The 57157-nt window shown below is 71.0% G+C and carries 48 protein-coding genes and 2 pseudogenes (1 of these 50 running past the window's edge); 20 read left to right on the top strand and 30 right to left on the bottom strand.

The window, feature by feature from the left end; translation table 11 throughout:
* From AB0A61_RS25330 to AB0A61_RS25345, 4 genes are all read right to left on the bottom strand, one after another.
* Positions 1-808, bottom strand: the 5' portion of a protein-coding gene (locus tag AB0A61_RS25330) for a PP2C family protein-serine/threonine phosphatase (RefSeq protein WP_361296395.1). It extends 272 nt beyond the left edge of the window; the window shows 808 of its 1080 coding nt (coding positions 1-808); the start codon lies at positions 806-808; its stop codon lies beyond the left edge, outside the window.
* Between the two features lie 106 nt (positions 809-914).
* Positions 915-1640, bottom strand: a complete 726-nt coding sequence (locus AB0A61_RS25335) for a GNAT family N-acetyltransferase (RefSeq protein WP_361296398.1) — start codon at positions 1638-1640, stop codon at positions 915-917.
* A 220-nt stretch (positions 1641-1860) separates the two neighbouring features.
* Positions 1861-2220 (bottom strand): ANTAR domain-containing protein, encoded by a 360-nt coding sequence (locus AB0A61_RS25340; RefSeq protein ID WP_361296401.1) that lies wholly within the window; start codon positions 2218-2220, stop codon positions 1861-1863.
* 223 nt (positions 2221-2443) lie between these two features.
* On the bottom strand, positions 2444-2878 hold the full coding sequence (locus AB0A61_RS25345) for an STAS domain-containing protein (RefSeq protein ID WP_361296404.1): 435 nt from the start codon (positions 2876-2878) through the stop codon (positions 2444-2446).
* A 131-nt stretch (positions 2879-3009) separates the two neighbouring features.
* Here AB0A61_RS25345 and AB0A61_RS25350 point away from each other — a divergent pair, with 131 nt between their 5' ends.
* Positions 3010-3384, top strand: coding sequence for a helix-turn-helix domain-containing protein (locus AB0A61_RS25350; RefSeq protein ID WP_361296407.1), 375 nt, complete (start codon positions 3010-3012; stop codon positions 3382-3384).
* A gap of 66 nt (positions 3385-3450) precedes the next feature.
* Here AB0A61_RS25350 and glpK read toward each other — a convergent pair whose 3' ends face one another.
* Complete coding sequence (gene glpK, locus AB0A61_RS25355) at positions 3451-4968, bottom strand: glycerol kinase GlpK (RefSeq protein WP_361296410.1); 1518 nt, start codon at positions 4966-4968, stop codon at positions 3451-3453.
* A 43-nt stretch (positions 4969-5011) separates the two neighbouring features.
* Positions 5012-5779, bottom strand: coding sequence for an IclR family transcriptional regulator (locus AB0A61_RS25360; protein ID WP_361296413.1), 768 nt, complete (start codon positions 5777-5779; stop codon positions 5012-5014).
* Positions 5780-5925: 146 nt separating this feature from the next.
* Between AB0A61_RS25360 and AB0A61_RS25365 the strand changes: the two genes are divergently transcribed.
* Both AB0A61_RS25365 and AB0A61_RS25370 read left to right on the top strand, forming a co-directional pair.
* Positions 5926-6354 (top strand): ATP-binding protein, encoded by a 429-nt coding sequence (locus tag AB0A61_RS25365; RefSeq protein ID WP_361296416.1) that lies wholly within the window; start codon positions 5926-5928, stop codon positions 6352-6354.
* Between the two features lie 79 nt (positions 6355-6433).
* Positions 6434-7885 (top strand): cytosine permease, encoded by a 1452-nt coding sequence (locus tag AB0A61_RS25370; protein WP_361296419.1) that lies wholly within the window; start codon positions 6434-6436, stop codon positions 7883-7885.
* Between the two features lie 11 nt (positions 7886-7896).
* Here AB0A61_RS25370 and AB0A61_RS25375 read toward each other — a convergent pair whose 3' ends face one another.
* The gene (locus AB0A61_RS25375; protein WP_361296422.1) at positions 7897-8904 is read right to left on the bottom strand and encodes a LacI family DNA-binding transcriptional regulator; all 1008 of its coding nucleotides are present in this window, start codon (positions 8902-8904) and stop codon (positions 7897-7899) included.
* 141 nt (positions 8905-9045) lie between these two features.
* Here AB0A61_RS25375 and AB0A61_RS25380 point away from each other — a divergent pair, with 141 nt between their 5' ends.
* The 3 genes from AB0A61_RS25380 (at position 9046) to AB0A61_RS25390 (ending at position 12078) form a co-directional block, all read left to right on the top strand.
* Complete coding sequence (locus AB0A61_RS25380) at positions 9046-10200, top strand: Gfo/Idh/MocA family oxidoreductase (protein ID WP_361296425.1); 1155 nt, start codon at positions 9046-9048, stop codon at positions 10198-10200.
* Between the two features lie 130 nt (positions 10201-10330).
* The gene (locus AB0A61_RS25385) at positions 10331-11356 is read left to right on the top strand and encodes an alcohol dehydrogenase (RefSeq protein ID WP_361296428.1); all 1026 of its coding nucleotides are present in this window, start codon (positions 10331-10333) and stop codon (positions 11354-11356) included.
* A gap of 230 nt (positions 11357-11586) precedes the next feature.
* On the top strand, positions 11587-12078 hold the full coding sequence (locus tag AB0A61_RS25390; RefSeq protein ID WP_361296431.1) for a lamin tail domain-containing protein: 492 nt from the start codon (positions 11587-11589) through the stop codon (positions 12076-12078).
* 217 nt (positions 12079-12295) lie between these two features.
* On the opposite strand, the gene AB0A61_RS25395 is transcribed toward AB0A61_RS25390, so the two are convergent.
* From AB0A61_RS25395 to AB0A61_RS25425, 7 genes and pseudogenes are all read right to left on the bottom strand, one after another.
* Positions 12296-12418, bottom strand: a complete 123-nt coding sequence (locus tag AB0A61_RS25395; protein ID WP_361296433.1) for a ribosomal protein bL36 — start codon at positions 12416-12418, stop codon at positions 12296-12298.
* Positions 12419-12507: 89 nt separating this feature from the next.
* A complete protein-coding gene (locus AB0A61_RS25400) occupies positions 12508-12768 on the bottom strand; it encodes a type B 50S ribosomal protein L31 (protein WP_361296436.1) in 261 nt (86 codons plus the stop codon).
* Positions 12769-12814: 46 nt separating this feature from the next.
* On the bottom strand, positions 12815-12979 hold the full coding sequence (gene rpmG, locus AB0A61_RS25405) for a 50S ribosomal protein L33 (RefSeq protein WP_351308460.1): 165 nt from the start codon (positions 12977-12979) through the stop codon (positions 12815-12817).
* Between the two features lie 151 nt (positions 12980-13130).
* Entirely contained in the window at positions 13131-14417 is a 1287-nt protein-coding gene (locus tag AB0A61_RS25410) for an FAD-dependent oxidoreductase (protein WP_361296439.1), read from the bottom strand.
* Positions 14418-14575: 158 nt separating this feature from the next.
* A pseudogene (locus tag AB0A61_RS25415) lies at positions 14576-14755 on the bottom strand (glyoxalase); the annotation flags it as partial.
* A gap of 284 nt (positions 14756-15039) precedes the next feature.
* A complete protein-coding gene (locus tag AB0A61_RS25420) occupies positions 15040-16242 on the bottom strand; it encodes a histidine kinase (protein ID WP_361296442.1) in 1203 nt (400 codons plus the stop codon).
* A complete protein-coding gene (locus AB0A61_RS25425) occupies positions 16239-16904 on the bottom strand; it encodes a response regulator transcription factor (RefSeq protein WP_361296445.1) in 666 nt (221 codons plus the stop codon). The genes AB0A61_RS25420 and AB0A61_RS25425 overlap by 4 nt, the downstream gene beginning before the upstream one ends.
* Positions 16905-17086: 182 nt before the next feature.
* Between AB0A61_RS25425 and AB0A61_RS25430 the strand changes: the two genes are divergently transcribed.
* Positions 17087-17857 carry a histidine phosphatase family protein gene (locus AB0A61_RS25430; RefSeq protein WP_361296448.1) on the top strand — a complete coding sequence of 257 codons (771 nt, stop codon included), beginning with the start codon at positions 17087-17089 and terminating at the stop codon, positions 17855-17857.
* Positions 17858-17937: 80 nt separating this feature from the next.
* Here the strand turns inward: AB0A61_RS25430 and AB0A61_RS25435 are convergent, their stop codons facing one another.
* Entirely contained in the window at positions 17938-19065 is a 1128-nt protein-coding gene (locus AB0A61_RS25435; RefSeq protein WP_361296451.1) for a PP2C family protein-serine/threonine phosphatase, read from the bottom strand.
* A gap of 62 nt (positions 19066-19127) precedes the next feature.
* A complete protein-coding gene (locus AB0A61_RS25440; protein ID WP_361296454.1) occupies positions 19128-20108 on the bottom strand; it encodes a pirin family protein in 981 nt (326 codons plus the stop codon).
* Between the two features lie 151 nt (positions 20109-20259).
* Between AB0A61_RS25440 and AB0A61_RS25445 the strand changes: the two genes are divergently transcribed.
* The 9 genes from AB0A61_RS25445 to AB0A61_RS25485 all read left to right on the top strand — a co-directional run bounded on the left by AB0A61_RS25445 (position 20260) and on the right by AB0A61_RS25485 (position 37651).
* On the top strand, positions 20260-21714 hold the full coding sequence (locus tag AB0A61_RS25445) for a glyceraldehyde-3-phosphate dehydrogenase (protein WP_361296457.1): 1455 nt from the start codon (positions 20260-20262) through the stop codon (positions 21712-21714).
* Between the two features lie 418 nt (positions 21715-22132).
* Complete coding sequence (locus tag AB0A61_RS25450) at positions 22133-24730, top strand: Pls/PosA family non-ribosomal peptide synthetase (RefSeq protein ID WP_361296460.1); 2598 nt, start codon at positions 22133-22135, stop codon at positions 24728-24730.
* A 13-nt stretch (positions 24731-24743) separates the two neighbouring features.
* Complete coding sequence (locus tag AB0A61_RS25455; protein WP_361296462.1) at positions 24744-28016, top strand: amino acid adenylation domain-containing protein; 3273 nt, start codon at positions 24744-24746, stop codon at positions 28014-28016.
* 42 nt (positions 28017-28058) lie between these two features.
* Positions 28059-29060: a TauD/TfdA family dioxygenase gene (locus AB0A61_RS25460; RefSeq protein WP_361296465.1), complete on the top strand. Its 1002-nt coding sequence runs from the start codon at positions 28059-28061 to the stop codon at positions 29058-29060.
* Positions 29060-30130, top strand: a complete 1071-nt coding sequence (gene sbnB / locus AB0A61_RS25465) for a 2,3-diaminopropionate biosynthesis protein SbnB (protein WP_361296468.1) — start codon at positions 29060-29062, stop codon at positions 30128-30130. Before AB0A61_RS25460 ends, sbnB begins: the two co-directional genes overlap by 1 nt.
* Before the next feature lie 37 nt (positions 30131-30167).
* A complete protein-coding gene (sbnA, locus tag AB0A61_RS25470; protein WP_361296471.1) occupies positions 30168-31196 on the top strand; it encodes a 2,3-diaminopropionate biosynthesis protein SbnA in 1029 nt (342 codons plus the stop codon).
* Between the two features lie 27 nt (positions 31197-31223).
* On the top strand, positions 31224-33542 hold the full coding sequence (locus AB0A61_RS25475; RefSeq protein WP_361296474.1) for an FUSC family protein: 2319 nt from the start codon (positions 31224-31226) through the stop codon (positions 33540-33542).
* A gap of 248 nt (positions 33543-33790) precedes the next feature.
* Positions 33791-35359 (top strand): M1 family metallopeptidase, encoded by a 1569-nt coding sequence (locus tag AB0A61_RS25480; RefSeq protein ID WP_361296476.1) that lies wholly within the window; start codon positions 33791-33793, stop codon positions 35357-35359.
* Positions 35360-35635: 276 nt separating this feature from the next.
* A complete protein-coding gene (locus AB0A61_RS25485) occupies positions 35636-37651 on the top strand; it encodes a peptidoglycan recognition family protein (protein ID WP_361296479.1) in 2016 nt (671 codons plus the stop codon).
* A gap of 48 nt (positions 37652-37699) precedes the next feature.
* On the opposite strand, the gene AB0A61_RS25490 is transcribed toward AB0A61_RS25485, so the two are convergent.
* From AB0A61_RS25490 to AB0A61_RS25515, 6 genes are all read right to left on the bottom strand, one after another.
* A complete protein-coding gene (locus AB0A61_RS25490) occupies positions 37700-38365 on the bottom strand; it encodes a response regulator transcription factor (RefSeq protein ID WP_361296482.1) in 666 nt (221 codons plus the stop codon).
* A 3-nt stretch (positions 38366-38368) separates the two neighbouring features.
* Positions 38369-39586, bottom strand: coding sequence for a histidine kinase (locus AB0A61_RS25495; RefSeq protein ID WP_361296485.1), 1218 nt, complete (start codon positions 39584-39586; stop codon positions 38369-38371).
* 55 nt (positions 39587-39641) lie between these two features.
* Positions 39642-40457: an ABC transporter permease subunit gene (locus AB0A61_RS25500; protein WP_361296488.1), complete on the bottom strand. Its 816-nt coding sequence runs from the start codon at positions 40455-40457 to the stop codon at positions 39642-39644.
* Positions 40454-41398, bottom strand: a complete 945-nt coding sequence (locus AB0A61_RS25505) for an ATP-binding cassette domain-containing protein (RefSeq protein WP_361296491.1) — start codon at positions 41396-41398, stop codon at positions 40454-40456. The genes AB0A61_RS25500 and AB0A61_RS25505 overlap by 4 nt, the downstream gene beginning before the upstream one ends.
* Before the next feature lie 559 nt (positions 41399-41957).
* Complete coding sequence (gene katG / locus AB0A61_RS25510) at positions 41958-44180, bottom strand: catalase/peroxidase HPI (RefSeq protein ID WP_361296494.1); 2223 nt, start codon at positions 44178-44180, stop codon at positions 41958-41960.
* Between the two features lie 37 nt (positions 44181-44217).
* Complete coding sequence (locus AB0A61_RS25515) at positions 44218-44655, bottom strand: Fur family transcriptional regulator (protein WP_361296497.1); 438 nt, start codon at positions 44653-44655, stop codon at positions 44218-44220.
* 129 nt (positions 44656-44784) lie between these two features.
* On the opposite strand from AB0A61_RS25515, the pseudogene AB0A61_RS25520 reads away from it, so the two are divergent.
* Positions 44785-45026: pseudogene (locus AB0A61_RS25520) on the top strand (ParA family protein); the annotation flags it as partial.
* Positions 45027-45169: 143 nt separating this feature from the next.
* Here the strand turns inward: AB0A61_RS25520 and AB0A61_RS25525 are convergent.
* Complete coding sequence (locus AB0A61_RS25525) at positions 45170-45811, bottom strand: class I SAM-dependent methyltransferase (protein WP_361296500.1); 642 nt, start codon at positions 45809-45811, stop codon at positions 45170-45172.
* Positions 45812-45934: 123 nt separating this feature from the next.
* Between AB0A61_RS25525 and AB0A61_RS25530 the strand changes: the two genes are divergently transcribed.
* Together AB0A61_RS25530 and AB0A61_RS25535 are read left to right on the top strand one after the other, a co-directional pair.
* On the top strand, positions 45935-46387 hold the full coding sequence (locus tag AB0A61_RS25530; RefSeq protein WP_361296503.1) for an NAD(P)H-dependent oxidoreductase: 453 nt from the start codon (positions 45935-45937) through the stop codon (positions 46385-46387).
* Between the two features lie 146 nt (positions 46388-46533).
* A complete protein-coding gene (locus tag AB0A61_RS25535) occupies positions 46534-48267 on the top strand; it encodes an alpha/beta fold hydrolase (protein WP_361296506.1) in 1734 nt (577 codons plus the stop codon).
* 104 nt (positions 48268-48371) lie between these two features.
* Here AB0A61_RS25535 and AB0A61_RS25540 read toward each other — a convergent pair whose 3' ends face one another.
* Positions 48372-49634 (bottom strand): beta-ketoacyl-[acyl-carrier-protein] synthase family protein, encoded by a 1263-nt coding sequence (locus AB0A61_RS25540; RefSeq protein ID WP_361296509.1) that lies wholly within the window; start codon positions 49632-49634, stop codon positions 48372-48374.
* A gap of 687 nt (positions 49635-50321) precedes the next feature.
* Here AB0A61_RS25540 and AB0A61_RS25545 point away from each other — a divergent pair.
* Complete coding sequence (locus AB0A61_RS25545; RefSeq protein ID WP_361296512.1) at positions 50322-50795, top strand: helix-turn-helix domain-containing protein; 474 nt, start codon at positions 50322-50324, stop codon at positions 50793-50795.
* Positions 50796-50911: 116 nt separating this feature from the next.
* Here AB0A61_RS25545 and AB0A61_RS25550 read toward each other — a convergent pair whose 3' ends face one another.
* The 6 genes from AB0A61_RS25550 to AB0A61_RS25575 all read right to left on the bottom strand — a co-directional run bounded on the left by AB0A61_RS25550 (position 50912) and on the right by AB0A61_RS25575 (position 57079).
* Positions 50912-51664, bottom strand: coding sequence for a response regulator transcription factor (locus AB0A61_RS25550; protein WP_361296515.1), 753 nt, complete (start codon positions 51662-51664; stop codon positions 50912-50914).
* A 58-nt stretch (positions 51665-51722) separates the two neighbouring features.
* Positions 51723-53150 carry an MFS transporter gene (locus AB0A61_RS25555; protein ID WP_361296518.1) on the bottom strand — a complete coding sequence of 476 codons (1428 nt, stop codon included), beginning with the start codon at positions 53148-53150 and terminating at the stop codon, positions 51723-51725.
* A 218-nt stretch (positions 53151-53368) separates the two neighbouring features.
* On the bottom strand, positions 53369-54310 hold the full coding sequence (locus tag AB0A61_RS25560; protein ID WP_361296521.1) for a ThiF family adenylyltransferase: 942 nt from the start codon (positions 54308-54310) through the stop codon (positions 53369-53371).
* Positions 54307-55308, bottom strand: coding sequence for a hypothetical protein (locus tag AB0A61_RS25565; protein ID WP_361296524.1), 1002 nt, complete (start codon positions 55306-55308; stop codon positions 54307-54309). Before AB0A61_RS25565 ends, AB0A61_RS25560 begins: the two co-directional genes overlap by 4 nt.
* Entirely contained in the window at positions 55305-56630 is a 1326-nt protein-coding gene (locus AB0A61_RS25570; RefSeq protein ID WP_361296527.1) for an acyl-CoA dehydrogenase family protein, read from the bottom strand. Before AB0A61_RS25570 ends, AB0A61_RS25565 begins: the two co-directional genes overlap by 4 nt.
* 56 nt (positions 56631-56686) lie before the next feature.
* Positions 56687-57079 carry an SCP2 sterol-binding domain-containing protein gene (locus tag AB0A61_RS25575; protein WP_361296530.1) on the bottom strand — a complete coding sequence of 131 codons (393 nt, stop codon included), beginning with the start codon at positions 57077-57079 and terminating at the stop codon, positions 56687-56689.
* Positions 57080-57157: the final 78 nt, after the last annotated feature.

Below are 57157 nucleotides of genomic sequence, written 5' to 3' on the forward strand. Positions count from 1 at the left end.
CCAGGGGTGCGGCGATCTTCTTCGCGTCCAGCAGGTACGTGCGGCCCGCACTCATGAGCAACGGGGAGGGATGGCCGCAGTTGACGAGGTGGACCACGGGTTCCCGGTCGGGGACGTCCAGGATCAGCGCGGTGGCGAAGGCCTCGTCGATGTCCGGCGTGTCCGTCGTCTGCCACTGCCGGGACTCCCAGCGCATGACGCCGTCCAGGTGCACGGCCAGACGCGGCAGCGTGGGCTGGCGGTGTGCCGCCGCCCGGAACGCGCCGAGCAGCAGCGCGGCATGGCTGATTGCCGGCAGTCCCTTGCCGCGCACGTCGGCGATGAGCAGGCGGGTGCTGTGCGAGGTACGTGCGGCGGCGTACAGGTCGCCGCCCATCGTGGCCTCGTCCTGGGCGGCCAGGTACAGAGAGGCGATGTCCAGTGAGCCGCTGTGCAGGGGCAGCGGCGGGAAGAGCACTTCCTGGACCGCCTGGGCGACGGACCGGCTGTGGGTGAGCTGACGCTCGCTTCTGTCCCGGACCAGGCAGTACACGACGATCAGGGCCGAGACGAGGATCAGGGCCCCGATCTGTGCCTCGAGGTTCTCGGTGGCGATGACGCCTCGGGCCACCCCGATGAACACCTGCGCCCCGACGGCGAGCAGGGCGATCAGCGCGGTGAGCAGGGGCCCGGCGAACCCGGCGGTGATGGCGGGCGCCGCGACCAGCAGGGGGCCGAGGTGGATGTCGGGCGGCGCGAGGACGTCCACCACGCACACGGCGGCGATCAGTCCGAGCGGGATGAGGACCAGCGCCCGCCCGGATCGCAAACTCCGCAACTCCTGCAGTGGCACACGTCATGATCTCACTCCCGCCCCGCCACCACCACACACTGCGGCGCGTCGGTGTGCGGTGGTGACGGTCGCCGCAGCCGCGCTACGCCCGGACGAGTCGGCCGTCGAGGTCTCCCTGCTGCGGTCCCGTGCCGGTCGGCGCCAGGCCGGGTGGGGCCGGCGGGCCGGCGGCGAGGCGGAGTTCGACGATGGCGCGGACTGCGGGCCACTCCTCGTCGAGGACCGAGTAGAACGCGGTGCTGCGCACGACACCGTCCAGGCCCCGCGAATGGGCCCGGCGGATGCCCTCGCAGGTGGCGCCGAGTCGTTCGATGGCGGCGCGCGAGCGCACGTTGCGGGCGTCGGCGCGGAAGGAGATGCGGCGCACTCGCCAGGTCTCGAAGGCATGGCGCAGCATGAGCAGCTTGGCCTCGGTGTTGATTCCGGTGCCCTGGGCGGCGGGGGCGAGCCAGGTGTTCCCGATCTCCGCCGCGTCGGGCACGGCGGTGACCGGATCCCCGTACGGAACTCCGGTCACGGCCGGCCAGACCAGTGGCCCCTGCCAGTAGTCGAGCTCCAGGAAGCGTGTGGAACCGACGATCCGCCCGTCGCCGGCGCGGACCACGGCGAACGGCAGCGCCCGGCCCGCCGCCTGCTCGGCCAGGGCCCGGTCGATATAGCTCCGGGCCGATTCCAGGTCGTGCGGCACGGGCGTGAAAGCGTAGGTGCTGCGGTCCTCGGCCCCGGCCTGGGCCAGGGCCTCGGCGTGGTACGGAGCGAGGGGCTCCAGCCGCGTCATGCGGCCGGTGAGAACGACGGGTACGGGCACAGCGCCTTCGGTCCTTCTGCGAATGGGGGTGCTGCCTGCCACCGGCGTCAACGGCGCCAGGGCGGTGGTACAGCATGCGTCTTAGGCCCCGTTCTGCGAGGAACGGGAATGTGAAGGAATGTAAACGGTCCGGTAAAGCAGGACCGGTGGACCCGCGCTCGCCGTCCCCCGGGAGCAGCACGTACGCCTGTCCGAGCCCGTCCCGGGCGTGCCCTGGCCGTCAGGTCTCGGCGCGGCCGGCGGGGCAGCCGGTGCGGTGGCGGTCGAACGCCTTCCGCAGCTCGTCGAGTTCGGACTGCGGCAGCGCGCCCCCGCGGGCGTAGTCCAGCACGTGTCCGGCGACCGTGCGCAGCTTGGTGTTCGTGTGCTGCGAGACGTCGAGCAGTACCCGCCAGCCGTCCTCGGGCGGGACCTGGCCGAGGACCACGACGGCGCCGATGGCCTGGTCGATCAGGGCGTGCGAGGCCACGGCCCGCTGAAGCTGCGCGTTCTCTTCCCGCAGCCGCTGGTACTCCGCCGCCAGATCGGTCGCGGCCAGCAGGTTGCGGGGGTGGCCCCGGTAAGTCTCGAAGAACGCCATGTTGCTGCCTGGGCGGGATGAGGGAGCGGGACGCCATCGGCGGGTCCGCTCGGCGGCTTCTCACCATTTTCCGACACCGGGGGGCCCTCCGCGATGCGGAGCGCGAAGGGCCCAGGGGCTCACCTCCGAACCCCATGGGGCCTGAGTAACCACGGGCCCCCTGGGCAACTCGTCACATGCCTGTAAAACCCGGCGATCCGCCTCGGACGGCCGGTTCCCGGGGTCAGTGCCGGGGACGCGGAACCGGCTGTCTGCCCTCCTGGGCGGCGCCGGTGAACAGGGCGTGGGTGTCGGTCAGCGCGAGCAGCCGTTCGATCACGGGACTGGTGGCGCGCAGGACGACCGTCTTCCCCTCCGCCAGTGCCCGATGCCGGAGGCTGATCAGGATGTTCAGCGCGGAGCAGTCGCAGAACTCGACCGCGCCGAGGTCGAGGTCGATTCCCCCGGCGGAGCGGCTCAGGGCCTCCCGCAGCGCGTACTGGAACGGCTGCCCCACGTCGAGGTCGAGTTCCCCGCGCACCACGACGGCCACCCGGTCACCGTCCGGGCAGCTGTCGATCGTCAGTGCGCGCCCCGGGTGGGCCGCCGGCGCACCGTCATTGTCGGCAGCGGCGGCATCCCCGGTCGTGGAGTGCGCATCGTACGCAGGCTCCGACATGCCCGCCTCTCTCACAGACGTCCGATCGTCTTCTGGTTCCAGGTTCACCCAGGGCAGGGAACACGTCAAGATATACATGAAAATCTGTTCGTGCTTTTGTATACGCGAATGTTCGGTCGTAAGCTTGGGCCATGGGAGGAGTACCTGAGCCGCATACGGGATGGACGTTCGTAACCAATCACGCCCGGGTCCTGGCGGCCATCGCCGACGACCACAACGTACGGATCCGCGACATCGCCGCCCACTGCCGGCTCACCGAGCGTGCCGTCCAGAAGATCATCGCCGACCTGGAACGGGACGGCTATCTGTCCCACACCCGGGAAGGCCGCAGCAACACCTACCGGATCGACCCGGGCAAGGTGCTGCGCCACCCGGCCGAGGCAGGTCTGACGGTGGCGTCCCTGCTCTCCCTGCTCGTCCAGGACGAGGTTGACCGGTCCGGGTCCGGCACCCCCGAAGCGGCCGCTCCCGAAGCGCGGGCGGGAGAGGCCGACAGCGGCGCCTGACCCGGACGGCGCCGGTCCGGCGGGCAAGGGGCGGCGAGCGCCGGGCGTGCGCCGCCCGGGCGTGCGTCACTGCGGGGCTCTGCCGGGCACGATCCATCCCAGGGACCGCTCGACGGCCCGCTTCCAGCAGTCGTACTCCCACTCACGCCGTTCGGGGTCCATGTCCGGCAGCCACTGCGCCGCACGGTGCCAGTTGCCGCGCAGCACCTCCAGGTCCGGCCAGTAGCCGACGGCGAGGCCCGCGGCGTAGGCCGCTCCGAGCGAGACGGTCTCGGCGACCAGCGGCCGTACGACGGGCACGTCGAGAACGTCGGCCAGCAGCTGCATCAGCAGGTTGTCCGAGGTCATGCCGCCGTCCACCTTGAGCTGCTGCAGAGCGAGCCCGAAGTCCGCGTTCATGGCGTCCACGACCTCCCGCGTCTGCCACGCGGTGGCCTCCAGAACCGCCCGTGCCAGGTGCCCCTTGGTGATGTACGAGGTGAGGCCGACCACGACACCGCGGGCGTCACTGCGCCAGTGCGGGGCGAACAGCCCGGAGAAGGCGGGAACGATGTAGCACCCGCCGTTGTCCTCCACCGTGCGCGCCAGCGTTTCGATCTCGGGCGCGCTGTTGATCAGCCCCAGCCGGTCCCGGAACCACTGCACCAGCGAGCCGGTGACGGCCATGGGGCCTTCCAGCGCGTAGACCGTGGGCTGGTTCGCGATCTTGTAGGCGACGGTGGTGAGGAGGCCGTGCCGGGAGCGCACGACGTCGGTGCCGGTGTTCATCAGCAGGAAGCTGCCGGTCCCGTAGGTGCACTTCGCCTCCCCGGGGGAGAAGCAGGTCTGCCCGAACAGGGCCGCCTGCTGGTCCCCGAGGGCGGCCCCGATGCGCACTCCCGGAAGCAGCGCCCGGGCCTCGCCGTAGCTCTCCGCCGAGGACCTGATCTCCGGGAGCACCGGGCGCGGCACGCCGAAGAACTCCATGAGCTCCGGGTCCCAGGTGAGGGTCCGGATGTTCACGAGCATGGTGCGGCTGGCGTTGGTGGGGTCGGTGATGTGCAGGCCGCCGTCCGTCCCTCCCGTGAGATTCCAGATCAGCCAGCTCTCCATCGTCCCGAACAGCACCTCACCGTCGTGGGCGCGCTTCTCCAGCCCTTCGACATGGTCGAACAGCCAGCGGATCCTGGGCGCGGAGAAGTAGGTCGAGGGGGGAAGCCAGCAGCGGTCGAGAAAGAACTCGTCGCCGGGGCGCTGCCTGAGCTCGTCGACGAACTCGGCGGTGCGCAGGTCCTGCCAGACGATCGCCCGGCCCAGTGGAGTGCCGGTGCGCCGGTCCCAGAGCACCGTCGTCTCCCGCTGGTTGGCGATGCCGATGGCGGCGATCTGCCCGGCATCCACCCCGGCGCCGATCAGCGCCTCGGGCACGATGCGCTGCACGTTGCGCCAGATCTCCACGGCGTCGTGCTCGACCCAGCCGGGCCGGGGAAAGTGCTGCTGGTGCTCCCGCTGGGCGACGGAGACCAGCCGCCCGCGATGGTCGAAGAGGATGCATCGCGTAGAGGTGGTGCCCTGGTCGATGGACATCACATACCGCTCAACCATGATCGGGCCTGCCTTCCGATGCGTCGCGAACGTACCGTGACCTCTACCAGCGAGTCGCCCCCAGGTCTCTCGAAATCGCCCGTGCGGCCTCCCGGAGCAGTGCGGTCAGGGCCGGTTGCGGCCGCCCCCTGGTGTCGCAGATCCGTTCGACCGGGCCGGAGAGGCCGATGGCGCCCACCACGAGGCCGCCGTGGCCCCGGATCGGGGCGGCGATGCCGGCGTCGCCCATGCTCATCTCCTGCACTTCGGCGCCCCAGCCGAGCTCACGGATCTCGGCGAGCGCCCGGTCGAGGTCCTCGGGGAGCACCAGGGTGTGCCGCGTGTACGCCTCCAGCCCGTCCTTCCGCGGCGGGTCGAAGGACGCCGCACCGTAGGCCAGCAGGACCTTGCCGAGCGAGGACGCGTGCAGTGGCAGCAGCGCCCCCACGTCCAGGGTCTGCAAGGTGTCGTCCGGCCGGAAGACATGGTGGATGACCAGTACCTGCTCCTCCAGGGGCGTGCCGATGCGGACGGCCTCCCCACTGCGGGCGGCGAGGGCGTCGGCCCAGTTGATGGAGCGCGACCGCAGCTCGTTGACGTCGAGGTAGCTGGTGCCGAGGTGCAGCAGCGCCGCCCCGAGCTGGTATTTGCCCGTCGCCTCGTCCTGCTCGACGAAGTCCACGTGCTGCAGGGTGCGCAGAATGCCGTGCGCGGTGCCCTTGGCCAGCCCGAGCGACGACGCGACCTCGCCGAGCCCCAGCCTGCGGGGACCGCCGGCGAGCAGGCGCAGGATCGCAGCCGCCCTTTCTATGGACTGGACCGGACCGGCCATGAAGCGATCCTAGCCCGATTTGTCCCGATCGGGACTGCCGTTCGGCAATGCCGACCACTGTTCATTGACCCGCGGGGCATTCGTTCTTTAGCGTGCCATACCGCGCCCGGCCTCCGGTCGGGAGCGTCGCCCAGTGAGGAGGGCACATGACCGTAGCGCAGTTCGAAGCCGTGCCCCTGCAGGCACGGGAGCAGGTCTTCCCGTTGCCGCACGCGCCGGGGGCCGTGTCGGCCGTACGCCGCCGCGTTCGCGCGGTGCTCGGCGGCTGGAATCTGCCCTCCGAAGCCGCCGAGGACGTGCTCCTGGTGGTTTCGGAGCTGGTCACCAATGCGCTCGTGCACGCCGTAGCGCCTGCCACACTGCGCTTGGGGCGGGTCCTGGTGGGCGGACGAAAGGCCGTACGTGTCGAAGTGACCGACCGAGGGCCGGCCCGCCCCGCCGAACCGACGGCCTGCGCTCCGGACCCGGACGAGCACGGCCGAGGGCTCGGTATCGTCAACGCGCTGTCCGCCCGGTGCGGCGAGCGGTCATGCCCCGGCGAGACCGGGCGCTGGGCGGAGGTGCTGACCGGCTGAGCCTGGGGACGCCGTCTTGACCCGGCGCCTTGGGTGGATCACTGTGGCCACAGGGGCGGATCACGCCTCGGGAGGCGCCGTGTCCACATCAGCAGAGCCGCGGGTGTCAGGCCTGGAGATCCGCTCCATCGACTACGTGCCCCTCGACGAGCGCCACGGCAAGCTGTGGCACCTGGGGCCCTTGTGGTTCATGTCGAACGCCCAGATCGCCACACTGGCGGTCGGGCTGATCAGCATCACCGAGGGCGGCAACCTCGTCTGGTCGCTGCTCGCGATCGTCGCGGGCACCCTCATCGGCACCTTCTTCATGGCGTTCCACTCGGCCCAGGGGCCACAGCTGGGACTGCCCCAGATGATCCAGTCACGACCGCAGTTCGGCTATGTCGGAGCCCTGCTGGTATGGCTGTTCGCCTACGTGCAGTACGCGGGCTTCAACGTCTTCAACACCATTCTCGCCGGCGAGGCGCTGCACACCACGCTGCACGGAGGCGTCAAGCTGTGGGTGGTCGTGGTCACCGTGATCGCCCTGGTCGTCGCGCTGGTCGGCTACGACATCATCCACAAGGCCGAGCGAATCCTGACGTACACCTTCCTGATCGTCTTCGGGATCTTCACCGTGGGCGTCCTGGTCAACCTGCACTATCCGCCCGGCTCATTCGACCTCGGCGGCTTCAAGTTGACGCCGTTCCTCGCCCAGTTCGGCGTGGTCGCCGGCTACCAGATCAGCTGGGCCATCTACGTATCGGACTACTCGCGCTACCTCCCGCCGGACGTCACGGTGCGCAAGACCTTCTACTGGACCTACTTCGGCTCGGCCCTCGGCGGCATCTGGCTGATGGTCCTGGGGACGCTGCTGGCCGCCTGGGCGGGCAAGGGCTTCGAGGCGGTCCGGTCCATCAACGCCGCCGGCGACATGGTGTTCAGCGGATTCGGCGCGATCGTACTGCTGTTCGCCGCCCTGGGCCTGGTCTCGGTCACGGCCCTGAACATGTACGGCGGGTCGCTGACGCTGATCAGCGCCATCGACTCGTTCAAGAGGGTGCGGCCGACGCTCGCCGTACGGCTGGTGACCATCGGGCTCACCGCCGCCCTGTCCGTGGTCGGCGCGCTGGCTGCGACGGCGAACTTCCTGCAGAACTTCAACAACTTCCTGCTGCTGGTGCTGTACCTGTTCATCCCGTGGACCGCGGTGAACCTCATGGACTACTACGTCGTGCGCCGCGGGCACTACGCCATCGCCGAGATCTTCAACCCGCACGGCGTCTACGGGCGCTGGGGATGGCGCGGCATCATCTCCTACCTGGTGGGATTCGCCGTGATGATCCCCTTCTTCTCCGTCGGCACCCTCTATGTCGGGCCGGCCGCCAAGGCGCTCGGCGGAGCGGACATCTCCCTGTTCATCGGACTGCCGGTCTCGGCGGTGCTGTACTGGTGGCTGACCCGGTCGATCGACGTCGAGGCGGAGCAGCGGCTGGCCGAGGCCGAGGCCGCCGAGCTGGAACAGGCCGCGCACGAGCACCGCGAACCCTGACCCACGGACGGTCACACGCCCCCGGGCGGCGGTGCGGTCGTGCCGCGCACCTCGAGGAAGGGCACGGTGAGGTCGACCGCACGGGCGCGATCGGGATCGTCGATCCGGTCGAGCAGCCGCTGCGCGGCGCGGCGGCCCACGTCGTGGCTGGCGTTGTCCACCGTCGTCAGCCACAGGTGCCGCAGCCGCGACAGGTAGGTGTTGTCGTAGCCGACCAGGGAAAGGTCGCGCGGCACCCGCAGGTCGCTCTCCTCGGCGGCCGAGAGCGCCCCCACGCAGGCCATGTCGTTGACCGCGAAGACAGCGGTCGGCCGCTTCGGGCGGCTGAGCAGCCGTACGGTGGCCCGGTAGCCGCCCTCCTCGGTCAGGTCGCCCTGTTCCACGACCGCCGTTTCGGCCAGCCCGTGCTCGCGCATGGTGACCTCGAAGCTGCGGCGGCGCAGCTCACCGACCGCTCCCTGGCCGGCGATGTGGGCGATGTGCCGGTGGCCCAGGGCGATGAGGTGTTCGGTGGCCAGGCGGGCGCCGTGCTCGTCGTCACCCGCGACGACGTCCACGCCGGGCAGCACGGGTTCTCGCGTTCCGGCGACCACGGTGGGGACCCGGCCTGCCGCCGTGCGCAGCGCCTGCGGATCCCGCAGGGTGCCGACGGCGACCAGCCCGTCGACGCGCAGTTCGGCGAAGGTGCGGGTCAGGTCCTCCCCCAGGCGCCGGTTGAGGTGACCGTCGGCCAGCAGCATGTGCAGGCCGCGCTCGTACAGCCGCGAGTTCAGGCCGTCCAGGAGTTCCACGAACCAGGGGTTGCGCATGTCGTTCAGCAGCACGCCGACGGTGCGGGTGCGGCGCTCGCTGAGGCTGCGGGCGGCGGCGTTGGGCCGGTAGCCGAGTTCCTCGACCGCGGCCAGCACGGCCTGCCGCTTCTCGGGCCGCACGCTCCCGGAACCGCGCAGGACCAGCGAGACCAGGGACTTCGACACGCCGGCCCGGGCGGCCACGTCCCGGATGGTCGGAGATCTCATGAGGTGGACCGTTCCACACGCTCCGGTCCTTGTAAAGAGCCCCTGGTGCGCCTATGGGCCTTGACACTTCGCGGAAAGGCCGTCCATGTTTGAGCCACCAGGAAATTGGATCGGTCCAAAACCGCCGCCTGAAGGGCTGTCATGGTGAATACGCTCGGCGTCGCCGTCGTGGGGTTCGGCTGGATGGGGCGGGTGCACACGCAGGCGTACGCCCGGCTGCCGCACCACTTCCCGCAGCTGGACCTGCGGCCGCACCTGGTCACCGTCGCCGACGAGGTGCCCGGCCGCGCCCAGGAGGCGGCCGGCCAGTACGGGTTCGACTCCGCGACCCGCGACTGGCGGGAGGTCGCCGCCGATCCCCGGGTGCAGGCCGTCAGCATCACCGCGCCGAACTTCGTGCACCGCGAGATCGGCGTCGCCATGGCCGAGGCGGGCAAGCACATCTGGATCGAGAAGCCGGTCGGTCTGACCGCCGCCGACGCCCGCGCGGTCGCCGACGCCGTCACCAAGGCCGGCGTCCAGGGGACGGTCGGCTTCAACTACCGCAACGCGCCCGCCGTGGCCGCCGCCCGCGACCTGATCGCCTCGGGCGAGATCGGCAGGGTGACCCACGTCCGCATCCGGCTGCTGAGCGACTACGCCGCGCATCCCGAGGGCGCGCTGACGTGGCGTTACGAGCGCGAACGCGGCGGCAGCGGAGTGCTGGGCGACCTGGCCTCGCACGGTGTCGACCTGGCCCGCTTCCTGCTCGGCGAGATCGAGTCGCTGGCCGCGGACACCGCCGTGTTCGTGTCCGAGCGGGCCCGCCCCACCGGCGCCACCGCCGGGCACACCCGCGCGGCCGGCGGCGCGCCGGGCCCGGTGGAGAACGACGACTACGTCAGCTGTCTGCTGCGCTTCTCCTCCGGCGCCCGTGGGGTCCTGGAGGCCAGCCGGGTCTCGGTCGGCGAGCAGAACAACTACGGCTTCGAGATCCACGGCACCAGGGGCGCGCTGTTCTGGGACTTCCGCCGCATGGGCGAACTCGGCGTGAGCCGGGGGACGGCGTACCAGGACCAGCCCGTCAGCACCGTCCACGTCGGGCCCGGGCACGGCGAGTACGGGGCCTTCCAGCCCGGCGCGGCCAATGCCATGGGCTACGACGACCTGAAGGTGATCGAGGCCTGCCACTTCCTGCGGTCCGTCGCCGCGGGCACGGCGTACGGCCCCACCCTTGACGACGCCGTGACCGCGGCCGCGGCCCTGGACGCCATGACGCGCTCGGCCGAGCAGCGGTCGTGGATGAGCCTTCGGTAGTGGTGGACATTCCCTGGCCTCGGCCGCCGTTTCGGACCGCCGAGGCGTGGGGCGGACCCTTCGGCGCGCGCGACGGACCGGTAGCTGATGTCCTGGTTCAGGGGCCCGTCACTCGTTCCCGGAGGGACAGATGAACACCTACCGTGTCGCGCAGGTCACCGCCGCCGACGGGCCGTTCGAGATCACCGAGCGTGAGGTGCCACAGCCGGGCCCCGGCCATGTGCGCGTCGCCGTGGAGGCCTGCGGGATCTGCCACAGTGACAGCTTCTTCGTGGGCGCCGCGCTGCCGGGCATCGAGTTCCCCGTCGTCCCCGGGCACGAGATCGCCGGGCGTATCGAGGAACTCGGCGAGGGCACGCAGGACCGGGGCTGGCAGGTGGGCAACCGGGTGGCGGTCGGCTGGTTCGGGGGCAGCTGCGGCCACTGCACGCCCTGCAGGCAGGGCGACTTCATCGTGTGCCAGAACCTGAAGGTCCCCGGCTGGTCGTACGACGGGGGCTTCGCCGAGCAGGTGATCGCACCGGTCGACGCCCTCGCGCGGATTCCCGACGCGCTGGCGGCGAGCGATGCCGGACCCATGGCCTGCGCGGGCGTGACCACGTACAACGGGCTGCGGCGCAGTTCCGCCCGGCCGGGCGACCTGGTCGCCGTCCTCGGCATCGGCGGCCTCGGGCATCTGGGAGTGCAGTACGCGGTGGCGATGGGCTTCGAGACGGTGGCGATCGCGCGCGGAGCGGACAAGGCCGACGTCGCCAAGCAGCTCGGCGCCCATCACTACGTCGACAGCAAGGCGAGCCCCGGCGTCGGGGAGGCGCTGCGGTCTCTCGGCGGCGCCAAGGTGGTTCTCGCCACCGCGGGCAACTCCGAGGCCATCACCGCAACGGCGGACGGGCTGTCGCACCGCGGTGAGCTGGTGGTCATCGGGGCTGATCCCCAGCCGCTGGGCATCAGCCCGGTCCAGCTGCTCATGAGCGGCCAGGTCGTCCGCGGGCACCCGTCCGGCACCGCGCAGGACGTCGAGGACACCATGGCGTTCAGCGCCTTGGAGGGGATCCGCCCGATGGTGGAGATGCTGCCGCTGGACCGGGCCGACGAGGCCTATCAGAAGATGGCCTCGGGTTCCGCCCGCTTCCGGATGGTGCTGACCACGGCCTGACTGCCTGGCCCATGGGGGGCTGCCCTGGCGTGCGCCCCGGTCGGCCCCTGGTCAACCGGCACAGCCGCCCGGGTCGTTGCCCTGCCCCGAGGCGGTGCCCTGCGGCACCGAGGACTTGACGGGGCGTCACCTGCTCGGCCTCCTTCACATTTTCTGCACCAATCCGCCATCACGGCCACACCTTGTGTATGCTCCATGCGCTTCATCGGCACCACTGAGGGGGGATCCTCATGCGCATACGCTCTGTACTGGCCGCAGCCGCCACGGTCGGGACGCTCGTTCTCGTCGCCGCTGCCCCGGCCCAGGCCACCGAGTACTCTTCCGCCCTGAAGATCAAGGGCATCCAGTACGACGCTCCGGGGCGGGACTCCAACAACTGCCGCACCGGCAACTCCAAGAACGAGTACCTGGCGATCAAGAACTACTCGCGCACGACCGTCAATCTCAAGGGCTACGTGGTCAAGGACGCCGCCGGGAACCGCTTCGTCTTCCCCGCCAACCACTACCTCGAACCGGGCGACTACGTGAACCTGCGCGGGGGACACGGCACGGACTCCGACGCCCAGAACGTCGTCTACCGCCAGAACTGCAACTTCATGTGGAACAACGACAAGGACACCATCTACCTTTACAAGCCGTCCGGCGCCCACGCCGACACCCACTCCTACACCAGGAGCCACGACGACCGCGACGGCAACGGCTACATCACGTACCACGGCTGACGCCGCGCAAGGCGCCCCGCGCTCGCCTGCCGAGTCCGCCCGTCTTTCGTACCACCGGCGCCGCGCCATCGGCGTGTGCGGTCGGCGTGTGCGGTCGGCGTGTGCGGTCGGCGTGTGCGGTCGGCGTGTGCGGTCGGCGTGTGCGGTCGGCCGGCCTCGTCGCCGGCCGACCGCAAGGCGGGGGGTGCAGTGCGGGGGGGTGCAGTGCGGGGTGCGCTCAGCCCTGGCGGGCCTTGAAGCGGGGATTCTTCCGGTTGACGACGAAGGTGACACCCCGTCGCCGTACCACCTGCGCGCCGGGCTTGGCCTTCAGCGAGCGCAGGGACTTGCGGACCTTCATGGCTCTCTTCTCCTTCTGATCGCGCGCGGGGCCGGTTGCTGACCACACGCTGGGCCGGCGACGCGGGCATCGCCGACTCCGGCCCGCCGTCAGCGGCGGGCCGTCGCCGCGCGGCCGTAGCGGCGCTCGAAGCGCTCCACCCGGCCGGCGGTGTCCAGCACCCGTGAGGTACCGGTGTAGAAGGGATGACTGGCCGACGAGATCTCGACGTCGACCAGCGGATAGGTGTGGCCGTCCGCCCACTCGGTCGTCCGCTCGGAGTCGGCGGTCGAACGGGTGAGGAACGCGACGCCCGCCGCGCGGTCGCGGAAGACGACCGGGCGGGAAACGGGGTGGATGCCGGACCTCATGGGTCTCCTTCCTGGTGGCCGTCCGTCTCGTGGGTACGTCGGGCCGTTACCGCTCCTCGCGGAAGAGGACGTGCTCCCCGGCCACCGGGTCGTACTTGCGCAGGACGAGCCGGTCGGGGTCGTTCAGTCGGTTCTTGCGCGTCACGTAGGTGACGCCGGTCCCCGCCGTCGACTTCAGCCGGACGACGGGACGCGCGGTGCTGCGTGCCATGAGATGCCCTTCCGCCCGGAGCCGAGCTCCTGTCCTTGCGTTGCTCCTGCTCCAGGCATGTCAACGATTACGCGCCTTACAACGGGAGCCCCGCCCCCGGTATTCCCCGCCTGCCAGGACGGTGGGCCGCCGATCCCGATCACGGCCGCGCTCAGGACCGGTCGGTCCGCGAGCAACTGTGCGCGCGTTGCGATCGCGGCCGCAGCTGCCGGACCGCCGCGGCCGGTGGACGCTCTCGCAGCGCTCCGTAGGCCAGGAAGTATGCGGGCAGACGGCGCATCAACCGTGATCCGGTGAGCAGGCCCGTTATGCGCCGGGCCCGGTCCACGCTGCCCAGGGGCGGCCGCCCCTGCAACAGCGGCGCGATGAATCGGGCATGGGCGGTGCGCTGGAGCGCCTGTGTGACGACCGTGGTGGGCCGGCGGCGGCGTTGGACGCCGCGCACGTCGCGCAGCCCGACGGTTCCGCGGCGCAGCGGCTCGGCCAGGTAGCGGGCGGCGGCCACGGCGTCCTCCACGGCGAGGTTGATCCCGATGCCGAAGACCGGGGACATCGCGTGCGCGGCGTCGCCGATGCACAGCAGCCCGGGGCGGTGCCAGCGGCGCAGGCGTTCCAGGCGTACGTCGAGGAGCTTGACCTCGTCCCACGAGCGCAGGACGTGGGTGCGGTCCGCGAGCCAGGGGACGGCGTCCGCGTACTCGGCCAGGAAGCGGTCGAGGCCTGCGGCGCGCCGCTCACCGTCGGCACCCTTGGGGATGAGTGCGGCGCACTGCCAGTAGTCCCCGCGGTCGATCATCGCGGTCAGGAACCGGTCACCGGCACCGCCGACGAGTCCGCGCGGGTCGCCCTCGTGCCGGGGCAGCCGGAACCACCAGGCGTCCATCGGGCAGTCGAAGCGGCGCAGTCCCAGTTCCGGCCGGGAGCGGGCCAGTGATCCCCGGCCGTCGCAGGCCACCGTGAGCGCGGCTCGCAGCTCGCCGGTGCGGCCGTCGGCGGTGCGGTAGCGCACCCCGTTCACCCGTCCGTGCTCGACCAGGAAGGAGGTCGCCTCGGTGTTCATCCGCAGCTGGAAGGTCGGCTCCCGCCGGGCCTCGTCGGCAAGGAGGTCCAGCAGGTCCCACTGGGGCACCATCGCCACGTAGTTGTACGGGGCGCGCAGCACCGCGAGGTCGGCGACCGTGACCATCGACCGGCCGGCCCCGACGGGCAACTGGACGGTGCGCACTCGCCGCTGGGGCAGCCGGGCGAAGCGCTCGCCCAGGCCCAGGTCGTCCAGCAACGCCAGCGTCGAGGGGTGCACGGTGTCGCCGCGGAAGTCGCGCAGGAAGTCGCCGTGCTTCTCCAGCACCGTCACGGCCACACCGGCCCGCGCCAGGAGCAGGCCGAGCACCATGCCGGCCGGTCCGCCCCCCACGACGCAACACGTGGTCCGCTCCATCACAGGCCGCCTTTCCGGAGAGCAGTAATTCATCAACCGATGAATAGCTTACTCCCCCCATCGGAGGGGATCCAGCCGGGTCCCGAGGCGATGTCCGACCGGGGCGGCGGGCCGGAACCGGCGTCCTGGCCGCACCGTGACGCGAGGGGCGCGGCGGCACTGACTCCCGTTCCGAAGATCACGGAGCACGGAGAGCCCGGCGGGGTCAGCTGCACCACGCGGAAACCGTCGCCGGCGACGAAGTCGGCGTCCAGCCGCCACGCCAGCGCCCTGTAGAAGCCCTTCGTCCGGTCGACGTCGGCGACCGGAATCACCGCCCCTTCGAGCCTCATGTCCACGACGGGGCCCTCCTGTCGTTCTGGCGGAGCAGTGCGAGCCGCGTGACCGGCACGGGTATCGCTCCCCGAGGCGGGAAGCGGGCTTCGCCTGCGCAACACCCGGGGCGGGCTTCTCGACGGCGCAGCCGTGGCAGTCGTACTCCGTGGAGGTCCGTCATGGGGTGGCAGAAAGCCGGAGCAATGAGTCGGGCCAGGACGCTGTCGGTCGAGGACCACCCGTCCGCCGGTCCCCTCGCGGAGTCGGCAGCGACGTCACGGCGTGAGGGACACCCTCACCCCACTGCTCACCCACGGCACCGCCGGCCGGCCGCGGCCCGACCGCGGACCCACCGCGGACCCACCGGAACATCCCGTAACGAGGAGAAGCGGGCGACTGGGCCCGGTAACGAGGTGCCATCCGCCGGAAGCTCCAGGCGAAGCTCGTAGCCGCCGTCGGGTGTGGGGCCGGAGCTGGTGGTGCCACCGAGGAGGGCGGCGCGCTGCCGCAGGGCACTCAGGCCGTAGTGGGCGCTGGGCAGGGGAAGCGCGGACCGGGTCGGAGGGGTGTTGGTGATCGTCACGCGGACGTCTCCGTCCTCGCAGGAGATGCGAACCGTCGCCGTGGCGCCGGGGGCGTGCTTGCGGACGTTGGTGAGCGCTTCCTGCACGGTGCGGTAGACGGCACGCTGCACCGTCGGCGGAAGTCCGTCGGGCAGGTCCGCCGTCAGGTCGGTCTCGATGCCGCTGCCGTCGACCAGCCGCTGGAGGTCCGCCAGGGACGGCTGCGGGGTGAGCTCGGTCTGCCGGCCTCCGGAGGCGCGCAGCACGTTGACCATGTGCCGCAGCTCGTTCAGGGTCTCCACGCTCAGCCGCCGGATCGTCGTGGCGGCTTCCCTGGTTTCCGCGTCACGTGCGCCGACCTGCAGCGCTCCGGCCCGCACGGCGATCAGGCTGACCTGGTGGGAGACCACGTCGTGCATCTCGCGAGCGAGCTGGGCGCGCTCCTTGCCCAGCGCGGACTGGGCGGTCAGCTGCCGCTCGTGTTCGCGCGCCTCGGAGATCTCGGCGAGCCGCAGCGACAGGTCACGGCGGGCCTGGACGAGCTGGCCGAGGAAGACCGGAGCCGCTGCCGTCGCGGCTGTGTAGCCCAGGGTGATCAGAGTCTTGGTGTTCGACAGGTCCAAGCGCGGTGACGGGAACGAGATCATGTCACTGAGCGTGAACACCATGGCGCAGGCGGCCAGCAGCATGCGTCGCCGCGTGCGTGACGCGAGGGTGAACAGCGCGCCCAGAGCGGCGACGACCGCGTCGGACAGCAGGACGGCGGGCAGCGTGAGCAGGAAGGTGACGAGCGGCAGGCGCCGGCGCATCAGGAGTACGAGGGCGGCGGCCAGGGCGCATGCCATGCGGAGCGGCTCGCTGGCGTCGAAATGGACCCAAACGTCGAGCAGCGCGGCCGCGACGAGGGCGGCGTCGAGCAGGGGGTTGACCAGGCGGCGGGGGATCATTCCCGCTCCCCCTCTCGCTGCGGCTTGAGCAGCCCGGCTCGTTCCGCGAGGAGGGCGGCCTGGACGCGGCTGCCCACCTGGAGCTTGGTGAGGATGGCGCTGACGTGGTCCTTGACCGTGCCGGTGCTCAGGTGCATGCGGGCGCCGATGTCGGCGTTGGACAGTCCTCCGGCGATGAGAACGAGCACGTCACGCTCGCGGTCGGTCAGCTGGTCGAGGCTACGGCCCGCGGGGTCCCGGGCGCCGGCGTTCAGATAACGGTTGACGATCGTCCGGGTGACCTTGGACGACAGGACCGTGCCGCCGTCCGCGAGCGTCCGCACCAGGAACGGCAGCTCCTCGGGATCCGTGTCCTTCAGCAGGAATCCGGCGGCGCCCGAGCGCAGTGCCGTCTCCACGTAGTCGTCCATGTCGAACGTCGTGAGCATGGCCACGATCGGGGGGTGCGGCAGCTGACGCAGGCGGGTCAGGACGGTGAGTCCGTCGACGTCGGGCATTCGGATGTCCAGCAGCACGACGTCGGGACATGTCGTCTGCGCCGTCTGGACCGCCTCGCCGCCGGGCACGGCGGCCACGACCTCGATGTCCTGGGCGGTATCGAGGATGTGCTGGAAGCCCGTACGGATCAGGGCCTCGTCGTCGACCACAAGTACCCGGATCACAGGTGCTCCACTCGGCCTCGGACCACTGTCCGATTCGTACCACTCGTACCACGTCGACGAACGCCCTGCCAGTTCCCGGCACCGATCAGGCCAGTCGGCGTGGCACCGCCAGCCAGTCGGCGGGGGCGGTCCGGACGTCTGGCGGATGGTTGTCCGGCGAGGCCTCACCGACGCTGGTCCCTATGACTCACGAGAAGGGGGCCAGCGACATGACGGTCTGCCTGACATTGCTGAGCGCCACGGCCTGGAATCCCACCAGAAGCAGGGTCTTCGGCGACGAGTCCCTCGGTGAGCGCGACCTGCGTGAAGCGCGCGCTGTCGTGGCCACGCTTCCTCCCCACTCGCTGATCGTACGGACGCCCTCGCCCGGCTGTGCCCGCATAGCCGAGACCGTCGGCCTGGACAGCACGCCGGAGCCCGCGCTGCGCGACCTCGATTACGGCACGTGGCGTGGCCGCACGGTGGACGAGATCGCCACCGCCGATCCCCACGGGTTCTCCGCCTGGCTCACGGATCCGGCCGCCGCGCCCCACGGAGGCGAGACCGTACGCGGCCTCTGCCACCGGTCCGCGCACTGGCTGGCCGGTGTGCCACGTGACGGGGCCCGCACACTGGCCATCGTCGAGCCGGCCCTCGCCCGAGCCCTGCTCGTCCATGCTCTGTCCGCACCGGTGAAGGCCTTCTGGCGCCTCGAGGTGGCGGCCTTGTCGCCGATCTCCCTGACCACCGGCAGCGACGGCTGGCACGTCCGGTTCACTTCTGTCATTCCGCCGGACGGTCCGAGCAGCAGGCCGGAGACACTCTCGTCCGCCGCCCGCCGTGCCGGTTCCGTCTTCGGGCCCGACGGAAGCCCGCAGCGCCAACCCGCTCACGTGACTCCCTGGCCGCACCAGCCCCTCGGGACCGGGTCCGCCCGGCCGAGGGGGGCGCCGGGGACCGTGATGACCGGCTGACCCACAGCGGGACGATCACCCACAGCGGGACACGGGGCTCCGGCCCCCTGTCCCGCTGTGGCTCGAGCGCCGGACGCCTCTCAGCCCCCTGCCGGGAGCGCCGCTGGCCCCGGCCGTTTCCGGCAGCGCACAGCCAGGGCGGCGATGTCGTCGTCGAGCCTTCCGCCGCTGTAGTGGAGCAGGTCCAGGTGGAGCTGGTCCAGCAGCTCACGGGGCGCCGCCGGGCCGACCTGCGCCATCCAGTCCGGCAGCGGGAAGAACACGCCGTCGCGATCACGGGTCTCCGTTACGCCGTCCGTGTAGAGCAGCATCTGGTCGCCCGCGTCGAAGTCGATCGTGTCGACGATGTAGTGGTCGCCGAGGAGCGTCGCGAGGTTGAGGGGCGGCGAGGGCAGGGTGGAGTCCAGGACGCAGATCTCCCCGCGCCGCACGAGCAGCGGCGGCGGATGCCCGCAGTTGAGAATTCTGACCTGCCCACCGCCGTACGGGATCTCGGCGATCAGTGCGGTGGCGAAGTGCTCCGGCTGATCCGGTGCGGGGGTCCCGATGCTGTACCGGGCCATGCTGGTCTCCAGGCGATGGATGATGCCCCGCAGGTCGGGCTGGTCGTACGCGTTCTCCCTGAAGCAGTTGATCACCGCCGAGGCGGCCCCCACCGCCGGCAGTCCCTTGCCGCGCACATCACCGATGAGCAGCCGGACCCCGTACGGCGTGTCGGCCGCCTCGTAGAAGTCGCCTCCGATCCGGGCCTGCTCCTGGGCCGCCACGTACATCGACTCGATCTCGACGTCCTGGATGAGCCGTGGCAGCGGGCGGAGCAGCACCTGCTGGGCCGCGTCGGCGACGAGCCGGACCTGGAAGAGCATCTCCTCTCGCTGGAGTCGCAGATGGCTGGCATATGCCGCCGCCAGGGTGACCGCGACGATCGCGGCAGCCGTGTACGGGGTCCCCAGATCGGAGTAGACGAGGCTCAGCCCGATCATCACCAGCAGGCAGAACGCCCCCAGGAAGAGGGTCGGCAGGACCGGCCACATCGCGGCGGCGAGGGCCGGTGCCGCGGGCAGAAGGCGGCTGAAGGCGATCTCTCTCGGGGTGGCGAACGCCAGGCCGGCGATGAGGATCGTGAGGATCACCGGTGACAGCAGTACGGATTCCCGTCGGCCGCCGTATGAAGGGCGGCGGAGCCGGAGCCGTCCTGACTTGATCACAAAATGCATTTTATCGAGATGAAGCGGACATCGTGTCCCGATGGAGCGCTCAGCCACGCGTCTCAGCGTGTGCGTCGCCGCGGCTTCAACGGCACCGTCGGCAGTTGGGGCGCCGGCAGCGGATCGCCGTCGTACCCGTGCACCACGCCGAACCGAGTCCCGCTCATCCAGTCCTCGCGGGCCTGGACGATGTCCTCGTGGCTACGTCCGATGAAGTTCCACCACATGATGATCTCCTCCTCGAACGGCGTTCCGCCGAGCAGAACCGCGCGTGCCGTGCCGTCCGACTCGTTGACGAGCGTCAGGGTGTCGCTCCGGGGATGGACACAACCCAGTTCGGCCGGGCGCAGCAGCGCGCCGGCAAGACAGACGTCGCCCTGGTCGACGAGGAGTCCGTGCTCGAAACCGGGGTCGACATCGAGCGTGAGCGTCGCACGCGGCGCGAGCACGACCTCGGCGCCGAGCAGCGGCGTGAACGTCCTCACCGGCGAGGAGGCTCCCGCCAGAGTGCCCAGGAAGACGCTGATCACGGCCCCGTCGGCCCGCACGGGCTCCGGGACGTAGTGCTGGAAGTCGCGATCGGCGAGGCGGTGTTCGGCGGGCAGCGCCACCCACAGCTGCACGCCGTGCAGCACGGTGGTCCGCGGGGTGGAGACCTCCGAGTGACTGATGCCGTGTCCGCCTGTCATGAGGTTGAGCTCGCCGGGTCTGACGTACGCGTGGCTGCCGAGGCTGTCGCGGTGTTCGATCTCGCCGCTGAACAGCCAGCTGACGGTCTGCAGGCCCGTGTGCGGATGCGGGGCGACGCCCATGCCGCCGGTCGCGGCCACGTCGTCGGGGCCGTAGTGGTCGGTGAAGCACCAGGCGCCGATCATGGACCGGGACCGCTGCGGCAGCGTGCGCCGCACGGTCATGGCACGCGGACCGCCCAGGGGCACGTCACGAGGGGCGAGCACCTCGACCCGTGACGGCCCGCCCGGACCCTCGTGGTCGACCGGGGATCCGCACCGCACCTCGGCGGGCGCTCTTTCGAGATTGCTCATCGGAGGCCGCCCCCCACAGTTAGTTTCATTTTCAACTTACAGCGACGATCCTACGCACACGACGGCAGGAGCGCCCGGAGACCACCCAGAGACCTTGGCCCCGAACGACCGGGTTAGCATATGAGCGCTGCCTAGCTCGAAAGATAATCCTGTGACTGTCAACGACGACTCGTTCACCAACTGGAAGAACCGCGAGGAGATCGCGGAGTCGATGATCCCGATCATCGGGAAGCTGCACCGCGAACAGGACGTCACGGTCCTGCTGCACAGCCGCTCCTTGGTGAACAAGTCGGTGGTCAGCATCCTCAAGACCCACCGATTCGCCCGGCAGATAGCCGGTGAGGAGCTCTCGGTCACCGAGACGCTGCCGTTCCTGCAGGCTCTCGCCGCTCTCGACCTCGGCCCTTCCCAGATAGACATCGGCATGCTCGCCGCGACGTACCGCACCGACGACCGCGGTCTGTCGGTGCGGGACTTCACCGCCGAGGCCGTCGCCGGCGCCACGGGCGCCAACAAGATCGAGCGCCGTGAGCCGCGCGACGTCGTCCTCTACGGCTTCGGCCGCATCGGCCGTCTCGTGGCCCGCCTGCTCATCGAGAAGTCCGGCTCCGGCAACGGCCTTCGGCTGCGTGCCATCGTCGTCCGCGGGGGCGGCGGCCGGGACGCCGAGGATCTCGTCAAGCGCGCCTCGCTGCTGCGCCGCGACTCCATCCACGGACAGTTCCAGGGCACGATCACCGTCGACGAGGCGAACAGCGCGATCCTCGCCAACGGCAACGAGATCAAGGTGATCTACGCCGACGACCCGACGTCGGTGGACTACACGGCGTACGGCATCAAGAACGCCATCCTCATCGACAACACCGGCAAGTGGCGCGACCGCGAGGGCCTGTCGAAGCACCTGCGCCCCGGCATCGACAAGGTCGTCCTGACCGCCCCGGGCAAGGGCGACGTTCCCAACATCGTGCACGGCGTCAACCACGACATGATCAAGCCGGACGAGCAGATCCTGTCCTGCGCGTCGTGCACCACCAACGCCATCGTCCCGCCGCTGAAGGCGATGGAGGACGAGTACGGCGTCCTGCGCGGCCACGTGGAGACCGTCCACTCGTTCACCAACGACCAGAACCTGCTGGACAATTACCACAAATCCGACCGCCGCGGCCGCTCGGCGCCGCTCAACATGGTCATCACCGAGACCGGCGCGGCCTCCGCGGTCGCCAAGGCGCTGCCCGAGCTCAAGGCGAAGATCACCGGCAGCTCCATCCGGGTCCCGGTGCCGGACGTCTCGATCGCGATCCTCAACCTGCAGCTGGCCCGCGAGACCACCCGCGAAGAGGTCCTCGACTACCTGCGCAACGTGTCGCTCACCTCGCCGCTGAAGCGCCAGATCGACTTCATCAGCGCGCCCGACGCGGTCTCCAGCGACTTCATCGGCTCCCGTCACGCCTCGATCGTCGACGCGGGCGCCACCAAGGTCGAGGGTGACAACGCGATCCTCTACCTGTGGTACGACAACGAGTTCGGATACTCCTGCCAGGTCATCCGCGTGGTCCAGCACATCTCCGGCGTCGAGTACCCGACCTACCCGGCCCCGGCTGTCTGATCCCGTCCACGCCCGCAGCGGCGGCAGCGGAACACGGCTCCTGCCCCGTGTCCGCGGCCGCCGCTGCTGCCGTGCGGGTTCCCGCCCCTCCCTCGCTTTCGCCCGCCTCGCTCCCAGCTCGTTCCTCGTCGCTTTTCTCGTCGCTTCCGGCTCCCTTTCTCCCGTCCCCGCGTCCCGCCCGGCTCCGCTCGTGGAGTGAACGCCATTCGGGTGACCGTTGCCCCGGCAACAGCGCGGGGTAGCTGGAAATACCCGCCCGAGGAGTTTCACAGCCGGTGCGTCACCACCGGATCCGAGTGGCAACCCGCCGATGGCCGCACGAGACTGATCGGCGAGGTGCTGCGTTGAGGAAACAGCGCACGATCTCGCGGACCGGCCCCGCTGACGCCGGTTTTCGACATCTGCTCAGGGAGCTCGAATGGTGGAGAAGTCTGCCGACGTCCTGATACCCGGGCCGGACGAACCTACGACCACCGGACATGGCGCCGCCGAACCGATGACGGCAGAGACCGAACGGAAGCTCGCCGAAGTCCTGGTCGATCTGGTGGATGTCGAAAGCGTCCCGGTCGAAAGCCACTTCTTCGACGACCTCGGCGCCAATTCCCTGGTCATGGCTCAATTCTGCGCCCGGGTCCGGAAGCGGCCGGACCTGCCGTCGGTTTCCATGAAGGACATCTACCGGCACCCCTCGGTCCGAAGCCTGGCAGCGGCCCTCGCCGCCACCCCCGCTCCAGACGATGTGGCGCCCGAGACGTCGTCGGCGGCGCTCACGGCGGCGACGCCGGTCGCCCGGGCGAGCAGGGCGGCCTACGTCCTTTGCGGAACCCTTCAACTGCTGGTCTTCCTGGGCTATTCCTTCGTCACCGGACTTGTCACCGCGCAAGGGTATGTCTGGGTCGCCGCCGGCTCGGGCGTGTTCGGCATCTACCTGCGGTCGGTCGTGTTCGTCGGTGCCGCGTTCCTCACCCTGTGTGCGATCCCGGTCATCGCCAAATGGGTCCTCGTCGGCCGCTGGAAACCCGGCGAGTTCCCGGTCTGGAGTCCGGCGTATCTGCGCTTCTGGATCGTGAAGACGCTGCTTCACGTCAATCCGATGGTCCTCTTCATCGGTAATCCCGTGTATGTGCTCTACCTGCGGGCCCTTGGCGCACGGATCGGCAAGGGAGTCACCATCCTCTCCCACTCCGTCCCGGTCTGCACCGACCTGCTCACGATCGGCTCCGGTACGGTCATCCGCAAGGACTCGTCCTTCCTGTGCTACCGGGCGCACGCCGGACGTATCCAGACGGGCCGTATCACGCTCGGACGGGACGTGTTCATCGGCGAGAAGACCGTGCTCGACATCGACACCTCGATGGGCGACGGAGCTCAGCTCGGCCACGCGTCCGCCCTGTACCAGGGCCAGGCGATCCCGGACGGCGAGCACCGCAACGGGTCCCCGGCGCAGCCCACCACCGTCGACTACGTAAGAGTGGCGCCGGCTCGATGCGGCGCCCTGCGCCGGGCCGGTTTCGGTCTGCTCACCCTGCTCCAGCTGTTCTTCCTGTACATGCCTCTGGCCGTCGGCGGTGTGTACATGCTCTCCAGCCTGTTTCCCGCGGTCGGCAGGCGTCTGTTCCCCCATCCCTCCGGAATCAGCTGGGAGTTGTTCGTCGACGCGGGCATCGTGTCGGCGGTCCTCTTCTTCGGCTTCGTCGGCGTGGGCCTGGTCGTGCTGTTCACCGTTCCGCGCCTGATGCACATGGCCTTCGAGCCCGACAAGGTCTATCCGCTCTACGGCTTCCACTACTCGGTGCACCGTGCCATGTCCAGGATGACGAACCTGAAGTTCTTCGGCTGGCTCTTCGGGGACAGTTCCTATATCGTCCCCTATCTTCACCGTCTCGGGTACGACTTGTCCCGGGTGGAGCAGACCGGCTCGAACTTCGGCACCGAGGTACAGCACGAGACGCCGTTTCTCGCCTCCTTCGGCAGAGGGACGATGGTGGCCGACGGGCTCTCCATCGTCAATGCCGACTTCTCCAGCACTTCCTTCCGCGTGAGCCGTGTGTCCATCGGGGCGCACAATTTCGTCGGCAACAACATCGCCTATCCCGCGGGCGGCAGGACGGGTGAGAACTGTCTGCTGGCCACCAAGGTGATGGTGCCCCTCGACGGGGAGATACGCGAAGGCGTCGGGCTGCTCGGTTCGCCGCCCTTCGAGATCCCCAGATCGGTGGAACGCGACTCCCGGTTCGACCATCTCAGAACGGGGGAGGAACTCGGCCGCAGTCTCGCCGCGAAGAACCGCTACAACCTGCGTTCCATGGCACTCTTCCTGTTCCTTCGGTGGGTGCACACCTTCTTTCTCACCGCGCTCGGTCTCGCCGCCCTCGACCTGTACGGCGTGCTCGGGCATCTGGTGGTCGCCGGCTACCTCGCACTGTCCGTGGCGTTCACCGCCCTCTACTTCGTTCTGGTGGAGCGCTGCATCGCCGCCTTCCGTGCGCTGAGTCCCCAGTTGTGCTCCATCTACGACCCGTACTTCTGGTGGCACGAGCGCCTGTGGAAAGTGCCGGACGAATGGCTGAACGTTTTCAACGGAACCCCTTTCAAGAGCCTGATCTGGCGGATGTTGGGAGTCCGTATCGGTGCCCGGGTGTTCGACGACGGCTGCTACTTGACGGAGCGGACCCTCACCACCATCGGCGACCACTGCACGCTCAACTCCGGATCCAAGATCCAGTGCCATTCGCAGGAGGACGGCACCTTCAAGTCCGACCGCACCGCCCTGGGTTCGGGCTGCACGCTCGGGGTCGGCGCCCACGTTCACTACGGCGTGACGCTGGGCGACGGGGCCGTGCTGGCAGCTGATTCCTTCCTCATGAAGGGCGAGGAAGTCCCCCCGGACGCACGGTGGGGAGGGAACCCCGCCGCGGAGCTGCCGGATGTCCCGAACCTGTCCTGCGGCGTCGGCTCGGCAACGGCAGCAGCAGCAACGTCCGCGGCGAACGGCGCCGCGACGACGGCGGGTTGAGGAAGGCCATCCGATGGGAACGCAGCTGGGAGCGCAGGTGCGAACGGACCGGGAATTCTGGAGCGGCGTGCTGGCCGCCGGTGGCTTCACGGCACTCCCGCGGTGGGTGCGGGAGCCCGCGACGGGTGTGGCCGAACACCAGGTGGTCGTGCCGGTGGACGTGGCGCAAGCGGTGCGCGGTTTCGCGGCCCGGTCGCGTGTACCGGTGACCGCGGTGCTGCTGGCCGCGCACGTCAAGGTGCTGGCCGCGCTGTCGGGTGAGCAGGAGCTGGTGACGGGCTACGTCACGGGCCCGGGACGTGCTCCGCTGCCGTGCCGGTTGACCGTTGCCCCCGGGTCGTGGCGCGAGCTGGTGTCGGAGACCCAGCGCGCCGAGGCGGAACTGTTGGCGCACCAGGACTTCCCGGTGGAGGAGTTGCGGCGGGAGCTGGGGTCGTCGGGACCCGCGCCGGAGGTCGTGTTCGACCCGCGCGGAGCCGGGGGCGAACTGCCCGAGGACGCGGTGCTCGCCGTGTGCTGGGACGACCGGGGCGGGCGGGCGGTGCTGCGGTTGCGGTATCGCACCAACGCGCTGGATGCCGAGTCCGCGGCCCGGATCGGTGGCTACCACCTCACCGCACTGGAACTGCTGGCCGCCGACGCGGACGCCGAGCACACGCGGGGCAGTCTGCTGTCGCCCGAGGAGGTCGACCATCAGCTGGAGGGGCTGGCCGGACCGCACCGAGCGCTGCCGCAGGCACGGGCGCACGAGCTGTTCGAACGGCGGGCGCGGGCCCATCCCGAGACCGTGGCCGCGGTGCACGGCGACCGTTCCTGGACGTACGGCGAACTCAACGCCCGTGCGAACCGGCTGGCCCGGGCGCTGCTGGCACGGGGGCTGGGCCGGGAAGACGTCGTGGCCGTGGTCACCGAACGCAACCTCGACTGGCTGGCCTCGGTGCTGGCGGTCTTCAAGGCCGGGGGCGTGTACCTGCCCGTCGAGCCTCGCCTTCCGGCAGGTCGTATCACGGCCATGCTCTCCCGGGCCGGCTGCCGGCTGGTGCTGACCGAGTCCGGCAGCACCGGCACCCTCGACCAGGCCCTGGCCGCGCTCCCGGAGGCGGAGAGGCTGCTGGTCGAGACGGCGTACGCGGAGGAGCACACCGACAGCGATGTCGGGGTGAAGGTCGATGCCGGTCAGCTCGCCTACATCTACTTCACCTCCGGCTCCACCGGAGAGCCGAAAGGCGCGATGTGCGAGCACGCGGGCATGCTCAACCATCTCCACGCCAAGATCGACGACCTGGGGATCGGCGAGGGCCGGGTGGTGGCACAGACGGCCCCCCAGTGCTTCGACATCTCGCTGTGGCAGCTTTTGGCCGCACTGCTCGTCGGCGGGCAAACGCTGCTGGTCCCGCAGGACTCGGTGGTGGACGTGGAGCGGTTCGTCGACACCCTCGTCGACGGCCGTGCCGGTGTGGTGCAGGTCGTGCCCTCCTACCTGGAGGTGGTGGTCTCGTATCTGGAGCAGCATCCCCGCGCGTTGCCCGACCTGATGTGTGTGTCGGTCACCGGCGAGGCTCTGAAACGGGAGCTGGTCCAGCGCTGGTTCGCCGTCCGGCCGGGAGTCGGGCTGGTCAACGCCTACGGCCTGACCGAGACGTCGGACGACACCAACCACGAGGTCATGCACGAGGTGCCGGAGCGCGTGCTGCTGGGGCGTGCCGTCAACAACGTACGCGTGTACGTCCTCGACGAGCAGATGCAGCTGGTGCCGCTGGGCGCCCCGGGACTGATCGCGTTCTCCGGGGTGTGCGTGGGCCGTGGCTACATCAACGACCCCGAACGGACCCGTGCCGCCTACCTGGACGACCCCTACCGGCCGGGCGAGAGGCTGTACCTGGGCGGCGACTGGGGGCGCTGGCACCCCGGCGGCAAACTGGAGTTCCTGGGCCGGCGGGACAACCAGGTCAAGATCCGCGGCTTCCGTATCGAGATCGGCGAGATCGAGAACACCCTCCTGCGGGTGGACGGCGTGCGCGACGGCGCGGTGGTCGTCGCCGAACGGGCGGACCGGAGCAGCCATCTGATCGCCTTCTACACCGGTCGGCACTGCGAGACGGAGGAACTGCGCCGGGCCCTCGGCGACGTGCTGCCCGGCTACATGGTCCCCTCGGCCTTCCACTGGCAGGAGGCTCTGCCGCTGACCGCCAACGGCAAGATCGACAGGAAGGCCCTGACCGCACTGGCCTCGCGGACCGCGGCGACGGAGGCCGACGCCGCCGCGCAGCACCACGACGCCCCCCGCACCCCGACGGAGCGGAGGCTGGCGGCCGCCTGGGCCGAGCTGCTGAGCGTCCCCGAGGACCAGGTGGGCCGGCAGGACCACTTCTTCGACCGCGGCGGCACCTCGCTGTCGGCGGTGAAACTCACCATCGCCCTCGACCGCGCGGTGTCGCTCAAGGACATCACCCGCCACCCGGTACTGGCCGACCTCGCCGCCCTGCTCGACGGCGCGACCCGAAAACGCCACGAGCTGCTTCAGCCGCTGTCCGAGGCGGACGGTGCGCCGGAGTGCGCGCTGGTGTGCTTCCCGTACGCGGGCGGCAACGCGGTCAACTTCCAGCCGATGGCGGGCGCCCTGGCGGGCAGCGGGCTCGCGGTCTACGCCGTCGAGCTGCCGGGACACGACCTGGCCGCCCGTAAGGAACCCTTCGAGCCCATCGAGCAGGTCGCGGAGCAGGTGGCCGCAGAGATCGCCGGACGGGGCCCGGGCAGGGTCATGCTGTGGGGTCACTCCTCGGGCGCCGCGTTGGCGGTGGAGACCGCGAGGCGGCTGGGGGAGCACGGGGTGGACGTGGCACGGGTGTTCCTCGCCGCGCAGCTGCTCGGCACCGCCGCCGGCCGGCGCGCCGCCGTGACCGAGCTGACGCGGCAGAGCAACGCCGAGATCGCCGCCGGACTCGGCACGGACGGCGGGTACACCGAGCTCGGCGAGCTGAACGCGCAGCACGCCGAACACATCGGCGCGGCCTACCGGCACGACTGCGTGGCCGCGCACCGCTACTTCGCCGACGCCCTGGAAGGCGCGCAGACGGTGAAGCTCTCCGCTCCGGTCACCGTGGTGGTCGCCGACGACGACCCCAGCACGGCGGGACACGCCGACCGGCACCAGGACTGGCAGCTCCTGGCCGAGCAGGTCGACCTGCACCGACTGACCGACGGCGGCCACTACTTCCCGCGCACCCGGCCGGCCGAGGCGGCCCGGGCCGTCCTGGTCGCCGCCGAACTGCTGGCCTCTTCCTGATCCTTCGCGAGCCCCCTTGGTGACGAACGAAAGGAAACCACGATGTCGTTGCCCTCCCCGGCGTCACTGCTCGAGGTGCAGCTGCAGCCGGACAGACCTCCGATCCTGTCCGTCGACGTCCCCGCCGACGCGTCCCGGTGGGCGGCCGAGAACCGTGACGCGCTGCGTGCGCTGGTCACCGAACACGGAGTGGTCCTGGTCCGCGGCCTGGGGCTGCGGGAGCCGGGCCAGGCCGGTGCCGTCTTCACCGCGCTGGCCGGTGACCTGATGCTGGAGAGGGAGGCCTTCGCCCCCCGGCACAGCCATGGCCCGGGGGTGTACTCCTCCACCACCTGGCCGGCCAACCAGCCGATGTGCATGCACCACGAGCTGAGCTACGCGCTGGAGGTTCCCGGCCTGATGCTGTTCGCCTGTGTCACCCCGCCGGGCCAGGGCGGGGCGACCGCGGTGGCCGACGCCGAGCGTGTGCTCCAGGCGCTGCCCAGCGCGCTGACCGAACGCTTCGAGCGTGAGGGCTGGCTGCTCACCCGCAGCTACAACGACGAGATCGGGGCGTCCCTGACCGAGTCGTTCGGCACCGACGACCCCGCCGCCGTCGAGGACTACTGCCGCGCCCACGCCATCGACTTCACCTGGCAGCCCGACGGGACGCTGCAGACGCGGCAGCGCCGCAGCGCGGTGGTGCGGCACCCGGTCACCGGCCGGCGCTGCTGGTTCAACCAGATCGCCTTCCTCAACCAGTGGACGCTGGCCCCGGAGGTGCGCGAGTACCTGGTGGACGTATACGGCGAGGACGGACTGCCGTTCAACACCCGCTTCGGAGACGGCACTTCGATCGACGAGGAGGTCGTGCAGCTGCTCAACGCCACCTATGACGCCCACACCCGGCGCGAGCCGTGGCAGGCCGGCGATCTGATGCTGGTCGACAACGTCCGCACCGCGCACAGCAGAGAGGCCTTCACCGGTGCACGCGAGGTGCTCGTCGCCATGGCCGAGCCCCTGCGCCTGGCCGACCGCTGCCCAACCCGGAAGGCGAGTGAGTGATGACGCCCGTGACATCCCCCGCCGACCGGGGCGGCCGCGCCCACCCGGCCCCCGCGCCGACTTTCGCGGTGCTTGGCGGCGCCCAGGTGCAGCAGGCGCTCGACGGCAGCGAGAAGAAGATCGTGGAGCTGGTCGAGGCCACCTACCGGCTGCACGGCGCCGGTGACTCGGTCAACCCCCCGTCGTACTTCCTGCGCTTCCCCGACCGTCCCGCGGACCGGATCATCGCGCTGCCGGCGTCCATCGGCGGGCCCGCGCGCGTGGACGGGCTGAAGTGGATCTCCAGCTTCCCCGGCAACATCACCGCCGGCCTGCCCCGGGCCTCGGCGGTCCTCATCCTCAACGACCACGACACCGGGTATCCCTTCGCCTGCCTGGAGAGCTCCATCATCAGCGCCACCAGGACCGCGGCCTCCGCGGCGCTGGCGGCGGACTGGCTCACCCGCACGAGGCCCCGGCCCAGCCGGGTCGGGTTCTTCGGCACGGGCCTGATCGCCCGTTACATCCACACCTTCCTGGCCGGCACCGGCTGGACGTTCGACACCATCGGGCTGCACGACCTGTCGGCCGACAGCGCGGCCGGCTTCCGGGGTTACCTGGAACAGGCCGGAACGGCCGGCGAGGTCACCGTCCACGACAGCGCCGAGGAACTCATCCGCTCCAGCGACCTGGTGGTCTTCGCCACCGTCGCCGGCGAACCGCACGTCAGCGACCCGGCCTGGTTCGGCCACCATCCCGTGGTCCTGCACGTGTCCCTGCGCGACCTCGCTCCCGAGGTCCTGCTCGCCTCGGCCAACTTCGTCGACGACGTCGAGCACTGTCTGAAGGCGAACACCTCTCCCCACCTGGCCGAGCAGCTCACCGGCAGCCGGGACTTCCTGGACGGCACCCTCTACGACGTCATGACGGGCCGGACGGACCCGCCGAGCGACCGTACGGTGATCTTCTCGCCGTTCGGACTCGGGGTCCTCGACCTCGCCGTCGGCAAGTACGTCTACGACGAAGTGGCCCGGACCGGACACCTGCGCCTCATCGACGACTTCTTCCACGAGCTGCGCCGGTACGGCTGATCGCCCTGTTCCTCGGCTCTGGCATCAGGAGGCCATCGTGCCCGTCATCTCCGAACCCCATGCCTTCAACGAAGGCGAGCTCTACATCGACCTGCAGTCGATCTTCGGGCGTACCCTCTACCTGAAGTGCGAGGGCTTCAACTTCGCGGGCTCCATCAAGCTGAAGGCCGCGATAGAGATGGTGGAGACCGCCGAGCGCGACGGCCTCCTGACGCCGGACTCGATTCTGATCGAGTCCTCGTCCGGCAACCTGGGCGTGGCGCTCAGCATGATCGCCGCGAGCAAGGGCTACCGGTTCCTGTGCGTGACGGACTCCCGCTGCAACCTGTCCACCCGGCTGCTGATGGAGGCGCTGGGCAGCGATGTGCACGTCATCGCCGACATGGACGCCAACGCCGGGTTCCTCGGGGCGCGGATCGACTACGTCCGCTCGCTGTGCGACTCCGACAACCGGTACGTGTGGCTCAGCCAGTACACCAATCCGGGCAACTGGCGGGCGCACTACCGCAAGACCGCGCCGGAGATCGCCCGTCAGTTCCCCCGGCTGGACGCGCTGTTCGTCGGGGCGGGCACCACCGGCACCCTGATGGGCTGCGCGCGCTACTTCCGCCAGTGGCACCGCCCGGTGCGGATCATCGCGGTGGACACCGTCGGCTCGGTGGCCTTCGGCGGCGAACCGGGCCGCCGGATGATTCCCGGCCTGGGCATGAGCATGCGCCCGCCGCTGCTCGACGAGTCCTTCGTGGACGAGTTGATACGGGTCGAGGAGGCGGACACCATCCGCGCCTGCCACCGTCTGGCCAGACACGGCTTCCTGTTCGGCGGCTCCACCGGGACGGTGGTGAGCGGTGCCATGGGGTGGCTGGCCCAGCACGGGGCGGACGGCCTCACCGCCGTGGCCATCGCCCCGGACCTCGGTGAGCGCTACCTCGACACCATCTACCAGACCACCTGGCTGCAGGACCTGTACGGCGACGACATCCTCGACTCCGAGGAGGTGAGCGCCCGTTCCCGGGGGGCCGCCGGGCCGGCGTCACGGACGCCGAGCCGACGGCGCAAGCCGTAGCGTCCGGTCGCGCGCGGGTGCGGCCGTATGCGGACGCCTGACCGGCTTCGGCTCGCAGCGGCCGTGTCGTGGCTGCGGGCCCATGACCCCGAACTGGCGGCGACCCGCCGGGCCGGGCGGACCGCGATCGTGATGCCCGCGCTGTTCGCCCTGTGCGGCCAGGTGATCGGCTCGGCCGCCATGGCCACGTACGCCGCGTTCGGTTCGTTCTCGATGCTGCTGCTGGTGGACTTCACCGGCCCAATGGCGCAGCGGCTGCGGGCCCACCTGGAACTCGGGCTGGCCTGGGCCGTTCTCATCGGCCTGGGCACGCTCGTCGCTCCTGAGAAACGGCTCGCGGTCGCCGTCATGGTCGTGGTCGGCTTCCTCGTGCTGTTCTCCGGGGTGGTCAGCTCGGTCCTCGCGCAAACGTCCACGGCACTGCTGCTCGCCTTCGTCCTTCCGGTGACCTCACCCGTGCCGTCGGCGCAGCTTCCGGACCGGCTCGCCGGGGCGGGCCTGGCGACGGCCGCTGCCATGATCGCCGTCCGGGTGCTGTGGCCGAGGCCCGCCGTGGATCCGCTCAGCGCGCCCGCCGCGCGGGTCTGCCGGGCGGCGGCGGAGCAACTGCGCACGGACGCGTCCGCACTGGCCGGCGGACCGGCCGCAGCCGGTACCGCACAGTGCCGGGCCGCCGCGGACACGGCGGCCGCGGCCGCGGCCGAGCTGCGCGGCGTCTTCGACGCCACCCCCTATCGGCCGACCGGTCTGGACACCGGTTCCCGCGCTCTGGTCCGGCTGGTCGACGAACTCACCTGGTTGTGCGGCATCCTGGCCGACAGCACGCCCCCTGCGAAGGAGCGCCCGGCGGGCGACCCCGAGGCCCACACCGTACGGCGGGCCGCCGCCCGAGTCCTGGACCACGCAGCCGGGCTCCTCGACGCCCCGCACGGCTCGCCGGAGGGAATCCGCACCGCCGCCGAGGATCTGCGGGCCGCCCTGGCCGACCTGGAGCGCACCACCACCGCCCGGCTGCCCGTACACCGCGCGGGCGCGGCCGCATCCTCCCGGGCACACCCCGTCATCGGCGTCATCGATGTGTCCTTCCGCGCCCAGGAACTGGGATTCGCGACCCTCCAGGTGGCGAGCAACGTCGAGTTGGCCGCGGCCGCCGAGCGCCGTGGCTGGCTGGAGCGCCTGCTGGGCCGCGACCCCGGCGCCATGTCCGAACCGCTGTCGGCGGCCCGCGAACGGGCCGCCGCTCATCTGACCCGCCACTCGGTCTGGCTGCACAACAGCCTGCGCGGCGCGGCCGGCCTCGGCGTCGCGGTGGCGCTCGCCGACCTGACGAGCGTGCAGCGCTCGTTCTGGGTGCTGCTGGGGACCCTGTCGGTGCTGCGCTCGAACGCCCTCAGCACCGGGCAGAACGCACTGCGCGCCCTGGGCGGCACCCTCGCCGGCTCCGTGATCGGGGCAGGGCTGCTGTACCTCATCGGCCGCCACGGCGACGTGCTCTGGTACCTGCTGCCGTTCGCGGTGCTGCTCGCCGGCGTCGCGCCCACCGTCGTCTCGTTCGCCGCCGGGCAGGCCGCGTTCACCGTCACCCTGGTCATCCTGTTCAGCATCGGCCAGAACCCGGACTGGCACATCGTGCTGCTGCGCATCGAGGACATCGCCATCGGCTGTGCCGTGAGCGTCGTGGTCGGTCTTTTCTTCTGGCCGCGCGGTGCGGCGGCCGCCGTCGACCGGGCGCTGGCCGAGGCGTACACCGGAAGTGCGGGCTATCTGGCCGGCGCGGTGGCGTACGCGGTGGGGCGCTGCGGCGCCGGCCCCGGGCCGGTCGGCGCCCCGGCCGAGGAGGCGCGTGAGGCGGCGGCCGCGGCGCGCAGGCTCGACGACGCCTTCCGCACCTACCTGGCCGAACGCGGACCCAAGCCGGTGCCGTTGGCCTGCGTGTCAACGCTGGTCACGGGCGTCGTGGGGCTGCGCCTGGCCGCGGACGCCGTGCTGGGCCTGTGGCAGCGGGCCGGCGAGCCGGATCTGGCCACCGACCGGGGAGAGGCCCGGCTGGTGCTGCTGCAGGCGTCCGGGCGGGTGACGGGCTGGTACCGGGACCTGGCTGCGTGTCTGGGCCGGGGCACCGCCGTGCCCGAGCCGCTGCCCCGCAACCCGACGGCCGAAGAGCGGCTGATCGAGGCGCTGCGCCGCGACCTGAGCGACGAGAGGGGACGAGCCACCGCCACGGCCCTGCGCATCATCTGGACCGCCGACCACATCGACGTCGCCCGCCGTCTGCAACCGGGCCTGGCGGCCGCGGCGGAGCACGGCGGGCCGTCCGGGAACGGTCCGCGAGTCGCCCGCGGCTGATCCCGGCTCTTGCGCCCCGCCCGTACGGGCGGGGCGCCCCGCAGGGGCACACGGTGTGGCGAACCGGCACGGTCGTCGGCGACAGTCATCGTTCGGGCGCCGGGGATAGCCCGTGCGGTGGTCGGGACGAGGACACGGCTCGCTGGGGCGACCTCCTGCTGACATAGTGCGGCCATGGAGATCACGACTGCCGGCGGACACCTGCGTCCGCCGATCCGTGGATCCCGCGACGCCCACCGGTACGTCCGGTGAGCGCGTTCACGCGGCCGCCCGGTACTCAGTCCCGCAGGAGCCGTCTGCGGCGTGACCCACGTGTCCGCCGTACGGTGCTCGTCCTCGCCCTGACCGGCGCCGTCGGCGTCACCGGCGCCGCCGCCCTGGTCGCTTCCCTCCGGCAGGAGGAGCACCACTCCCCCGCACCCGGACCTTCCGCGTCGGCGTCCGGCGCGGCGCCCTCACCCGGCGCGCCGGGCATCGGCGACCCGCTCGTGCCGCTCGACGGAAACGGCGGCTACACGGTCCGCCACTACACCCTCGACTTCGACTGGCAGGCGCCCCGGACACCGTTCCAGGCCGACACCACCATCAGCGCCACCGCCACACAGGCGCTGTCCCGGTTCGACCTGGACTTCGCGGGCAACACGCTGCACACCGTCACCGTCGACGGCGCACCCGCGACCGCCGTACGCGACGGCGACGAACTCGTCGTCACCCCCGCGAAACCGATTCCCGACGGCAGCGCCTTCACCGTACGGGTCGCCTACACCGCCGACCCGACCCAGCGACGGCACCGCGGGGACGCCATCGGGGACTACGGCTGGGTGCCCACGCCCGACGGCACCGTGCTCTACCCGCAGCCCAACGGCGCGAAGATGATCTTCCCGGCGAACGATCACCCGAGCCTGCGGGCACCGTTCACCTTCCGCATCACCACGCCACCGGACCTCACCGCGGTCGCCAACGGCCGGCTCGTGCAGCGCGCCCGGCGACCCGACGGACGGGTGAGGTGGACGTACGACTCCGAGCAGCCGGTCGCCCCGCAGCTGGTCCAGATGGCGATCGGCAGGTTCGCGTTCGTCGACGGCACCGGTCCGCGTGGGCTGCCCGTCCGGGACGTGGTCCCGGACGGCCTGGTGACCGACACCGAGGGGTACCGCTCCCTCACCCCGGAGCACCTGGCCTGGCTGGAACGGCGGCTCGGCCCCTATCCCTTCCGCCGCTACGGCGTGCTGGTCGGGGACACGGACCTGCCGGTGGCGCTGGAGACGCAGTCGCTGTCCGTTGTGCCGAGGGCGGATCTGTTGGGGGATCAGGTGGACGCCGAGCGCGACCTGGTGCACGAGCTGACCCACCACTGGACCGGCGACAGCGTCGCCATCCGGCGCTGGTCGGACCTGTGGCTGAGTGAGGGTCATGCCCGCTACTACGAACGCCTCTACTCCGACACGCACGGCGGCGACAGCATGGAGGCGGCGATGCGGGCGGCGTACGAGCAGCACGACCAGTGGCGTCACGACGACGGGGCGCCCGCCGAACCCACCGAAGCGACCCTGTTCAAGCGGATGCGGTACGACGGTTCGGCGCTGGTGCTCTACGCCCTGCGGGAGAAGGTCGGCGAGGAGACCTTCGGCAGGATCGAACGGTCCTGGGTGTCCAGGTACCGTGGCCGGGCCGCCGGCACCCGGGACTTCATCGCGCTGGCGTCCGAGGTCGCCGGCCGTGATCTGACGGCGTTTCTGACGCCGTGGCTGTACGGGCCGCACACGCCGCCCATGCCGGGACACCCCGACTGGGTGGTGGATCCGGTCGAGGGCTGAGCCGCCGTCAGCCCGTCGGCGGCGGGCAGCGCTACGCGGTGGGGCCCCCGTCGGTTCCGCGTGGGGGCGGACGTTCTGCCGCCGACCGGGTGGCCTCTGCGGGGCGGCTGGTCCACGTCGGTGACGCTCGGCGCGACATGGCGTGTCGGGCACGGAAGCGTACGAGGGGTGGCGTTAAGGGCAACTCCCTTGTCCTGGCTGCGACGAGCATGGTTGGAGGCCCTTGCAATGAGAAGACGTGTCGATCTCGCCCCCCGAGTCCCCAGCGCCGTGTGCATGCGCCGCTGCATCATCTGCGTGGCGGCCTCGGCGGCGCTCGCGGTGCCCCTGCTGGCCGGCCCGCCGGACGACCCCGAGGTGGCGGCCGACCGGCGCCTGCAGAACAGCTTCACCGCCGCCGCCGAGGAATACCACGTACCACGCAGTGTGCTCATGGGCGTGTCCTACATGGAGACGCGCTGGGACTCCCATCGGGGCGCCCCGAGCGTCGCCGGTGGCTACGGGCCGATGCACCTGGTGGACTCCCGCCCGCCCCAGCCCCAGCCGCAGTCGGCGGCCGGCCCGGGAAGCGGCGCCTCGCACGCCGGGACGGCAGGGCCGCTGTCCTCTCCCGAGCCGAGCCCCTCGGGCAGTCGCTCCGTGCAGCCGGCGGACCTGCAACGGGCCGCCCGGCTGATCGGGGCTCCGCCGGGGCGGCTGCGGACGGACGACGAGGCCAATGTGCGCGGCGGCGCGGCGCTGCTGGCCGCGACCCAGCGCAAGCTCGGCAAGCCGCTCAGCGACAACCCGGCGGACTGGTGGGAGTCGGTGGTGCGGTTCCCGGGCACGGGCGACACCGCGTCGGCGACGACCTACGCGAACGACGTCTTCGCGGTGATCCGCCGCGGTGCGGACCGCACCACGGACACGGGCCAGCACGTCACACTCCCAGCCAGTCCGGGCGTGCGTCCCAAGACCCCCCGCCCGCAGGACGCGGGGCGCCCCAAGGAGGTCGAGTGCCCGACTGAGCTGACCTGCTCCTGGCTCAGCGCGCCGTACGTCGAGATCGACGAGGACAACTACGGCAATCACGACCTGGCCGACCGGCCCCGGGACCAGAAGATCGATTACATCGTCATCCACGACACCGAGGCGTCGCTGCAGTCCATGTTCCAGACCGTGCAGGATCCGACGGAGGCGTCGTGGCACTACTCGATCCGCTCCAGTGACGGCCATGTCACCCAGCACGTCAGGACCAAGGACGCGGCCTGGCACTCGGGAAACCAGTTCGTGAACGCCCGCTCGATCGGTATCGAGCACGAAGGGTTCCTCCGGCAGCCCGACGCCTGGTACACGGAGCAGATGTACCGGACCTCGGCCCGCCTGGTGCGCTTCCTGGCGAAGAAGTACGGCGTCCCGCTCGACCGGCAGCACATCTTCGGTCACGACAACGTGCCCGCCCCGACCGCCGCGTCCATCCCGGACATGCACGACGACCCCGGCCCCTTCTGGGACTGGCGGCACTACTTCGACCTCCTCGGCGCACCGCTGCGTTCCACGGCCGGGCCGGACAGCGCCTTGGTGACCGTGCTGCCGGACTACGCCACCCACAAGCCGCGGTTCACGGGATGCACCAAGGCCGGTGTGCCCTGCGCGCCGCACGGCTCCAGTGCCGTCCGCCTCCACACCGAGCCGAACGAGAAGGCCCCGCTCATCCAGGATCCGGGCCGGCGCCCCGGCGGCGAGGGCTCCACCGAGGACGTCGACGACCTCGGGTCGCGGGTCTCGGCCGGACAGACCTTCGCGGTGGCCGGGCGCAGCGGCGACTGGACGGCGATCTGGTACCAGGGCCACAAGGCGTGGTTCAGCAACCCGAAGGCACACCCGACGGCCGTCGGTGCGACCGGGCAGATGGTGACTCCGAGGGAGGGCCTCAGCGAGATCCCGGTGTACGGACGGGCCCTGCCGGAGGAGGACGCCTACCCGGAGGGGATGGAGGAGCAGACCGAGTCGCCGCTGCCGTACAGCCTCCGAGCGGGTCAGCGGTATGTGACGCAGGATCGCGTCGTCGGCTCCTACATCGACAGGTCCTTCTTCGCCGACCAACCGGATCCGGTGGTGACGGGCCAGGAGGAGTACTACGAGATCCAGTTCGGGCACCGGCTGGCCTATGTCCGGGCGAGGGACGTGGACGTGGTGAACGGACCGGAAGACGCGGCAGGCGCAGCAGGCGCGGCGGGACCATCGGCGACCGATGGGGCGCGTCCCGCCCAGCCGGAGAAGGCACGTGACACGGCGGGGGACACCGGGTGACACGGCGGTGCTCCCCGCAGCGTCCGGAAACCGCGCGGTCCGGCGGTCTCAGCCGGGCCGGACGAGCCGGGTCTCGTACGCGAAGACCACGGCCTGCACGCGGTCCCGCAGTTCCAGCTTGACCAGGATGCGGCTCAGGTGCGTCTTGACGGTCGCCTCGGCCAGCTGCAGGGTCTCGGCGATCTCCGCGTTGGACAGCCCGCGGCCCACCTGCGTCAGCACCTCCCGCTCGCGGGCGGTGATCCGGGCCAGTCGCTCGTCCTCGCGGGTACTCGCCGACTGGCCGGGGAGGCGGTGGGCGAAGTTCTCCAGCAGCAGCCGGGTGATGCGCGGCGCCACCACCGCGTCGCCGGCAGCCACGCAGCGGATCGCCGCCAGCAGTTCCTGGGGCAGCGCGTTCTTGAGCAGGAATCCCGATGCTCCCGCGCGCAGGCCGGCGAAGGCGTACTCGTCGAGGTCGAAGGTGGTCAGGATCAGCACCTTCGCCTCGGGGCACTGCGCCACGATGCGTTCCGTCGCCTCGATGCCGTCCACGCCGGGCATCCGGACGTCCATCAGGACCACGTCGGGACGCAGTTCGCGGGTCAGACGCACGGCCTGCTCGCCGTCACCGGCCTCGCCGATGGCCTCCATGTCGGACTGCGCCTCCAGCACCATGGAGAACGCCATGCGGAGCAAGGGCTCGTCGTCGACGAGAAGAACTCTGATCGTCATGCCTCACGCTTCGTTTCCGGACAGGGCCAGCACCGCACGCACATGCCAGCCGCCGTCGGGCCGTGGCCCCGCCTCGAATTCGCCACCGTACGCCGCGGCCCGCTCCCGCATGCCGTGCAGTCCCTGTCCGCCGGAGGCGACGGGGACCTTCACCGCGGGGCCGTCGTCGGTGACGTGCACCGTGATCCGCTGCGGATCGCAGCGCACCCGGACATCGGCCCGGGTGCCCGGCGGGGTGTGCTTGAGGGTGTTGGTGAGCGCCTCCTGAACCAGGCGGTACACCGTCAGCTGCGCCGGGACGGGCACGCCCGCCGGGTCACCCGCGATCCGCAGCCGGGTGGGCAGCCCGGCCGCGCGGACCTGGTCGGCCAGCGGCTCCAGTTGTGCGATGCCCGGCATCGGGTGACGCAGCGCGTCGGGTTCGTCGGCGCGCAGCACGCCGAGGAAGCGCCGCATGTCGGTGATCGCCTGACGTCCCGTCGTGGACACCTGCCGCATCGCCGCGGTGGCCCGGTCCGGAGAGCGCTCCTGCGCGAAGACGGCGCCATCGGCGAGTGCCACCATCACCGACAGGTTGTGCGTGACGATGTCGTGCATCTCGCGGGCGATGCGGGAGCGTTCGCCGGCCACCGCGAGCTGCGCCTGCTGGTCCCGCTCGCGTTCGAGCCGGACGGCCCGCTCCTCCAGGAACGCCATGTGGGCGCGTCGGCTGCGCATGTTCATCCCGATCACCGCCGCGGCCACGGCCATCGCGGAGAGGGCGACGAACGACTCGGCGCCCCGGCCCTCGGGAGCCCACCGCGCCGACGCGAGCACGATCCCGCCCTCCAGCACTCCGATGGCGAGCCAGGTGCGCCGGCGTGGGGCGTACGCGGCCACCGTGTACAGCGCGATCAGCAGCGAGACGTCCGCGGGTATGCGCACATCGGCGCACCACTGGACGAGGGCGACCGCCGACATCGCCAGGAACGCCGTGAGCGGCGCCCGGCGCCGCCACACGAGCGGAAGCGCCAGCAACCCGGTGAACAGCAGGACCGGCCACATGAGCTCGCGCAGGCGGCGGTGCTCCACCCCGGTCTGCGCCAGGAAGACCGCCGCCGCGAACAGGGCGTCCACGGCCGGCGGCGACAGGCGTGTGCGCAGCCGCAGCCGGGCGCGCCCCGCGAGGGCGCGCCACGACTGGGCCCGCTGCTGCAGGGCCTGGGGTGGCGCGTACGTCATGGACGCGCCAGTCGGCCGTCCGTCACGGCGACGGTGCCCTGCCCGGCAGCCGCCATCAGGCGTCCCGCCGCTTCAGTGCCGCCGCCGCCCCGGCCAGCGCCACCAGGGCGTACAGGCAGAACACCGCGAATCCGGACCATGGCGCCAGCGTATGCGGCTCCTGCTGGATGTGGACCAGGCCCTGCCCCGCCGTGCTCGGCAGGTACTTGTTGACCGCGTCGAACCACGACGACGGCAGCGCCTCGGCGAGCACCGGAAGCACCAGCAGCACACCGAACAGGGTGGCGATGCCGCCCGCGGTGTTGCGGATCAGCGCCCCGAGTGCCACCCCGATCAGGCCCACGCCCGTCAGGTACAGTCCGGCGCCGAGCACCGCGCGCAGCACGCCCGGGGCGGAGAGCGAGGTCCCCAGGTGGTGGCCCGACAGCGCGGCCTGTCCGACCAGGAAGGCGACCAGCGAGGCGATCGTCATCAGCACCCACGCCACGGCGGCGTACACGAGGGCCTTGGCCCAGAGCACGGGCAGGCGGCGCGGCACCGCGGACAGCGAGGCACGGATCATTCCGGTGGCGTACTCACCGCTGATGACCAGGACGCCGAGGACGCCGACGGCCAGCTGGGCCAGGTAGAAGCCGCGCAGGCTGACCAGCGTCGGATCGAAGTGCAGGCGCTCGTCCGGGGGCAGGTGGGACCAGCGGTCGGCGGTGAAGTAGCTGAACAGGAAGCCCAGGCCGATCATCGCGACGACCGCTGCGAGCAGGGTGAAGAGGGTCGACCGCAGCGACCGCAGCTTGATCCACTCGGAGTGGATCACCCGCAGTTGCGTGACCTCGCCCCGTTCCGCCTCCGGAATCACCGTTGCCGTCGTCATGCCGCACGCCCTTCCCCACCCGCGCCGACGAGCTGCGCCGCCGGTGCCTGGTACTCCACGGCGTCCCGGGTCAGCTCCATGAACGCCTCCTCCAGCGACGCCTGCTGCGGCGTCAGTTCGGCCAGCGCGATGCCGTGGTCGGCCGCGATCCGGCCGATGCGCTCACTGGTCAGCCCCGTCACCAGCAGCACACCCTCCTCCTGTGCACTGACGGTCACGTCCGGACCGGCCAGCAGGCCGCGCAGCCCGTCCGCTTCGTCGGTGCGCACCCGCACCAGGTCGCCGGCGGCCTGTGCGGTGAATTCCGCCACCGACGTGTCGGCGATCAGCCGCCCCCGTCCGATGACGATGAGGTGCTCGGCGGTCAGCGCCATCTCGGACATGAGGTGCGAGGACACCAGGACGGTACGCCCCTCGGCGGCCAGTCCCTTGAGCAGGTTGCGGATCCAGAGGATGCCCTCGGGGTCGAGGCCGTTGACCGGCTCGTCGAGGATCACGGTCGCCGGGTCGCCCAGCAGGGCGCTGGCGATTCCGAGACGCTGTCCCATGCCCAGCGAGAAGCCGCCTACCCGCTTCTTCGCCACGGCGCGCAGACCGACGAGGTCGATCACCTCGTTCACCCGGCGGGCGGAGATCCCGTGGGTGGCGGCGAGCGCCAGCAGATGGTTGTAGGCGCTGCGCCCGGTGTGGATGGCGCGCGCCTCCAGCATCGCGCCCACCTCGTGCAGGGGTGCCCGGTGCTGGGCGTAGCCCTTGCCGTTGACCACCGCCCGGCCCGAGGTGGGCGCGTCGAGGCCGATGAGCATCCGCATGGTGGTGGACTTGCCGGCCCCGTTCGGCCCGAGGAACCCGGTCACGGTGCCGGGACGCACGGTGAAGCTGAGATCCTGCACAGCCGTGCGCTCGCCGTAACGTTTGGTGAGGGAATGGGCCTCGATCATGAAGTGTCCTCGCGGGAAGGGGAACGTGGGTCCGGCCGGAGTCGTGCCTGGCCGGACGCGCTCCACGCTAGAACTGGATCTCGCCCGGATCGACAACCCACGGGCCGAAGCTCCGCGCGCCCTTCTGCATCCGCGGGCTGAACGACGTACATCCGTTGATGTATGCGCCGGGGTCCGCGCCCGGGCCGGGCCGACGTGCCCGCCCGGTTCGCCCCGGGTCTCGGCGATGGCCGGCGGGGCGTGCCTCACGGGCACCACCTCGCAGCCGTCGCTGTCCGCGATGGTCGCCGCGACCGCCTCGGAGGCGTCCGGCCCTTGGCGGTGGACCATGGGACTACGGCGGGTGCCCGGCGGGCGGACGGCCGGATGCCGCATCGGCGCGGAAACGGGCCGCCGAGCACGGCCCGGGTGCCGGAACGGCGGCTCACCGCGCGCCTGCGCGCGACCGCCTTGGGGTAGAGCCTGTCCCGGGTCGGCGGCCCCGTGCGCGCCGCACCCGGAGGAAGGGCGTCCGGGCCGGCCGGTGTGCGGGCCGGCCCGGACGGGGTGATCAGAGCGGTCAGACGAGGTCGAACCGGTCCAGGTTCATCACCTTGACCCATGCCGCGACGAAGTCGTTCACGAACTTCTTGGCCGCGTCGTCGCTCGCGTACACCTCGGCGACCGCGCGCAGCTCGGAGTTCGACCCGAAGACCAGGTCGGCACGGGTGCCGGTCCACTTGACCTCGCCGGTGGCGTCGTCGCGGCCCTCGAAGGTGTGCTGGTCCTCCGAGGTCGCCGACCACGTCGTGCCCAGGTCGAGCAGGTTGACGAAGAAGTCGTTCGTCAGCCTGCCCGGGGTCTCGGTGAGGACCCCGAGCGACGTCCGCCGGTAGTTGGCGCCCAGGACGCGCAGGCCACCGACCAGGACGGTCAGCTCGGGGGCGCTCAGGCCCAGCAGGTTCGCCCTGTCGAGCAGCAGGAACTCGGCCGGCAGGCGGTTGCCCTTGCCGAGGTAGTTGCGGAAGCCGTCGGCGGTGGGCTCCAGCGCGGCGAAGGACTCCGCGTCGGTGTGCTCCTCCGTGGCGTCCACACGGCCCGGTGCGAACGGCACCTCGATGTCGTGACCGGCGTCCTTGGCCGCCTTCTCCACGGCGGCGGCGCCACCGAGGACGATCAGGTCGGCCAGGGAGACCTTCCTGGCGCCGGAGTTGAACTCCGCCTGAATGCCCTCGAGGACACGCAGCACCTGCGCCAGCTCGTCGGGCTCGTTGACCTCCCAGCCGGCCTGCGGCTGCAGGCGGATGCGGGCGCCGTTGGCACCGCCGCGCTTGTCGCTGGTGCGGAACGTCGAGGCCGACGCCCACGCGGTGGACACCAGCTGCGCGACGGTCAGACCCGAGTCGAGCAGCTTGGCCTTGAGGGCCGCGATGTCGGCGGCGTCGATGACCTCGCCCTCGGCCTCCGGCAGCGGGTCCTGCCACACCAGGGTCTCCTCCGGGACCTCCGGGCCGAGGTACAGCGACTTCGGGCCCATGTCGCGGTGGGTCAGCTTGTACCAGGCACGGGCGAAGGCGTCCGCGAATTCGTCGGGGTTCTCGTAGAAGCGCCGCGAGATCGGCTCGTAGACCGGGTCGAACCGGAGCGAGAGGTCCGTCGTCAGCATCCTCGGAGGGTGGCTCTTCGACGAGTCGTGGGCGTCCGGAATGGTGCCCGCGCCGGCACCGTCCTTCGCCACCCACTGGTGGGCTCCGGCCGGGCTCGTCGTCAGCTCGTACTCGTACTCGAACAGGTTCTTGAAGAAGCCGTTGCTCCACTGGGTCGGCGTGCTGGTCCAGGTGACCTCGAGGCCACTGGTGATCGCGTCGCCGCCCTTGCCGGTGCCGTACGTGCTCCGCCAGCCGAGGCCCTGCGCCTCGATCGGGGCGGCCTCGGGGTCCGGGCCGACGTGGTCCGCCGGACCCGCGCCGTGGGTCTTGCCGAAGGTGTGGCCGCCCGCGATCAGGGCGACGGTCTCCTCGTCGTTCATCGCCATGCGGCGGAACGTCTCACGGATGTCGCGGGCCGCGGCGATCGGGTCCGGGTTGCCGTTCGGGCCCTCCGGGTTGACGTAGATGAGGCCCATCTGGACCGCGCCGAGCGGGTTCTCCAGCTCGCGGTCGCCGGTGTAGCGCTGGTCGTCGAGCCAGGTGGTCTCGGGACCCCAGTAGACGTCCTCCTCCGGCTCCCAGACGTCCGCACGGCCGCCGCCGAAGCCGAAGGGCTTGAAGCCCATCGACTCCAGGGCGACGTTGCCTGCGAGGATCAGGAGGTCGGCCCACGACAGGTTCCGGCCGTACTTCTTCTTGACCGGCCACAGCAGGCGGCGGGCCTTGTCGAGGTTGCCGTTGTCCGGCCAGCTGTTGAGCGGGGCGAAGCGCTGCTGACCGGCACCGGCGCCGCCGCGGCCGTCGCTGATGCGGTAGGTGCCCGCGCTGTGCCAGGCCATGCGGATCATGAACGGGCCGTAGTGACCGAAGTCGGCCGGCCACCAGTCCTTCGAGTCGGTGAGCACCTCGGCGATGTCCCGCTTCACGGCCGGGAGGTCGAGGCTCTTGAACGCCTCGGCGTAGTCGAAGTCCTCACCGAGCGGGTTGGCCACGGCGGGGTTCTTGGCGAGGATCTTCAGATTGAGCCGCTCCGGCCACCACTGGCGGTTCCCGCCACCCTGAGTCGGGTGCAGGGCGCGCCCGTGCGCCACCGGGCAGCCACCTCCCTCCTCGCTCTTCGCGTCGGTGACGATTGCCTCATGGTTCTCGGTCATGCGAATCCTTCCAAACTGGCTGGGTGGATCACGGTGCTCAGGAACTGCGGGCGGTGGAACAGGCGGGGCACAGGCCCCAGTAGATGACCTCGGCCTCGTCGACGGAGAAGCCGCGGTCGTCGGAGGCGGTCAGGCAGGGCGCCTCGCCGGCCGAACAGTCCACGTCGGCGACGGCGCCGCACGACCGGCACACGAGGTGGTGATGGTTGTCCCCCACGCGTCCCTCGAACCGGGCCGGGCTGCCGGCCGGTTCGATGCGGCGTATGAGCCCCGCCTCGGTGAGCGCGTGGAGGGCGTCGTAGACGGCTGGAAGGGAGATGTGGCCTACACGATCGCGGACGCCGGCGGCGATCGCCTCGGCGTCGAGATGGTCACCACCCCGGACGGTCTCGAGCAGCGCGACACGGGCGGCCGTCACCCGCAGACCGGCACCGCGCAGTTCCTGGGCTGTGGTCGGAGACTGCGATGCGGTCATGGGTCCAAGCTACCCTCACAAACACGAACGGTGTAGGAAAACGAACCATTAAAGTTTGGCGCCGCCGCCCCGCCGCTCGTCTTCACGGCCTCCGGCAAGGGAGGCACGGGCCGCTCCGTCACCAGCGCCATCACCAGCGCCAACCCCGCCCACCACCGGGCGCTCGCCGGTGACGACGTCTGCCACCTCGACTTCGATTCGGCTTGCCCACCGCGGCGGCCGTCTTCGACGTCCCCGACGCACGCCGGACCACCGAGGACCGGACCCTGAACTCGTATCTGATGGTCGAGGACCGCGAGCCGGTTCGCACCGACGTCTGGTCAGACACCGAGCACCGCGTGCTGCGCAACCGGCCGCCCGGCTCCGGCCGTTGCCGCGACCGACACCCCGTCGCCGGCGAAGATCACGCAGCTCGACTTCCCCGACTTCGACCTGAACCTCCCCGACCAGTACCCGGGGGCGGCCGCGGATGCCCTGAGCCGCCCCGGTGGGCCGGCGCGGGACCCGGACCGGTTCAGTCGCCGGTACGTCGGCAGTGGACGAACAAGTGCGGTTCGGGCGTGGCTTGCGCGTGCGCCGGGGTGAACAGCGCCTCTTCCTGGGAGACCACCGTCAGACCGGCGCCGAGGGCCAGGTCGGCGAAGGCGGAGGCGGCGAAGCTGGTCACCCGGACGGGCTGACCCATGAAGACGCCCTCGGCCTCCTCCACGTCGACGGGGACCGTGGCGAGCGCCATGCTGCCCCCGGGTTTCACCGCGCGCGTCAACCGCCGCACCACGTCGGACTGCTCGCGGCGGGGCATCTGCAACAGCGTGAAGTACACGCACACCGCGTCGTAGGAGGCGTCCTCGAACGAGGCCTCGCGCACGTCGGCGCATCGGAACTCGGCGCCCGGCACCTGCCGCGTGGCGAGGTCGACCATGACCGGGGAGATGTCGAGGCCGACGACGTCGTGCCCGGCCGCGGTGAGCACGGCGGCGGTGGGCCGGCCCGTGCCGCTGCCCACGTCCAGCACCCGGCTGCCCGGCGCGAGCCGGCCGAGCAGCCACTTCAACGACCTCTGGTGCGCCTCGGAGTGGGCGAACGCCCGCTCGTACTCGGCTCCCAGGGCGTCGAACACCGCCGCCTGCCGGGCCCGGTCGTCCTGCTGGCTCACGGCACATCCCCCTTCGTCGGGCCTGCGGTGCGGGCATCGTCGCACCCGTGACCGGCCTTCACAACGGGCGACGGACCCGGCAGCGGTTTGCGGTCGGCGAAGGCGCCGGGGCAGGGTAGGGGCGTGCCCACCCTGCTGATCGTGCATCACACACCCTCACCGAACTGCCAGGCGCTCTTCGAGGCGGTGGTCTCGGGTGCGTCCGCGCCGGAGATCGAGGGAGTGCGCCTGGTGCGGCGGCCGGCGTTGTCCGCCACGGCGTCCGACGTCCTCGACGCCGACGGGTACGTGCTGGGCACTCCGGCGAACCTCGGCTACATGTCCGGCGCCCTGAAGCACTTCTTCGACCAGGTCTACTACCCCTGTCTGGACGCCACCCGCGGGCGGCCGTTCGGCTTCTACGTGCACGGCGGCAACGACGTCACGGGCGCGGTACGGGGCATCGGGACGATCACGACGGGCCTGGGCTGGCGGCCCGCGGCCGAGCCGGTCACGGTGACCGGCGAACCGGGCAGGGCCGACATCGAGGCGTGCTGGGAGCTGGGAGCCACCATCGCCGCGGGACTGATGAGCTGAGCCCTCACCCCGATCGTGTGGCGCCGGCGTGATTCGTCCTGATCATCCCTCGATGTGTCGGTACGGTGGAACTGCTCCGTGGACGGGGGCTTCGGTCCTGTCCCAAGGGCACTGACTCGACATTCCGGCCCGGGCAAGGAGACAGCATGCTCTCGGACTCGATCGTCTTCGGTGCTGGGGGCTTCATCGGCCGTTCTCTGGTCGCGGAACTGCTGCGCGGCGGCCACCAGGTGGCGGCCGCCGTCCGTGGCTCCGGTGACGGGCTGACGGCGTGGCTCGACGCGCAGGGGGTGGAGCGAGCGGGGCTGACCGTCGTCCGGGCCGACATCACCGTCCCGGGACTGGGTCTTCCCGAGCAGGGGCTGTCCGAGGTCCGGGACGTCTACAACACCGCCGCGCGCTTCGCCTTCGGTATCGGCAGGGAGCAGGCCAGGGCGGTGAACGTGACGGGCGCCGTGCACGTGGTCGAGTGGGCGGCGGGCCGGCCGGGGCTGCGCCGGGTGGTCCACATCAGCGGCTACCGCATGGCCGCCGCGGCAGGGGGGCCACCGGACTACGGCAGGCTCGGGGCGTACGAGGCCTCGAAGCAGGAGGCCGACGCGGCGGTGCGGAAACGCTCTCGCGAACTGGGTGTTGCGCTGACCATCGCCAATCCCAGTACCGTGATCGGGCCGGGCCAGTACGTCGGCCTGGCCTCGGTGGTCGGCGAACTGTGGCAGGGACGGCTGCGGGCGCTGCCCGGCGGGCCCGGCATCTTCCTCCCGGTGGTGACCCTCGACCACTTCGTCCGGTTCCTGGCCGCTCTCCCGGGGCACGGGGAGAGCGCGGGCCGGGCCTACTGGGTGCTGGACGACGCGACCCCGGATCTGCCGGAGATGATCGGCGTGTTCGCTCAGCACATGGGCGTCCGGGCGCCGCGTCGCTCGGTCCCGGTCGGTCTGCTGCGCAGGCTGCCCCGCGCGGTGACCCGCGCCGACCCGGAGACCCTGTCGTTCCTGTCGACCGACCGCTACGACACGGCTCCCGCCCGCGCCCTGGCGGAGTCCCATGGGTTGTCCATGCCGCCCGTGGAGCCGGCGCTGCGCCAGTGGGTGGACGACCTGGTCGCCACGCGCTTCGGCCGGTCCGGCCCGTGCCACCGGCCCTGCGGCTTCCACAGCGTGGCGGACAGCCGGACCTGGGTGATCGGAGAGCGCCGGGGCCCGGGCTACGTTCTGTTGCACGGACTCCCCCTGAACGCCGATTCGTGGGCACGCGCCGCAGACTTCCTGGATGCTCCTTACCTCACGGCCGACCTGCCCGGGTTCGGCAGGTCCGGCCCGGGCGAGCGGCCGCTCGACGACTGGCTCGCCGATCTGCTCGATCCTGTGGTGACGCGGCCCGTACTCGTCGCCCATTCGCTCGCGTGCGGTCCCGCGCTGCGGTACGCCACGGCCCGGCCGGACCGCCTTTCCGCGCTGGTCCTCGTCGCCCCGGCCTTCCTCCAGCCGCCGTCCTCCGCACTGGCGCGCTCGCGGCTCGCCGCACCGCTACTGCGCGCAACTCCCGTTTCCCGGCTGGCCCGTTCGCTCGGCCTGCCCGAAGACAGCGGCCTCGACGGTCTCGCGGTGGACCTGCGGCGCAAGGGGGCGGCACGGCGAGTGATCGCGGCCATGCGCACCGCGCACGAGCAGCGGGAGGAACTGCGCAGTGCGCTCCGCGCGCTGCGGCTGCCCGTGGAGCTCGTCGTCGGATCGGCGGATCCGGTCACCGAGACCGTGAACGCGCCGGTCACGGTGATCGAAGCCGCGGGACACTACCCCCAGATGACTCATCCGGCGGCCGTGGCGCGCCTTGTGACAGCCTGCCGGGAGCGGGCCGGCGTTCCCGGGCGGCGGTAGCACGGGGCCGGGGGTGAGCACCGCGGCAGCACGGGGGCGGGAGTGAGCGCCGTAGTGGCACGGGGCCGGGGGCGAGCGCCGGCCTGCCGGGGCGCACGCCCGGCTCAGCGGGTGAAGGCCAGGACCACGTTGTGTCCCCCGAATCCGAAGGACGTGGACAGGGCGGCCGCCGCGGACGTCCGCCGTGGTTCGCCGGTCACCAGGTCGAGTTCGACCCCGTCCGCCACCTTGTCGAGGTTGCGGACCGGCGGAATCAGGCCGTGTTCCATGGTGAGGGCGGTGAAGACGGCCTCCACGGCACCGGAGGCCCCGAGCAGGTGGCCGGTGGCGGACTTGCAAGCGGTGACGGCGGGATACGGGCCGACCGCCTCGCGCACCGCACGGGCTTCCGTGACGTCCCCCACGGGAGTGCCGGTGGCGTGGGCGTTGACGTGGGCGATGTCGGCTCCGGTGAGTCCGGCGTCCCGTAACGCCGCCCGGATGGCCCGGACCTGGCCCTCGACGGCGGGTAACGTCACGTCGTACGCGTCGGAGGTGACGCCGGCCCCCGCCAGCACCGCGTGGACGCGCGCTCCGCGCGCCCTGGCGAACCCGGCGCGTTCGAGTACCACCATCCCGGCGCCCTCGGACATGACGAAGCCGTCGCGCTCGTGATCGAAGGGCCTGGAGGCCAGGCCGGGGGCGTCGTTGCGCAGGGACAGGGCACCCATGCGGGCGAACGCACCCAGTGACAGGGGGTGCAGACAGGCGTCCGTGCCGCCGGCGACGACCACGTCGGCACGGCCGGACCGGATCAGCAGCGCGCCCACCGCGAGCGCCTCCGCGCCGGACGCGCAGGCACTGGTCGGGGCGTGTGTGCCGGCCCGCGCGCCCAGCAGCAGACTGACCGCGGCGGCACTGCCGTTGGGCATCAGCCTGGGCACCGTGAAGGGCGACAGGGCACGCTGGCCCCGCTCCTGAAGCCGGTGGTGCTGTTCCAGCATGGTGAGCGCGCCGCCGACCCCGGTGCCCACCACCACCGCGAGCCGTTCGGCCTCGACCTCGGGCTCGCGGGCGTCTGCCCACGCCTCCTGGGCTGCCACCACCGCGGCCGCCTGGCTGCGGTCCAGCCGCCGCTGCCGGACCCGGTCCAGCCGTGTGACGGGGTCCTGGCACATGGTGCCCCCGATGCGGACCGGGAGTTGCTCGGCCCAGGGAGCGTCCAGCCGGGACACGCCGGACCGGCCGGACAGCAGCGCCGCCCAGCTGGACGGAACATCGCCGCCGAGTGGAGTGGTCGCCCCGAGCCCCGTCACCACGACGTCGGCGCTCACGGCTGGGGGCCGGCCGTCGTCGGGCCGTGTCGCTTCAGCGGTCGCGGTCAGCATGACGGATTCCTTCCGCATGGTCCTGCTGTCTCGTGTGGTGGGGTGCCGGGGTGCGGCGCTCCGGGGCCTCCCGCGACGGCTTCCGGGCGATCCTGGCCGGCACCAGCGCGAGGATGGCGATCAGCAACTCCCCGGTGGTGAGAAGACGGCCGGGGCCTGGTGCGCAGAGGCATCCCGGTTCTTCGGCACATTCCTCCGCCTTTTCCAAGCTGTTTCCTTTCCGCCCTCAAAATGTGGACCCAGGCCGCTTCAATGGGACAAAGAAACTCTGGCCGGGTTGCAAATCGAAGTTCCGCGGAAACAATCTACTCCGCCGAGGCACCCACCGCTTCACCACTTTTCACCAACTACGGGTCCGACCGTCCGCCGGCCACTCGCCCCGAAGAACCATTACACAGATAAGCAGGCCATCGCCCGGCTGATTTTATGACGATAGCCCGTGGGCGGCTGCCGTATGCACTTGTTGCAGCGGCACTGACGTGCACTGCATAGTGAAAGCAGTAACGCCGCACGCGGCCATGCAGACCATCGCGGCCACGCACCACCGTTCGACGATCGCGCGACGGCATGTCGGCACGTTCGAGCGACCGGAACATAAATTCGCAGTCTTCGTCATGTTTGAAATAGGGGGAATTCATGCCGCAATGCAGCGACGGGGAGATTTCTTCGACCGGGGAGGACGTCCGTGTGGTGCGCTGGCCCGTCGAGACGGAGAGGCTGCAGCAGTTACGACGGCGGGGAGCCCTTCGCCTGGTTCTGGTCGAGAACGGCGCGAGTCCGCCGGTTCCGACCGACGCACGGGAGGACTGGGTGCGGGCGCCCGTCAGCAAGGCGGACTTCGCCGCCCGTGTCGCGGCCCTGAGGGCCAGGGCCGGCACCTACCGGATCCCTGTCCTGGACCAGGACGGGCTGCTCCGCTACGGCAGCCAGGTGGTGCCCGTGTCACCGACCGAGACGGACCTGCTGCAGCCCCTCGTGGAGCGGTTCGGGGGCCTTGTGGCCCGGCACGAGCTGATCGCGCTGCTCCGCGCGCGTCGCGGAAGGGCGAGCCAGAACGCCCTGGATCTGCACGTCATGAGAATCCGGCGCAAGGTGAGGTGCGTGGGGCTGCGCATCCGGACCGCCAGCGGTCGAGGATACCTCCTCGAAGCGAGCGGCTGATGCCCAACAGCGCCCGGTACGAGCCCTGTTGGGCATCAGCCGACCACAGGGCTCGCGCGGGGCGCGGCAGGCTCACTGGAGCACTGCTGGGGCACTCCCGCCACGCTTTGGGCAGCTCACGCCGACTCACCAGCCTTTGCGCCGCAGGCAAGGCAGTCCTCCGCCCCCTGGGGCGCGGGGTCGGGACCGGATGTCATCAGGCCCGTCCGGTAGGCATGGATGACCGCGTGCACACGATTACGCAGATTCAGTTTCTCCAGCAGCCGCTGCACATGGGACTTCACGGTGTTCTCGCTCAACACCAGTGCCACGGAGATCTCGGTATTGCTCAGACCGTGGGCGAGCAGCCGGAAAACGTCCTTCTCGCGAGGGGTCAGAGTGCTGAGTCCCGTGACGTTCGCCGCGTGGGCGTCGTGACGCGTCGTGGGCGGTGTGCCGGGGACCATGGTGTCGTCGCCCTCCGAGGAGACCGACTCGTCGAAGAAGATCCGGTACCCGGCGGCCACGACATGGACCGCCGACAGCAGCTGCCCCGGGGTGGAGCGGCTGAGGATGACCCCTTTGACTCCGGCCCGGAAGGCGCGGCGCGCCCGATTGTCCGCCTCACCGGCCATGAGCAGGACACCGGGTCGTCTGCCACCGGGGTGCGGGGCCAGCGCACCGACCAGTTCCACCGTGTTGAGGGTGTGCGGAAGTGCGCCGACGAGCAGCAGATGCGGTTGCAGTTCCCGCGTCCTGCTGAGCACGCTCGCGCCGTCGGACACCTCACCCACCACTTCGATGCCCCGGTCCTCGTCGAGGACGGCCCGGATCCCGGTGCGGGCGATGGCCCGGTCCTCCACGATCAGGACGCGGATCGGTTCGTTCATTGTTCTCCTTCCCCACGACGGAACAGGTTTCCTGCCGCGCCCGCGACAGGCCGCGCCGTCACGCCCGGCGGCTCATGGACGTCGGCACGGCCTGCCCCGGCTCCGCGCACCGGTCGGCGTGAGGCCGTCGAGGTGTCGCCAGGACCGCGAGGGCCCCGGCCGCGATCAGGGCGACACCGGTCCACACCGCGGGAATCAGACCGTCCGTGAACCGGTCCGCGGAGGTGAGGTCTCCGTGCGCGGAGAACACCGAGGCGAGCACCGCGATCCCCAGGACGCCGCCGAGTTCGCGCAGTGCGTTGATCGCCCCCGACGCCATGCCGCGGTCCCCGGCGTCGACCGCGCTCATCACCATGTTCGCGGTGGGGGAGAAATAGAAGGTCATTCCCAGGCCGCACAGGACCAGTGCGGGCACGAGCGCCGGATAGGCGACGTGGGGAGAGATGCGCGAGGCGATCCATCCGAGCCCGCAGGCCTGGAAGGTGAGTCCGAGCGCGACGATGGTCCGGCTGCCGACGCGGTCGGAGAGCAGCCCCACCAGGGGGGCGACGAAAATGGGTACCGCGGTCCACGGCAGGATGCGCAGGCCCGCCTCCAGCGGTGAGTAGCCCTGCGGCCCCTGGAAGAACTGCGTGAGCAGGAAGACCGAGCCGAACATGCCCGCGAACATCAGCAGTCCGGCCGCGTTCATCGCGCTGAAGGTCCGGTGGCGGAACAACTTCATCGGGAACATGGGCAGTTCGGTATGCAGCTCCCAGAGGACGAAGGCGGCCAGGACGACCGCGCCGCCGGACAGCGAGGTCAGCACCCGGACGCTGCTCCAGTGGTCCGCGTGGCCGTGGATGATGCCGAAGACGATCCCGAAGAGGCCGGCACTGGCCAGGATCGTCCCCACCAGGTCCAGCCGGGGCCGGGGCCCGTGGCTCTCGGCGAGCTTCCACCGGGCGAACGGCAACACCACCGCGCCGATCGGTACGTTGATCCAGAACACCCACTGCCAGCTGAGGTGTTCCACCACCGCTCCGCCCAGAAGGGGCCCCATCGCGATGGCGACGCCCTCCACTGCGCTCATCGCGCCCAGCAGGGCACCGCGCCGGTGCGCGGGCGCGGCCTCCGTGAGGATGGTCATGTTCAGCGGCATGAGCAGCGCGGCGCCCAGGCCCTGCACGGCGCGTGCGGCGATCAGTGCCCCGATGCCGGAGGCCAGCGCGGCCCCCGCCGAGGCGGCGACGAAGACGCCCATCCCGATACCGAACATCCGCCGTCTGCCGAACCTGTCCCCCAGGGCGGCGCCGGGCAGCATCAGCACCGAGTAGGTGAGGGTGTAGGCGTTGACGGTCCACTCCAGTTCCTGGATGCTCCCGCCGAGATCGCCACGGATGGCCGGCAGGGCCGTGATGACGACCAGATTGTCGAGTGAGACCATGGCCACGCCCATGCCGCAGCAGAGGAACGTCCACAGCACGTGCCGATTCGGAACACTCATGTGCACCTCCGTAAGGGGGATTCCGTAGGGGGATTCCGCTGCGGTGACCGGGGCAGGACCGTGGCGCGGACCGGACGGACCGGCAGGACCGGCAGGGCCGGGTCGCCCGGCCCTGCCGGTCCTGCCGTCGCTCGCCCGGGTCGCCGTCCACGGGCATGCCCGCGCGGCACCGGGCCCGGCCTCAGGGCCGGGAGGTGGGTAACTGTCCGGTCTGCCGCCTACCGGGGCGCCCGGTCCGCGCCGGGGTTGAGAAGCATCCGCAGCAGATCCGGCAGCAACGCCCCGAGTTCCACCGGCCGGCGCGCCCGTGTGCGCCACTGTTCGCCGCGCGGCCGGGTCTCCTGGTGCACGTCGAGACGGATGTGGTGGCGGACCGGCCGCCCGGCGAGCAGCCTGACCACCATGTGGGAGCTGATCACGCCGAACGCCATTGCCGTGTAGGCCACTTGGGGAAAGCTGTAGTCGGTCCTGGCGTGATTGGCCCGGATCTCGGCCAGCATGTCCGCCGGTACGTGCCGCAGCGGCACGGCGCGGCGCAGCAGTTCCCAGGTGTCCAGGCAGGCGACGTCCCGCATGCTGATGGCTCCTGCGAACGGTGAGCGGACGCGCCGGTAGTCGTAGCAGCGGACGTACTGGGTACCGGCCATGTCCCAGCCGGTGATCAGGGGCAGCCGCCGCTGGACGGCGTGGCGGTGCAGCAGGTGCTTGGCCTGCCAACCCTCGCGGGTCGTGACATCCACCCCGTCGATGATCACCTGACAGGAGGCCGTCAGCTTCGGCACGGTCTGCCCGGTGACCCCTTCGGTGAAGACCTCGACGGAGGCGTACGGGTTGATCGCCCGCACCCGGTGCGCGGCCACCGAGGCCTTGTTCCGTTCGATGTCGGCGACGGTCGCCGACTGCCGGTTGAGATTGTTCAGCTCGTACGCGCCGGGGTCGGCCAGGACGAAGCTCTCCACGCCCAGCCTCGTCAGCGGTTCCAGGGCCGCGCCCCCGATCGACCCGCAGCCGGCCACCAGGATGGTGGCCGCACGCAGGGCCTGCTGGTCCGCCTCGGCCACCACTCCCGCGTTACGCGTGATCAACTCCCCGTAGAACCGGGCCCGCTCCGCGGGTTCACCCGCGGTCGGTGACGTCGGCCGGCTGTCGTCGTTCGTCACCCGCGTGCCTCCCCGCGTGCCGGACCGGGACGTTCCCCCGGGCGCTTCTTCCGCCCGGCCAGGGTGGTGACCAGGGCGTGCTGCGAAACCAGGTCGCTGGTCCCGTCGAGATAGGAGCGCACCACGTCGCGGTACCAGGGCATGTCCGCGGGCACCGGGGCGACGAACGGCTTGGCCACCACGGTCTGCCGGTAGATCGGCGACATGGGATCCGATGCGGACAGGCGTGGGGACGTGCCCTCGACCACGTGCAACTCGAAGCCGGCCAGGCGCAGATGCCGCAGCGCCACGTGCTCCTTGGCGTCGCCGAGCACGATGCGCACGGCGTCCCCCAGAGCGATCATCGCCTCCCCCATGCCCAGCATCAGATGCCAGGGGACACGCGCGTACTGCTCGCCCTGTGGCATCGCCTGATCCCGCAGGAAGCGCTTGAACTCGAAGGCCTGGTGGGTTCCCAGGCCCGCCCGCGCGTAGCGTCCGAGCAGGTCGACGCCGTGCGCGGCTTCGGCCGGAAATGGGGTACGGCGTGGCGAGTCGAGCGGAAGACTTTCGGTGTCCGCGGAGCAGGCCAGCCCCACGTACCCCCGTATCTTCCCGGTACCCTGGCACAGGGTGACCGTGTGGATGTTCTCCACGGCTCGCGGTTGCGGCAGTGGTTCGTGGAACACGGCACCGCGGTGTACCGCGGCGGCGGCGATCCACTTCAGCCGAAGGTACTGGGCGAGACGGAAGCCCAGAATTCCCTTGAGGTACCGGGCTGGAAACTGGCTGTCGCGGCCGGTGACGGTGACCAGTGCGCTCGCCGGATCCTCGATCAGGGACAGCGGACGCCCGGTGAGCTCCGCGGGCAACCGCCGGTAGCTGAGCCGCTCGTGGAGCCTGATGATGTCCGCGGCGAACCGTACGGCGCCGAGGTCCACGGCGTCGGCGGCCCCCGGCTCCGACCTGTCGCGAACGGGGGCGTGGGCGCCGTCGGCGGTCGGCACGGCGGTGTTCACCACTCGTCCTCCTGTGCGTAGAGGCCGTCGGTGATGGCGAGTGCGAGCACTTCGGGGGTCCCCTCATAGATGCGGGTGCCCAGGGCGTCACGCATCGTCTTCTCCACGCCGTACGAGCGCAGATAGCCGCGTGCGCCGATCAGCGACAGGGCCGCGTCGGCGACCTCGATCGCCGTGCGGTCCGCGAACAGCTTGGCGACGGCCGGTTCGTAGGCGGGCGGGGGCAGTTCGTTGTCGACCTTGTCCGCCGCGCGCAGGTACAGCAGGCGGGCGGCATCGACCTTGGCGGCCATGCCGGCGAGCTTGGCCGCCGTGAACTGCTGGTGGCGCAGATGGCGTCCGCCCTGCACCCGTTCCCCGCACCAGGCCGTCGCCCGCTCCAGCGCGCTGCGCGCCACACCGGTGGAAATGCCGGCCACCGCGGCGCGAGCCATGTTGCTCTGCGCCATGTTGATGGCCATCCCCTCGCCCTCGCCTCCGATCATGTACTCGGCGGGCACCCGGACGTCGTGGAACTCCAGCTCACTGCCCAGACATGCGCGGTATCCCATCTTGTCGGCCACGGGCCCGCGCACCACGCCCGGCAGGTCGAGAGGGACGATGAAGGAGGTGAGGCCGGTCGCCCCGGGGCTGCCCTCCATGTTCGCGAACACGGAGGCGAACGCGGCGATCTTGGCATTGGTGATGAACCGCTTCCGGCCGGTGAGCACGTAGTGGTCGCCGGCCCTGCGCGCGGTCATCACGTTGCGCGCGTACTGCGCCTGGGACGGAATGATCAGGTCGCAGCCCGCGTCCTCCTCGGTGACCGCGTTGCAGGCGAGTACCGGTTCGTCGCCCGAGAACAGGGGCAGGAAGCGGGCCTGCAGACGGGGATCGCCGGAGAGCAGGACGGGCGCCTGGCCGAGCATGGTGGCGCCGAAAATCAGCGCGGTGCCGGGACAGACGGCGGCCACCTCCTCCAGTGCGGTGGCCACGCCCAGCATTCCGACACCCATGCCGCCGTAGTCCTTCGGGACCGCCGCACGGGTGAGGCCGATCTGGTGGCCCTGGCTGACGAGTTGCCAGTCGAAATCCTCCGCCGGCGCCTGGTCCATGGGCAGGACGCGGGGCTTGACCACGTCGTGGGCGAATTCCCTCGCGGCGTTCCTGAATTGCTGGACCTCGGGCGGGAGTACCTCGAAGTTCAGACCCGCCGCGGAGGCGGAATGGGACTCGCGCCCGGACGCGGCCTTTGTCTCGGACCTGGTCTCGGACTCTGTCTCGGGCTCGGGGTGGGAATTGGTGTGGGACGCGGACCCTGATTCGGAGGGAGCGGTTTTCACGTGCGACGACTCTCCTTGCGCGTTGGTTCCCTGGTCGGGGTGGATCCTGCGAGAGTTCAGGCGCCGACGCCGGAGGCGGCCGCGATGTGCGGGTACCGGTCGAAGGCGGGCCGCAGCATCGGAACCAGCTCCAGCACCTTGGCGACCTTTCCGCGGATCCTGAGCCGGCCCGTGGCGATGGCGACGGGCACCATGAGCCGCCCCATCCAGAGCTCATGGGCCGTGTCGCACGACATCTTGAGCGTGATCGCCGCCGACTGCGGGGCCTCCTCACCGATGACGACGCCTTGCGGGGACACGAAGATCTGGCAGTCGGGCCTCGTGTGGACGAGCCGGACCGTCAGTTCCTCCCGCCGGGCCCTTGCGACGAATTCCTCGTCCTCGAGCAGTACGGTGAAGAGACGGCCGAATACTTCGGCGGCGGTCTCACCGGATGAAAACGTGGCCATGTTCCCCCTCGATCGCCAGTGCCGCACAGAGCGGGGCACAATTCTTGCGCTCCCGTTTTCGGGTAACGAGCACCTGAG

This window comes from Streptomyces sp. NPDC046197, from assembly GCF_040646295.1.
Taxonomy (GTDB): domain Bacteria; phylum Actinomycetota; class Actinomycetes; order Streptomycetales; family Streptomycetaceae; genus Streptomyces.

What these genes read in the sequence shown, in the direction of transcription:
- AB0A61_RS25340 (WP_361296401.1), bottom strand. Translation starts at nt 2,220, where the DNA reads ATGGCGTTCTTCGAGACTTACCGGGGCCACCCCCGCAACCTGCTGGCC.
- AB0A61_RS25345 (WP_361296404.1), bottom strand. Translation starts at nt 2,878, where the DNA reads ATGTCGGAGCCTGCGTACGATGCGCACTCCACGACCGGGGATGCCGCC.
- AB0A61_RS25350 (WP_361296407.1), top strand. Translation starts at nt 3,010, where the DNA reads ATGGGAGGAGTACCTGAGCCGCATACGGGATGGACGTTCGTAACCAAT.
- glpK (WP_361296410.1), bottom strand. Translation starts at nt 4,968, where the DNA reads ATGGTTGAGCGGTATGTGATGTCCATCGACCAGGGCACCACCTCTACG.
- AB0A61_RS25360 (WP_361296413.1), bottom strand. Translation starts at nt 5,779, where the DNA reads ATGGCCGGTCCGGTCCAGTCCATAGAAAGGGCGGCTGCGATCCTGCGC.
- AB0A61_RS25365 (WP_361296416.1), top strand. Translation starts at nt 5,926, where the DNA reads ATGACCGTAGCGCAGTTCGAAGCCGTGCCCCTGCAGGCACGGGAGCAG.
- AB0A61_RS25375 (WP_361296422.1), bottom strand. Translation starts at nt 8,904, where the DNA reads ATGAGATCTCCGACCATCCGGGACGTGGCCGCCCGGGCCGGCGTGTCG.
- AB0A61_RS25380 (WP_361296425.1), top strand. Translation starts at nt 9,046, where the DNA reads ATGGTGAATACGCTCGGCGTCGCCGTCGTGGGGTTCGGCTGGATGGGG.
- AB0A61_RS25385 (WP_361296428.1), top strand. Translation starts at nt 10,331, where the DNA reads ATGAACACCTACCGTGTCGCGCAGGTCACCGCCGCCGACGGGCCGTTC.
- AB0A61_RS25390 (WP_361296431.1), top strand. Translation starts at nt 11,587, where the DNA reads ATGCGCATACGCTCTGTACTGGCCGCAGCCGCCACGGTCGGGACGCTC.
- AB0A61_RS25395 (WP_361296433.1), bottom strand. Translation starts at nt 12,418, where the DNA reads ATGAAGGTCCGCAAGTCCCTGCGCTCGCTGAAGGCCAAGCCCGGCGCG.
- AB0A61_RS25400 (WP_361296436.1), bottom strand. Translation starts at nt 12,768, where the DNA reads ATGAGGTCCGGCATCCACCCCGTTTCCCGCCCGGTCGTCTTCCGCGAC.
- rpmG (WP_351308460.1), bottom strand. Translation starts at nt 12,979, where the DNA reads ATGGCACGCAGCACCGCGCGTCCCGTCGTCCGGCTGAAGTCGACGGCG.
- AB0A61_RS25410 (WP_361296439.1), bottom strand. Translation starts at nt 14,417, where the DNA reads ATGGAGCGGACCACGTGTTGCGTCGTGGGGGGCGGACCGGCCGGCATG.
- AB0A61_RS25420 (WP_361296442.1), bottom strand. Translation starts at nt 16,242, where the DNA reads ATGATCCCCCGCCGCCTGGTCAACCCCCTGCTCGACGCCGCCCTCGTC.
- AB0A61_RS25430 (WP_361296448.1), top strand. Translation starts at nt 17,087, where the DNA reads ATGACTCACGAGAAGGGGGCCAGCGACATGACGGTCTGCCTGACATTG.
- AB0A61_RS25440 (WP_361296454.1), bottom strand. Translation starts at nt 20,108, where the DNA reads ATGAGCAATCTCGAAAGAGCGCCCGCCGAGGTGCGGTGCGGATCCCCG.
- AB0A61_RS25450 (WP_361296460.1), top strand. Translation starts at nt 22,133, where the DNA reads ATGGTGGAGAAGTCTGCCGACGTCCTGATACCCGGGCCGGACGAACCT.
- AB0A61_RS25455 (WP_361296462.1), top strand. Translation starts at nt 24,744, where the DNA reads ATGGGAACGCAGCTGGGAGCGCAGGTGCGAACGGACCGGGAATTCTGG.
- AB0A61_RS25460 (WP_361296465.1), top strand. Translation starts at nt 28,059, where the DNA reads ATGTCGTTGCCCTCCCCGGCGTCACTGCTCGAGGTGCAGCTGCAGCCG.
- sbnB (WP_361296468.1), top strand. Translation starts at nt 29,060, where the DNA reads ATGACGCCCGTGACATCCCCCGCCGACCGGGGCGGCCGCGCCCACCCG.
- AB0A61_RS25475 (WP_361296474.1), top strand. Translation starts at nt 31,224, where the DNA reads ATGCGGACGCCTGACCGGCTTCGGCTCGCAGCGGCCGTGTCGTGGCTG.
- AB0A61_RS25485 (WP_361296479.1), top strand. Translation starts at nt 35,636, where the DNA reads ATGCGCCGCTGCATCATCTGCGTGGCGGCCTCGGCGGCGCTCGCGGTG.
- AB0A61_RS25490 (WP_361296482.1), bottom strand. Translation starts at nt 38,365, where the DNA reads ATGACGATCAGAGTTCTTCTCGTCGACGACGAGCCCTTGCTCCGCATG.
- AB0A61_RS25495 (WP_361296485.1), bottom strand. Translation starts at nt 39,586, where the DNA reads ATGACGTACGCGCCACCCCAGGCCCTGCAGCAGCGGGCCCAGTCGTGG.
- AB0A61_RS25500 (WP_361296488.1), bottom strand. Translation starts at nt 40,457, where the DNA reads ATGACGACGGCAACGGTGATTCCGGAGGCGGAACGGGGCGAGGTCACG.
- AB0A61_RS25505 (WP_361296491.1), bottom strand. Translation starts at nt 41,398, where the DNA reads ATGATCGAGGCCCATTCCCTCACCAAACGTTACGGCGAGCGCACGGCT.
- katG (WP_361296494.1), bottom strand. Translation starts at nt 44,180, where the DNA reads ATGACCGAGAACCATGAGGCAATCGTCACCGACGCGAAGAGCGAGGAG.
- AB0A61_RS25515 (WP_361296497.1), bottom strand. Translation starts at nt 44,655, where the DNA reads ATGACCGCATCGCAGTCTCCGACCACAGCCCAGGAACTGCGCGGTGCC.
- AB0A61_RS25535 (WP_361296506.1), top strand. Translation starts at nt 46,534, where the DNA reads ATGCTCTCGGACTCGATCGTCTTCGGTGCTGGGGGCTTCATCGGCCGT.
- AB0A61_RS25540 (WP_361296509.1), bottom strand. Translation starts at nt 49,634, where the DNA reads ATGCTGACCGCGACCGCTGAAGCGACACGGCCCGACGACGGCCGGCCC.
- AB0A61_RS25550 (WP_361296515.1), bottom strand. Translation starts at nt 51,664, where the DNA reads ATGAACGAACCGATCCGCGTCCTGATCGTGGAGGACCGGGCCATCGCC.
- AB0A61_RS25555 (WP_361296518.1), bottom strand. Translation starts at nt 53,150, where the DNA reads ATGAGTGTTCCGAATCGGCACGTGCTGTGGACGTTCCTCTGCTGCGGC.
- AB0A61_RS25575 (WP_361296530.1), bottom strand. Translation starts at nt 57,079, where the DNA reads ATGGCCACGTTTTCATCCGGTGAGACCGCCGCCGAAGTATTCGGCCGT.